Source organism: Indolivaga macrotermitis (genome assembly GCF_900128985.1).
In the GTDB taxonomy this organism is placed as follows: Bacteria; Bacteroidota; Bacteroidia; order Bacteroidales; family Dysgonomonadaceae; genus Dysgonomonas_A; species Dysgonomonas_A macrotermitis.
This window is the reverse complement of the sequence record NZ_FQUC01000001.1, coordinates 346028-403698: the sequence shown is the minus strand read 5'-3', so window position 1 is coordinate 403698 and position 57671 is coordinate 346028. Positions and strand designations below refer to the sequence as shown.

The 57671-nt window shown below is 40.1% G+C and carries 35 protein-coding genes and 1 riboswitch (2 of these 36 running past the window's edge); of the genes, 13 read left to right on the top strand and 22 right to left on the bottom strand.

Annotated features, from left to right (window positions below; all coding sequences use genetic code 11):
* From BUC12_RS01660 to BUC12_RS01605, 11 genes are all read right to left on the bottom strand, one after another.
* Positions 1-1116 carry the 5' portion of a glycoside hydrolase family 88/105 protein gene (locus tag BUC12_RS01660; protein WP_062175840.1) on the bottom strand. Its footprint begins 186 nt before the window's first position, so only the first 1116 of its 1302 coding nucleotides appear in the window; the start codon lies at positions 1114-1116; its stop codon lies off the left edge, out of view.
* Positions 1117-1146: 30 nt separating this feature from the next.
* Complete coding sequence (locus BUC12_RS01655; protein WP_236689353.1) at positions 1147-2799, bottom strand: glycoside hydrolase family 28 protein; 1653 nt, start codon at positions 2797-2799, stop codon at positions 1147-1149.
* A gap of 60 nt (positions 2800-2859) precedes the next feature.
* The gene (locus tag BUC12_RS01650; RefSeq protein WP_062175432.1) at positions 2860-4692 is read right to left on the bottom strand and encodes a rhamnogalacturonan lyase family protein; all 1833 of its coding nucleotides are present in this window, start codon (positions 4690-4692) and stop codon (positions 2860-2862) included.
* A gap of 18 nt (positions 4693-4710) precedes the next feature.
* Positions 4711-5868: a glycoside hydrolase family 88/105 protein gene (locus BUC12_RS20425; protein ID WP_062175431.1), complete on the bottom strand. Its 1158-nt coding sequence runs from the start codon at positions 5866-5868 to the stop codon at positions 4711-4713.
* Positions 5869-5883: 15 nt separating this feature from the next.
* Positions 5884-7410, bottom strand: coding sequence for a sialate O-acetylesterase (locus tag BUC12_RS20420; RefSeq protein WP_062175430.1), 1527 nt, complete (start codon positions 7408-7410; stop codon positions 5884-5886).
* A gap of 12 nt (positions 7411-7422) precedes the next feature.
* Positions 7423-11046, bottom strand: coding sequence for a DUF4450 domain-containing protein (locus tag BUC12_RS01635; RefSeq protein WP_062175429.1), 3624 nt, complete (start codon positions 11044-11046; stop codon positions 7423-7425).
* A gap of 51 nt (positions 11047-11097) precedes the next feature.
* Positions 11098-13224, bottom strand: a complete 2127-nt coding sequence (locus BUC12_RS01630) for a hypothetical protein (RefSeq protein WP_062175838.1) — start codon at positions 13222-13224, stop codon at positions 11098-11100.
* A 27-nt stretch (positions 13225-13251) separates the two neighbouring features.
* Entirely contained in the window at positions 13252-15612 is a 2361-nt protein-coding gene (locus BUC12_RS20415; RefSeq protein ID WP_082141843.1) for a family 43 glycosylhydrolase, read from the bottom strand.
* A 53-nt stretch (positions 15613-15665) separates the two neighbouring features.
* On the bottom strand, positions 15666-17741 hold the full coding sequence (locus BUC12_RS01615) for a RagB/SusD family nutrient uptake outer membrane protein (protein WP_062175428.1): 2076 nt from the start codon (positions 17739-17741) through the stop codon (positions 15666-15668).
* Between the two features lie 18 nt (positions 17742-17759).
* Positions 17760-21026 carry a SusC/RagA family TonB-linked outer membrane protein gene (locus tag BUC12_RS01610; protein ID WP_062175427.1) on the bottom strand — a complete coding sequence of 1089 codons (3267 nt, stop codon included), beginning with the start codon at positions 21024-21026 and terminating at the stop codon, positions 17760-17762.
* Between the two features lie 356 nt (positions 21027-21382).
* Positions 21383-25804, bottom strand: a complete 4422-nt coding sequence (locus tag BUC12_RS01605) for a hybrid sensor histidine kinase/response regulator transcription factor (RefSeq protein ID WP_062175426.1) — start codon at positions 25802-25804, stop codon at positions 21383-21385.
* Between the two features lie 192 nt (positions 25805-25996).
* Between BUC12_RS01605 and BUC12_RS01600 the strand changes: the two genes are divergently transcribed.
* The 3 genes from BUC12_RS01600 (at position 25997) to BUC12_RS01590 (ending at position 28821) form a co-directional block, all read left to right on the top strand.
* Complete coding sequence (locus BUC12_RS01600) at positions 25997-26974, top strand: aminodeoxychorismate synthase component I (protein WP_062175425.1); 978 nt, start codon at positions 25997-25999, stop codon at positions 26972-26974.
* Positions 26971-27591: an aminotransferase class IV gene (locus BUC12_RS01595; protein WP_062175424.1), complete on the top strand. Its 621-nt coding sequence runs from the start codon at positions 26971-26973 to the stop codon at positions 27589-27591. Before BUC12_RS01600 ends, BUC12_RS01595 begins: the two co-directional genes overlap by 4 nt.
* A 399-nt stretch (positions 27592-27990) precedes the next feature.
* Complete coding sequence (locus tag BUC12_RS01590) at positions 27991-28821, top strand: hypothetical protein (protein ID WP_062175423.1); 831 nt, start codon at positions 27991-27993, stop codon at positions 28819-28821.
* A gap of 36 nt (positions 28822-28857) precedes the next feature.
* Here the strand turns inward: BUC12_RS01590 and BUC12_RS01585 are convergent, their stop codons facing one another.
* Complete coding sequence (locus tag BUC12_RS01585; protein WP_062175422.1) at positions 28858-30144, bottom strand: histidine-type phosphatase; 1287 nt, start codon at positions 30142-30144, stop codon at positions 28858-28860.
* Positions 30145-30337: 193 nt separating this feature from the next.
* Between BUC12_RS01585 and BUC12_RS01580 the strand changes: the two genes are divergently transcribed.
* Positions 30338-30721, top strand: a complete 384-nt coding sequence (locus tag BUC12_RS01580) for an SH3 domain-containing protein (RefSeq protein WP_062175421.1) — start codon at positions 30338-30340, stop codon at positions 30719-30721.
* Positions 30722-30729: 8 nt separating this feature from the next.
* Here the strand turns inward: BUC12_RS01580 and BUC12_RS01575 are convergent, their stop codons facing one another.
* Together BUC12_RS01575 and BUC12_RS01570 are read right to left on the bottom strand one after the other, a co-directional pair.
* Entirely contained in the window at positions 30730-31278 is a 549-nt protein-coding gene (locus tag BUC12_RS01575; protein WP_062175420.1) for a hypothetical protein, read from the bottom strand.
* A 22-nt stretch (positions 31279-31300) separates the two neighbouring features.
* Positions 31301-31879 carry a GrpB family protein gene (locus tag BUC12_RS01570; RefSeq protein WP_062175419.1) on the bottom strand — a complete coding sequence of 193 codons (579 nt, stop codon included), beginning with the start codon at positions 31877-31879 and terminating at the stop codon, positions 31301-31303.
* A gap of 238 nt (positions 31880-32117) precedes the next feature.
* Here BUC12_RS01570 and BUC12_RS01565 point away from each other — a divergent pair, with 238 nt between their 5' ends.
* The 4 genes from BUC12_RS01565 (at position 32118) to BUC12_RS01550 (ending at position 39114) form a co-directional block, all read left to right on the top strand.
* Positions 32118-35279, top strand: coding sequence for a ligand-binding sensor domain-containing protein (locus tag BUC12_RS01565; protein WP_062175418.1), 3162 nt, complete (start codon positions 32118-32120; stop codon positions 35277-35279).
* A 385-nt stretch (positions 35280-35664) separates the two neighbouring features.
* On the top strand, positions 35665-36951 hold the full coding sequence (locus BUC12_RS01560; protein WP_394333922.1) for a histidine-type phosphatase: 1287 nt from the start codon (positions 35665-35667) through the stop codon (positions 36949-36951).
* Between the two features lie 207 nt (positions 36952-37158).
* Positions 37159-37938 carry an acid phosphatase gene (locus BUC12_RS01555; protein ID WP_062175417.1) on the top strand — a complete coding sequence of 260 codons (780 nt, stop codon included), beginning with the start codon at positions 37159-37161 and terminating at the stop codon, positions 37936-37938.
* Between the two features lie 36 nt (positions 37939-37974).
* Positions 37975-39114, top strand: coding sequence for an OprO/OprP family phosphate-selective porin (locus BUC12_RS01550; RefSeq protein WP_062175416.1), 1140 nt, complete (start codon positions 37975-37977; stop codon positions 39112-39114).
* Between the two features lie 135 nt (positions 39115-39249).
* On the opposite strand, the gene BUC12_RS01545 is transcribed toward BUC12_RS01550, so the two are convergent.
* From BUC12_RS01545 to BUC12_RS01535, 3 genes are all read right to left on the bottom strand, one after another.
* A complete protein-coding gene (locus BUC12_RS01545) occupies positions 39250-40767 on the bottom strand; it encodes a catalase (protein WP_062175415.1) in 1518 nt (505 codons plus the stop codon).
* Between the two features lie 143 nt (positions 40768-40910).
* Entirely contained in the window at positions 40911-42572 is a 1662-nt protein-coding gene (locus BUC12_RS01540) for a RagB/SusD family nutrient uptake outer membrane protein (protein WP_062175414.1), read from the bottom strand.
* A 42-nt stretch (positions 42573-42614) separates the two neighbouring features.
* Positions 42615-45734: a SusC/RagA family TonB-linked outer membrane protein gene (locus BUC12_RS01535; RefSeq protein ID WP_062175413.1), complete on the bottom strand. Its 3120-nt coding sequence runs from the start codon at positions 45732-45734 to the stop codon at positions 42615-42617.
* 488 nt (positions 45735-46222) lie between these two features.
* On the opposite strand from BUC12_RS01535, the gene BUC12_RS01530 reads away from it, so the two are divergent.
* On the top strand, positions 46223-46678 hold the full coding sequence (locus BUC12_RS01530) for a hypothetical protein (RefSeq protein ID WP_062175412.1): 456 nt from the start codon (positions 46223-46225) through the stop codon (positions 46676-46678).
* A 3-nt stretch (positions 46679-46681) separates the two neighbouring features.
* The gene (locus BUC12_RS01525; protein WP_062175411.1) at positions 46682-47212 is read left to right on the top strand and encodes a GNAT family N-acetyltransferase; all 531 of its coding nucleotides are present in this window, start codon (positions 46682-46684) and stop codon (positions 47210-47212) included.
* Positions 47213-47240: 28 nt separating this feature from the next.
* Here BUC12_RS01525 and BUC12_RS01520 read toward each other — a convergent pair whose 3' ends face one another.
* The 5 genes from BUC12_RS01520 to thiM all read right to left on the bottom strand — a co-directional run bounded on the left by BUC12_RS01520 (position 47241) and on the right by thiM (position 51219).
* Positions 47241-48104, bottom strand: coding sequence for an OmpA/MotB family protein (locus tag BUC12_RS01520; RefSeq protein ID WP_062175410.1), 864 nt, complete (start codon positions 48102-48104; stop codon positions 47241-47243).
* 186 nt (positions 48105-48290) lie between these two features.
* A complete protein-coding gene (thiD, locus tag BUC12_RS01515) occupies positions 48291-49103 on the bottom strand; it encodes a bifunctional hydroxymethylpyrimidine kinase/phosphomethylpyrimidine kinase (protein ID WP_062175409.1) in 813 nt (270 codons plus the stop codon).
* Positions 49104-49133: 30 nt separating this feature from the next.
* Positions 49134-49784, bottom strand: a complete 651-nt coding sequence (locus tag BUC12_RS01510; RefSeq protein WP_062175408.1) for a TenA family protein — start codon at positions 49782-49784, stop codon at positions 49134-49136.
* A complete protein-coding gene (thiE, locus tag BUC12_RS01505; RefSeq protein WP_062175407.1) occupies positions 49781-50428 on the bottom strand; it encodes a thiamine phosphate synthase in 648 nt (215 codons plus the stop codon). The genes BUC12_RS01510 and thiE overlap by 4 nt, the downstream gene beginning before the upstream one ends.
* The gene (gene thiM, locus BUC12_RS01500) at positions 50425-51219 is read right to left on the bottom strand and encodes a hydroxyethylthiazole kinase (RefSeq protein ID WP_062175406.1); all 795 of its coding nucleotides are present in this window, start codon (positions 51217-51219) and stop codon (positions 50425-50427) included. The genes thiE and thiM overlap by 4 nt, the downstream gene beginning before the upstream one ends.
* Positions 51220-51313: 94 nt before the next feature.
* Positions 51314-51411, bottom strand: a riboswitch (TPP riboswitch).
* A 242-nt stretch (positions 51412-51653) separates the two neighbouring features.
* On the opposite strand from thiM, the gene BUC12_RS01495 reads away from it, so the two are divergent.
* From BUC12_RS01495 to BUC12_RS01485, 3 genes are all read left to right on the top strand, one after another.
* Positions 51654-55667, top strand: coding sequence for a hybrid sensor histidine kinase/response regulator transcription factor (locus tag BUC12_RS01495; RefSeq protein ID WP_394333921.1), 4014 nt, complete (start codon positions 51654-51656; stop codon positions 55665-55667).
* Between the two features lie 334 nt (positions 55668-56001).
* Entirely contained in the window at positions 56002-56832 is an 831-nt protein-coding gene (locus BUC12_RS01490) for a glycoside hydrolase family 16 protein (protein WP_062175404.1), read from the top strand.
* 108 nt (positions 56833-56940) lie between these two features.
* Positions 56941-57671, top strand: the 5' end (the start) of a protein-coding gene (locus tag BUC12_RS01485; protein WP_062175403.1) for a SusC/RagA family TonB-linked outer membrane protein. Its footprint extends 2464 nt past the window's final position; only the first 731 of its 3195 coding nucleotides appear in the window; it begins with the start codon at positions 56941-56943; its stop codon lies off the right edge, out of view.

Here is a 57671-nt window from a genome sequence, read left to right as displayed (position 1 = left end):
AACATCACCTGCATCAGACAGTCTGGTTTTCATTCCTTTCAGACCTTGTTCTGCCACATAGATAAAGTCGGGATGAATCCATCCTTCTCTAACTCCCCGTGCAATACCGAAAACGAACATAGCTGTTCCGGTCACCTCTTCGTAAGAATCGGGTTTGTCCAGTAACTGATGCCAAAGTCCGTTCTTTCCCTGATAGCGGGCAACACCGCTTACCTGTTGCTTAAAGTTCTCAATTAGAGCCGCCCTTTTAGGATGGTCTTTTGGTAGCATAGTCAGTAAATCAGCCTGAGCCATCAGCATCCAACCGTTAGCACGTGACCAATGAGCAACACCTAACTCTTTAGTATCGGTATGATAGCAATGGTAATAGATCTGTTTACCGGGATGCCACAAGTACTTCGTATAATTCAGCACCTGATTGGCAGCATCATCGAAATATTTCACATCACCTGTCATTTTACCCATACGGCAAAGAAAAGAAATTGCCATAAACAAGTCATCAGCCCAAATTGTATTCTCGTGAGGCCAAATACGGGCAATAGTACCGTCATCCAGACGAGGTTCACTATACAAAAGATGCTCATTAGTTTCGTTTATATATTCCAGATAAGCAGGTGTAGCCCGGCGCATCTGCAATTCGATCAGACCAGCTCCCATTGGGCCGTTATCGTCTAACCGCTTGCCCCGGAATATCATATGCCAGCTAAGTTTACGGATAGCTTTCCAGCCTCCTTCCTTGAAAGCCTGATCATACTGTTTTCTGAAATAACCTAAATTGTCTTTATCGAAAACAAAGTCCATATTCTTGAAGGCATAAGACTCGTATTTCTTTTCGTTTGTGGCATCAGCCAGTTCGAGCAGGGCAATATTCAGTACTCCGTTGGTATAATGCCAATCGTTATATTCGTTCTGTACCTTTACGTCCATAGACACAGGCACCCCTTTCAGGTTGTTATAAACTTGTCCCGTCTGCTTATTTACAAAAGTATATGGGGTTTCTTTAATTATGCGGTCGCCGATAGCTTCTGCCACTTGTTCGGGACTTAGTGTCGCCTGAGAGAATGCCGATGCCGTTCCGAGGAAAGCGGCAAAAGTTAATGCTAATGTTTTGTGCATCATAATTATTTATTCGGTTCTATTTACTTGTTATTTACCTACTGTTGTAAACTTAACAGCTCCTTCCGGAATACTTTTAGTTACATTTAGCTTATCTTGTCCGTATGGCGATTTTATATCAACATTACGGGTCTTGTTACCTCCAATTTCAAATACCGATTCGATATTCTGTTCCGTTTGTAAGCCTTCCACTTTTACATCCTTCACATTGGATAGCCTGAGTGCAGCACCCGAACGGGGATAGATATTTACATTCTTCAAAGTTATATTCTGAGATTCGACTAACTCAGCACCTAACTGCGAATGTATAGTTACATTTTCGATATTAATGTTATCGATATTATGTTCGGGAAGCCCATTAAAATACATGGCGCGCCGTGCATTACTACAGGTTACATTTGTTACATAAATATTGCGGAATGTTGGAGTTAACTCCGTTACGGGAGGTAATACTTCTTCTTTACGGATTACATCACCATCTTCCAAAACCTCTACTTCTGATTTTCCTCCATAATACAGGTTGAACGATATAGGATCGGTAGGTATATCAAACATACTGATATTCGATATATAAATATTCTCAACAACTCCGCCCCGTTGACGGTTACTCTTGAAACGGAGCCCTACATCTGTTCCCAAAAACTGGCAATTAGCCACTTTGATATTACGTACCCCACCGGACATCTCGCTTCCTACAACAAAACCTCCATGACCTTTGAATACTGTACAGTTATCTACTATTACATTTTCAGTCGGACGGTTACGGCGGCGACCGTCTTCGTCTTTACCAGACTTGATACATATACCATCATCTCCCACATCGAATGTACTGTTTACTATAATTGAGTTTTTACATGACTCAAGGTCTAATCCATCACCATTTTGGGCATAAGACGGGTTGCGTACCTGTACACCGTCTATAATCACATTTTCGCACATCAAAGGGTGAATGTTCCATGCCGGTGAATTCTGAAATATCACACCTTGCAGATATACATTTTTACATTCGATAAAACTTATCATCACCGGACGAAGGAAATCCCGAACAGACTCCCATTCGGCTTCGGTTTTCAGATGACGGGGAACATTCATATCACTGATAGTATCACCATGTAAATATTGATCAGACGGCATCCAGTAATCGTCACGCTTGAAAGCTCCTCCTTTAGAGGTTGCGGATTTCCAGAACCGTTCCGACACCTTTTCCTTCTTTAAAGGGCGCCATACATGCCCGTTGCCATCTATTGCACCACTACCTGTAACAGCAACATTCTCCAGATTACGACCGGAGACCGGAGACTGGCAACGACGTGTATCCAATCCCTCAAATACAGTTTCCACTAACGGATATAAAGACTTATCAGGTGAAAATAAGATGATTGCACGGTCTTGGAGATGCAGATTAATATTGCTTTTCAACACTATAGGCCCTGTAAACCATACGCCCTGAGGAACAACCAGCGTACCTCCGCCCTTTGCTACTAAAGCTTCTATTGCTTTGGAAAAAGCTTCGGTATTCAAAGCAATACCATCACCGACCCCACCGAAGTCTTTTATCGAAACTTCGTTATCGGGAAAAACAGGTGGAGCCAATACAGGCATCTCGAACGGCAGATCGGTGTAGAGATATGCATATTTATTCTCCGCTGTACTCTCCGCACAAGATGTACCCAGACTGATAATAGCCAATAATACAGCCAGTAATAATTGATTTCTTTTCACTATATATATTTTTATTATTATTTACTCTCCTAAATAGAATGATGGCACCGGCGATTGCGGATACCCTTGCGAACGTTGCAATATATAACTTCTGTAAACAGCATCCTGCATTAATGTTATTTTCTTGTCTTTTGCCGGAATATTTGTATGGTAAATACGTAATTCGCCGGGTAAGGCTGTAATAACTTCTTCCCGCCAGTCTCCGAAAACATCGGCTATCATAATGATATCCCCATATATTCCGTTCGCTATTTTATCCCCTTTCCAGTAACCTATAGATTGGCTTTTTCCATTAGACATAGATTCTGCCCCCCAACGATTATCGTCTCCAAAAAATGTTTGACGGATATTTCCTGCATCCCACCATATCCAGTTACGGCAAGGAGGCACATCCCCATTCGAAGCAAGTTTTTTGCCTTGTGCACTCAAAAGGTATTTTTCGGTAGAACCTCCTTTTTTATCTTCGCTGGCAAAGCACTCCAGTCCCGGACTTGCAGGATCGATATCTGCCACCATCCCATCACCTACATGAAAAGTCTTATGCCCTATACCCCAAACGCGTTCTCCTGTCTTAGCATCCAGTACACTAACACCGTAACCGTTATCATGCCATGGCTCTAATGCCAAAAACACTTCCATACCCGGACGTTGCGGATCAATATCTGTCAGGTATGCTTTATCCGAATGTCCTAATCCCGATGACCATAACAATGTACCGTTATCATCAACCATACAAGAGCCTAAAAGAATTTCATCCCTTCCATCGCCATCTACATCTCCACAAACCATATTATGTGCTCCCTGACTGCGGACAACCGGATTTTCTTCGTCGCCATCCCATCTCCACAGCTTTTCTAATTTCCCATTATTAAACTGCCATGCATCAACAACCATCAGTTTATAGGTTCCGCGGGCAGCCAAGATACAAGGTGTTTTTCCATCCAGATACGCCATTCCGATTTGATTCCTGTTTTGACGTATCAGGTTTCCATACCTGTCATTACGCTCGGGCCAATCGACACGAGCCAATTCTTTTCCGGTCATGCCATCCAGTACTGTTAAGTACTCGCTTCCGGCATATACCCGTCCTTTTTCATTCTTCCTATAATCGTCTCCTGCTGTTTTAAGTACAACTTCAGCTTTTCCATCTCCGTCAAAATCATATACCATAAAAGGAGAATACCATACGCCCGGTTCTATACCCAGTCCTAGGTCTTTTGTCCACAGGTAAGTTCCATCACTCAGGTAAGCTTCTATTTTATAAGTCGTTCCATCATTAGGATTGGCAACTCCGGGATCTACATTCGTATGCGGATGCCGGATGATATAATCGTATTCGCCATCTCCGTTGAGGTCGGCAACAGCAACACGTCCTGCAATTACATTGTCTTTAAACTTAATACTCTTATAATTGGGAGCATTTAAAACAGATAAGTCAACTGTAATCTTTTCCGAAAGCTTTTTATCTTTTCCTTCGATGCTTTCCACCCAATATTCAGCCTTTCCGGCAGCAGGATTAGCATCACTAAAGTCTGTTGTAATAGCAATGGGTTTATTATTCAGCTTTTTTGCTTTACCATTTACAGACCGGTACACATTAAAGCTAATATCCTTATTGTCCGTTTTCAACAGCCGCCAGTTTAGATAAACACTTTTATTATCCTTTGCCATAGATGCAACAATACCTCTGTTCAAATGCTCTTCGAGCCTTTCCTTAGCAAAACCTTCCACCAAAGGTTTAGGTTCATGACCGGGAGCTAATATCTCATAGTTATACAAGCGTTCCCTGGTGTCTTGTGCTTTCCCTAAAAGGGATATAAAACATATTCCTGCTAATAATAGATACGGTTTCATTTTCTTTTCGGTTAATAGTTATTTACCTAGTTCTAAACATCCCATTATGAAAGGGCCTGTAGCTTTAGAATCGTTATCGCGAATACGTTCACCGATATAATATTCAAAACTACCGTCCCGATATGGATTTCCTCCTAAACCTCCTACCGCACAGCATTTGGTCAAGGTTAGAGTTCCGTCAGCGTTTTTCACTACCAGAACCTTCATCAATCCATCATAAGCTTTTTCGGCTACACTTCTGTATTTTGCATCGATGTACCCTTTGTTTACTGCTTTCGCAAACGAATATGTAAACATTGAAGATACTGATGCTTCGAGGTAATTACCTTGCCTATCAGGCATATCCAGTACCTGATACCAAAGGCCTGTTTTATCCTGATATTTCGGAAGGGTCTCAGCTAATCCCTGAACCATCTTCAGAAGCTCCGGTCTCTGAGGGTGATTTGCTGGTATATAATCCAGAACATCTACCAATGCCATAAACCACCATCCGATGCTTCGTCCCCAGAAATTGGGTGATTGTCCGGTTTCTTTATTCGCCCAGCGTTGCCTCTTACTCTCATCCCATGCGTGATAGTATAAGCCGGTTTTAGCATCATAGGTATGTTTGGCACATATAATAAATTGATTTACCACATCATCTATCAATTCGGGTTTATTGAATGTTACAGCATATTCCGCCAGAAATGGCGATGCCATATACAATCCGTCGAGCCAAATCTGGTGCTGATAGATCAGCTTGTGCCAGAAAGCACCTTCGAGCGTACGAGGATGATTTTTCAACTGGTTTACCAGCCTGTCCATCGCCAGTTTGTACTTATCGTTTCCGGTTTGTTTCCAAACATCGAAAAGAACTGTGCCGGGACGGATATAATCCAGATTATAAGTTTCTACTTTATACAAATGTATCTCGCCTTCGTTGTTGATAACGGTATCAGCCCATGCTATCACGTAATCGAGATACTTGCGGTCTCCTGTTTTCTTCCACACATCGAGCATAGCCTGACAGCCAACTCCCTGCGAATATCCGAAATAGAGGCGTTTACCATGATCGAGTTGCCATGCCTCGGGGAAACGTTTCATTTCCGAGTTGGCAAATTCAATGGCTGTTTTTTGGGCTAATAATCCCTGAACAGCAAAGACCAGAGTCAATAATGTTAGTAATGTTTTTTTCATGATATTTGAATCGGTTTATTTATCTGTGACTATCCAATTATCCGTACGGAAAGGGCTTGCAGGTAATTCTGCCGTATTGAACAGGCTGGCTCTGAAAAATTTACCCCAATCGTAACGAACTGCTACAGGCTCGGGAACTTCAACGGCTGAAACCTCGACGGTATTACCCTTGATTACAGCGGTTGCCGGATAAAATATCCTGTCGCTACCGGCTATAACAAAACCATTTAAGGTATTTGATTGACAGGTTAATCCATTTCCTGCATAATCGAAGCTCAATATGGCTTTATCTCCCTTTACTTTCATCGATTTGTATACTGGTCCCGAATATTCTATATTCTGTCCGTAAGTTTTTGCTAAAGCCCATTTTGCCAGACGTATTCCGGGAACTTTTTTATTTCTCGGATGGATATCGGTAGAGTCGCCTACATCTGTGATCACAACCATTCCTGTATTCTTTACAGATTTCCACGTTTTCAATTGCGCTTCACGTATTGTCGGTGGCTGTTTGTATTGTGGTGCAATCTGTACAAAGTAGAAAGGGAAGTCTCCTCTGTTCCACTCTTTACGCCAACTGTTTATCATTTGGGTAAATACATGCGTATAATCATTGGCTCGAACCGAATTAGACTCACCCTGATACCATATTGCTCCTTTGATTGCGTAAGGCAGAAGCGGATGTATCATTCCATTCCACAAAGTAGATAAAGCTTTATTATGATCGATTCCCTGAGGCTTTTTAGGCGCTTTTATGTCATTATCCCCTTTAGCTTTGGCTTCATCATACGCTTTTTTGTCTTCTTCATATTTCTTTATATCTGCCGGATAATTATCCCTTGCAGCATAAAAATCTTTTACAAGCGTGGCATATACAGGATCGTTTTGCATAACCTGCATTTTTGTCCACGATTCGGCATGTGTACCTCCCCAAGTTGATTGTATTAACCCAACAGGAACTTTCAATGTATTGTACAAATCACGACCGAAGAAAAATCCTACGGCAGAAAAATCTTTCAGGTTTTCGCGGTTACAAACCATCCATGAGCCCTCACAATCGTCCAATTCCTGTTCGGGTGATAATTTTTGTGCTACATGAAACAATCTGATTTCGGGATAATCGGCATCCTGCATTTCCTCCTCTTCGTTCAGTATACCTGTACGCCATCCTGTAGCCTTCGCCACCGGAAAATCCATATTCGATTGCCCCGAGCATAACCAGACTTCGCCGATCAATACATTTTGTATATCAATCGTATTGTCTCCTGTTATTCGTATCGACTGGCTTTTTGTTGCCTTAGGCGTTTTTATCTTTACTAGCCATTTACCATTAACCGGAGTTGTTACTGTATAAGTTTTACTATCCCACGAAGGCTTTACTGTAACTACCTCATCCGGATTAGCAGTTCCCCAGATATTGACGGTGGTTTGCTGTTGCAATAGCATGTTGTCTGAAATTATAGCGGGAAGTTTTACTTCTGCCCGGATATTCCAGCAAGCTAATATCATTAATGCAACTATGCCTATTCTTATTATTTTATTCATAATTGTAACTTATTACCTCATTAATGTGATTCCCATTAGACCAATAACTACCTCATTGGCTATCGACTTTACTTCCAGCCTATCCAGTTCTTTATCACTATTGAGAGGTAAGTCGAGAATAATACCTGCCCCACCACGAATACTTCTGCCATATACTTCTGCCGGCTTGATATTCATATCCTTTTCCATATCACGGCTAACGACTCCTGTTTTCAAAGCTACCCTGTAAGGACGGGGTTGTTTTGATGAGAATGCCTGACCATCAAGATAGAAATCCTGTTCTATAGGTGCCCATGTTTCAGGATTTACGAGATTCAAGACATTGTTACTTCCATCCTTATAAACAACTGTTACTGTACCATTTACCACATGACTCTGCATATGATTGGTCGATCCTGCCATCATCAGGTATGCATGTGAGGCTTTTCCTGATAAAGTAACTGATACCTGTGAAGGATAATTATCCCACAAAGTCGTAAATGCTATATTATTTCCATTACTTACCGTACGGAAAGGTATTCCGAAAGGTGTATCAAATGTATTATTCTTCACTGCTTTTCTTATTCCCGAGTCATCTATGTCGGATGTAAGTGTCGGATGGCACCATTCTCCTATTCCCTGTTTAGGCACTTGCAGGGTAGTATAAGGAGAGCGTGGAGTCAGATACTCATTTCTGAATATTTGAGAGACACTTGCATTCAGCACTTTATCCATATTTACTTGTTCGTATACGGGAGAATCGTTTTTCAGGTTCCAGTTAATTAAGTTTTCAGTGAATATCACTTTTCCGTTTTCGGTTACAGTCAGATGATTAGATCCGAAACGAACAGCACTGGCAGGTATTGTCACCTGAGGTGAGGTTTCTCCCGAAGCTATACTTATCGATTGTGCATAAGACTTCTTTCCCATATTGATTTGCAATTGAGCATTAACCACACGGTTCGTATTATTTTTCAGAGTAAACAGTAAATTATCGACCTCCGCATTATAGATTACAGTCAGAGGTTCTTTCACCTCTATTCCGGCAGGTTGCCACCAAGTCATTTGTCCTTGTTTTAGTTGTACAAAGAGCGTACGGTGACCTGTTTCCCCATTAATTATTCCTTCTACGGAATTTCCTTTCTGCGTTGTATTCTTTAATACCGATTGAGGGTCATATATCTTCTGTACTTTAGCTTTTGATGACAGGTTCCAATTCTCGTCTTTTACTCCGGCTGATTTATATTCCGGCTGATCTAAAGGCGATCCACTCCAAATAATTTCAATATCATATGTACCCGATTTCTTACAATCTATTTGAATGGATGGGTAGCCTACACTTTCGATCACTGTCCACGATGCTTTTTGTCCATTTACTTTAATTTCAGTAATACTTTCTCTTTGAGCTTTGAGAGTCAATAGAAGATTCAGTTCTTTACCGAAATTCTGTGATATTTTATAAGAATCGGTTGTTCCATTTCTTTTAAAATCGAAGCTGATATCGGGAGTTGCCACCGAAGCATATTCCCAGGCAGCAGGAAATCCGGGACGAACCTCCAGCTTGTCGTTCATCGCATCGGGTAATATACCGAACAGCCCTTGAATCAAGGTGCGTGAATATACTCCAATAGGATCTGCAAAATCGCGGTAACACTCTCCACGGGCAGCATCATAGAAGCTTACCTGACCGATATTTCCGGGGCTTGATCCCAGATACATCCCATCGAGAACAGAACTTTTGAATAGTTTATAAGCTTCCTCATAACGTCCTGCCTGCCAGTAAGCGAGACTCGCGTGTGCTACTTCGGCAAAAGCCACATTGTTGATAGACCATGAGTATGGCAACCAGTTAGTTGTAGCAATAGTTTGGTAGCCTTCATTCTCCATTCCTTTTGCCAATACAGGAATATGAGGTATCTCTGTATCGATATAGCGTGTTGCCTGATAGGATTGGAACGGCGTATGAATCTCCGAATCCAATGCATGATATACTGTCCATATCGCAGCATTGGGGTGAATCATTTGTGCACCCATGAAATCTTTATACTCAGCCCACCATCCTTTTTCGGGTAACCATAACTGGGTATTGATCGCTTTCAGGATTTTAGCTGCTTCGTCAAGGTAGGGTTTGGGGTTCTCTCCTATTTTTTTGGCAATCATCGCAGCCATTCTGTTAGCTCTGTAATTATAAGCCGAAGAATGTGTTACTCCTCCACTATTGTATTGAAGTGCATCGCTTGCCCATATTCCGGCATATGCATCGTATAAGCCATCATTGTTGGGATCGAAGTTACGTTTCTCCCATGCCAGATGGCGTTGTAATACAGGCCACATTTTGCGGACGTAATCCATATCGCCTGTCCAATTAAAATGCCAAAGCAACTCATCGATATAACACAGGTTCATATCATAGTGGTGCATCGACTTTGTACTGTTGGGATTACGGGTAATGTATCCATTACTATACATCTGCGTACCCCATATCTTAGCGGCTCGTGTTAAGTTTAGTTCTTTATCTTGTGCCGGATGCGGAATAGTGGGTTCGATATCTGTAATCTGAGAAGCGGCATACCCATCAAAATGCTGACGGGCTTTGTCGTGCCAGCCGATTGCATCACCTACATAAGCGGCACGCCATCCATTGAGGGGCATGCGCCACCCTACAGCTCCGTGTTGCCAGCAAGCAGTTTCTTCGTCCCATATACCATCGGCAGCTATACTGAGCACACCTCCCAATGTATTGAAATACGGGTCGGGGGTGGTTATCTTTACTGTACCGGCAACTTCCTGCCGACGTTGTTCTGCTTTATTGAATTCCTTTTCTAAATCGGCTGCTGTCAGTTGTGTCCCATCATTATTCTTGATAACAAAGATCACATTCTTAGCACTTTCCACTGGTATGCGAGATACCAATATAGGACGATTGTCTACAGACACTGACTTCCATACATCCGTGGTAGTAGTCATCGCATAAGGCGATGCTGTCTTTAATTGCGCCCCGTCAGGAAAAATTCCAGTCGTTTGACGGGGACCTCTTTTTGTTCCTTTACCATACTCTACGGTAAAAGTATTGTTATTGATCAAGTATATATTATTCTCACAAGCTTCAGGTTTCAAAGCAAATGCGTCGGGATCATCGACTCCCAGATCACCATTTCGGGAGAAACTTTTATTACTTGCACCACCAAAAGTACAGACCAAATCTATACCGGATGCAATACCTTCGGTTTCAGCTTTTACAACCATCCCTTCGGCATCGGCTAAGGCTAAAACCGTAATAGTAATTTTGCCTGAACCGATAAACGGGTCTTTTATTTCGTAAATACGGGAACCTGCCCGGTAGATCGAGCGTATATATTCGGCATCATTCAGCCAAAGGCTCTTTCCGCCTTTAATAAGTCCAAGCTGAATATTCCCTCCCATCGAAGGCATAAACAATCCAAATTCGGGGATATCGCCCGTCTCGACTCTAAAAGCTGTATGTGTTCCATACAATGCCCGGTTGAACTTTTTATCGCCATTTACGATAACAAAATCTTCTCCTTCGGGTGTATAACGTAGTTTTCGCTCTTTGCCATGCCAATACCCCTGGCTGTGGCTTGCCAGAGGTATTGCGGTTAGTGTTAGCATAGTCAATATGAGTCTGATATATCTCATTTCAATTATTGTCTTTTAAGGTATTCAATACTTAAGGTTTATTCCGGGGGATTATGGCATAGGCTGTAATCCTTCCCAGACAACGTTCCATTTACCATCTTTGGGGAATCCGGGATTCTTTTCGGTATTTCCATCCCATCCGGCACACATCATGGCTACTGCTGTAAGTAAGCCTCCATTACCGGGCAGATATACACGAAGACGCGAATCCTGGTAGTTATGTCCGTTTACCAGATAGGTATTAGTCCGTTTATCCATCAACAAAGCTCCTACTGCCTTTTCAGGTTCGCCGAGACGGGCGGCTGCCATAGCTGTCATCGGATAATCCCATCCCCAGGTTTTACCCCAGTTCCAGTTATCCCAAATCCAGTTAAGGGTATTCTTCATATAATCCGGACGTACCAACTTACATTGTGGCAATATACCCATAGCCCCCAATACCGCAGGGTGGTCTGATGTAAAGCGGATATCTTTGTAAGTATCGGTAGCGTCTTCCGAAGCCAGATACAATCCATCGAGCGATGCCAAAGGTGATAATTTATCTATAAGTTCGTCCCATTGAGGTTTTCTCTTTTCACCCATACGTTCTCTCCATTGCTGAGCTACAGACATAGCGTAGTGCCAATAAGACAATTCGAATGGAGGATTTATAGTTTCCGATGCTCTAAGAGTTTCTTGTGCGGGTATAATTCCTTTCAGTATATAACGGCCTTCGAGTTCGTCGTAAGTTGCAAATGAGGCCATGAATTCGGCAGTTTCCTGTACAAGAAAGTTATACTTTTCCAGTACTTCTGGTGAAGGATTGTTACGGTATATCAACTCTGCCATGTAGATAAAGTGTGGTTGTTGCCAGATAAGGAACGAACCTACTTTTGATGGTGCTTCTGTTGCCGACGGGTCTGTCATTTTCATCCAGCGTGCACCTTTAAACCCTTGTCTTTCTGCAATCTGTTTTGCCACAGGATATGCGGTCGAATACCAGCCAAGGCTGCGGTCTAAAAGGTCTGCCCTATTCCATAATGCAAAATGTACTGCATGCCACCAATGCATTTCCAAATGGAATTTTCCATACCAACTGTTGTAAGTAAGCCCTGTTTCCTGTGGTGGATACATTCCTGCCGACTGTATAGCCATCAGGTATTGGGAAAGAACTACACGGCGTTCCAACTCTTTAGCACGCTCATCGGTACACTTAGAGAAGTCGACTGCAGCCCCTTTTTCCCAGAAATCCTGCCAGTATTTATACGATGCGGTAAAGGTTTCGCCTGCAGTGCTTTCTGCTTTCACTGGTTCTTTCTCTGTAAATTCGCAAGTGAAAGACAAGCTATCTCCTTGAGGTGCTAACACAAAGTAATGGTCAGCTTTCTTTTCAAGACCAGCTTTGCCTTCCCATTTTATATTGACATAATATATTGTCGAATCCAATGTACGTTTGAAAACTACCGACTGATCGTCTTGCAAAATTATCTCAGTCTTATGCTTTTCGGGAGATGTCCAATCCGTAGCGTCATCCACATGTTTACCTGTCGGATAAGGGAATTTGAAGTGAACCTTCATATTACCTTTTGCCATCAATTCCGATTTCAGGCTGGCAGCAATCCGGTCTTTCTCCGGGTCAGCCACTGTTTGTACCGATATCGAATCCATATCTACAACGAACCGGCTAGATACCAATCCTTTCCAAAGATCAAGCTTTTGGTCTATATTACCAAGTTCTGTCGCTTTAACAGCACTTCCATCAGCATGAGTCATTTCCAACCCAACATATCCGAGATGAATACGGTGAGGATTGTTGCGGAACCAATTGGAAGCAGCCTGTTGTCTTCCTTTTTCATTGAATTGTACGGCATAAGGCTCGTCCCATCCCCTGAAGTTATAATTCTTCAGTGTTTCTTCGGGTTTAAACTTCTCGGGATTAGCGAAACTATGCCATCCCCATTGAGACTGAGTACCCAGAGGCACTCCGGCCGAATAGAGTTCGGGATAGGTCTGCAATCCTGTTGCATCAACGGTAAATGCGAAGTTTCCATTGCCGACAGACAAAGACGACAATTCTTCGAATTCCGTTATTTTAGGGTTGTTCCTTTCAACCAAAGCATACCTATCGATTTTTTCTGTCTTTGTGCTATTACAAGCAAAAAGCAGGCCCGATAAGATAACAAGAGTCAATTTCTTCATAGCATTTCTGTTATATATTTTCATTTATTAATTATCTATTTTAAATACAAACCCTGAAGCAGTTTCATACTTGCCTCCCTGCATTGCATTAAACATATACTGAGGTTTACCGTCTTTCATCAATAACTGAGGACGTTCGAACCGTCCGTACCTAGACAGATGCTTCGCTGCGGGAGGCTCGTTCAAATAAGCGTCGGCTCCAAACCATGCTATCTGAGGTTCCGACCAGTGAATTCCGTCCTCGGATTCGAAAATCAGCCCTACCTCATGGTCAAAGTACCCCATATCGCGCATCAGCATTTTATAGCGGCCATCCTCGATATACACATATGCATCTTCGACTTGTTTGTTTCCACCATGAGCAGAAAGGTCTACTACCGGATTACCGGCATAGCGCCTGTACGGCCCATTGATGCTATCGGATATTGCTAATCCGTATTTACGATTTCCTCGTATGCTGCCTTTTTCTTTTTGATATGCCGCTTTATTCCACGATTTGTAATAGAGCCATGATTGTCCATTAGGATTATGAATAAACGCGGGATTGGTTGTACAGCAGTCGTCCCACTCTCCTTCCGCTCCGGCTTCCAACAAAGGTTTATCAGAACGGTTCCACGGGCCATTCAGAGATTTAGCTGTAGCTAAGCCTATCCGTTTGGTATTGACCGTACCATCACTATTACCCATATAGAAGAGATAGTATGTTCCATTTATAAATTGAATATGAGGATTGTGGCAAGTAGTTGCATCGAAATAACCGGGACGTGGTGCCAAAACTGTTTCGACGTAAGTATAAGGTCCTTCGGGTTTGTCGGCTATGGCATGTGCTATTTCACTTTTGTGAATCCATCCACCCATTTTATATTTCTCCGGCCAACGGGAATAGAATACATGAACTTTACCATCCTCCCCATAGATCGGAGCACAGCACCATACATAGTATCCTTCGCTTTCGAGAACACGTCCTACCGGTTTCAAGTGTCTACTGAATTCCGAAATACTGTTTTGCGAGTATTTACGGATAACGTTCATATCGGTATTATCTTTTAGGGTTAAATAATAATTCTCAAAAGATACAATAGAATTCAGATAAACTTCAATATTTGTATAATTTTGACTGAGATTGTATAAATTTCCATCTTTCGGGTTATGTGGGTCGAGCCCCATACGGAGTTCCCATGCATCAGGCATACCATCACCATCGCTGTCCTGAGGATAGTTTCCTTGTTTTAATTCGGGCCATCCGCCTACTTCATTTTGAGAGTCGATAATGCCTTTTCCACCTCCAGCAAATGTTAGTCCTCCTTTTGCAGTGCCTGTTTCTACTTCTTTTATAACCTGTTGGTCATAGCTATCACGGTGCAGGCTACATCCGGCAGTATGTAATACCCTCTGGTAAGCAACCTCCGGGGTATCTTCATTTATTGGTTCCACAACAAAAGGCTCAGTAGCTCTTACGCATGATTTAGGCCCTACTCCCAGCCAGTTATCAGCTGTTACCGTTTCGCTTCCAAACATTATATTACCGGCGAGATAATATGCGCCTGTTCCATCCTCAGCCGGATCAAGAAACCAAGCTATTTTGTCGGGAGAAGTCGCCGGACCGGGCTTATAGTAATTAGAGACATAGTTAACTTTTCCGTATCTACCGCCTCCATAAGCCGACTTGTATCCCCAATTATAGACTACATTGTTCCGAAAATCTACAGGAGTGTAACCGTCCGAAGCAAAACGGGGATTACGGCTTGTATGGTGCGCCAGAAGGTTATGATGAAAGGTTGCTCCTTTTCCACCCCAGATACCTCCGAACCCATGAGCTCCTTTAGAGTGGAGCGACTTCGACAGGCTATGTGTAATCATACACCACTGGACTGTTACATTCTCTGATTTGTAGACGGACAGAGCCTCATCTACAGACCAGGATACCGAACAGTGGTCTATTATTAAATCTTTCACATTCATTGCCCCCATCGCATCGTCTTCCATCTTACTGGTATCGCCCATTCGCGCACGGATATACCGTATAACGACATTATTTGCCCGTATATAAAAAGGGTAATTCCGAAGGCATATACCATCGCCGGGCGCAGTTTGCCCGGCAATAGTTATGCTATCATTAGTTATTATCAGTTTCGATTGTAAATCTATTGTCCCGTCTACTGCAAACACTACAATACGGGGACCGCTCTGCCCGATCGCATCACGGAGACTGCCCTCACCCGAATCATTCAGATTCGTTACGGTGATAACACGTCCACCCCGCCCTCCGGTTGTATATTTTCCAAAACCTTCTGCGGTAGGGAAAGCCAAAGCCTGAGCTGAGACCTGATTGGATAATCCTGTCAGGATGCAAGACAATAGTATTATTTTTATTACAAATCGATTCATGATCTTATCTTTGATTATATATGAAATTCACATTTAAATAATCACTACGTAAATTATTTATAACCAGGATGCTGTGTCAGATTCGGATTATCAATCATCGGATGACCGGCTGACTTAGCCGCAAATGGTAATAATTCAACACAGTTTTCCTTAAAGCCATAGTATAGGCCATCGCTTCCATCGGGAGCTTCGATCCAGTTCGGATAATTTCCTCCATTTTCTGCCGATCCGGTAGGTTTGGTATAAATAATATTACCTATTTGTAATGCATTGAAACCGTTAGTGAAACCTGCTGCTTTACGTGCATTTCCGTTGAAGGTACTTGTATATGCCTCGAACATATTTGCAGGATACCATTTCTCGTTATTACCCATCGAAACACCATGAGCCTTCACTATTTTTGCAAGTTCAGCCTGATATGCTTCGTAGTCACTGGAATTGGTAGGAACATTCTTAACGGTAGCTATTTCTGAAGCACTTGTCAATTCAATATAATCCAGCGCCAAGAACTTATCACCATATACCTGAGCATCTTGCTGAAGCTTATACAAACGATAAACCGGAGTGCTGCCATATTTGCCTGTGCGATCAGACAAGTCTTTCATATCTTGTTTTGTAGCTGCGAGTTCTTTTGCCAAACGATTCATGCGGATCAGGTCGGTACGAAGGTTAAACTCGCCCGCAAATTCCCATTTACGTTCCTGTACAATTGCATCTTCAAACCCCTGTTGGTCGGAAGGTATTGCCATAGAACCGATACCTGCACGTTCTCTCACTTGTTTTAATGCATTCTTAGCTGCTTCCGTAGGGTTACCAGACAAGTAGTTCTGAGCTTCGGCATACATTAACAATACATCGGAATAACGCAACAACGGGATATTCAGGTTACGCTTAGCTGCTTCCTGAGGTTCGGTACACCATGAGATACGGAACTTACCGGGCATAATACACGAATATGTAGTACCTACATCGACCCATGTATCTCCCGCAGCTCCTTTATCTAAGAAGTAGATACTGTATGATGTACAAGATACATCGCGACGGGTATCGTTCTTATCAAACGACAAGTAGTAGGTCGGTAACATAAACTGCATAGCTTTACGAGAACCAAAAACTCCACCTCTGGATCCCGGATGTGCCAACACCCCGAAATTCGAATTTGTATTTTCACCGTATTGAGCTAGTTCCCAAAGCATTTCGGGAGCTGTTTCCCCGAAGTTGCGCTGACAGAAATTATACCACAGATGCTCAAAACCACTCATACCATTTTTAGCCTGAACTAGTGAGTTTTCGCCTTTAGATACAACTGCCTGACAAGCATCGCTGGCAATCTGATACAGTTCGCGAACGCGGGTTGCATCGCTACGGCGTTCCATCTTCATCGAAGCGGGATCGTTTGTTTCCAAATTCCAACGCAATGAATAACCTCCGGCATAAAGGGCTATACGTGCCAACATGGCATAAGTTCCTTGTTTAGTCAGACGTTCGTATGTGGCATAACCACTTTCGGAATACCAGGGTATATATTCTACTGCTGTTTGCAGGTCTGCGATTATCTGATCATAAATTTCATCTCTGGGTGAACGTTTCGGATAAAATGTATTTTCGTCATTTGGATCCATTTCTTCCAGAGGTGTCCAAACTGCAGGAACATCACCATAAATACGGATCAGATTGTAGTAGCAATATGCACGGATAGCAAGTGCTTCTCCTAACAACGCATTACGTTTAGTGGTTTCCCCCATTCTTTGTAACCGGCTGATAGCAATATTAGTCGATTCGATAATACGGTACTGTTCTTTGTAAATTGTTGTTACAGTATAAGGTGATGTAGTATCATAGAAATAATTACATACATTGTATTTCGAGTTATTGGTAGAGCCGTCTTCGCTCGAATGCACTACTGTTTCGCCCATACCCAGCTGATAATACATCTCCTGATGGATCAGCCCCCGGTAACAACCCTGAACATACATATCGGCTGTTGCTTCATCTGAGAACACGGTTTCTGCATCAGACGCATTGTAAGGAGGCATTTCTAACCAATCGCTACACGATGTCATCCCTAAAAACAGGGCTAAAGCGGATGACAGGATGAATGTCTTTTTTATTTTTGATATTTTTTTCATGACTTAAATCTTTTTTAGTTAGAATGTTAAGTTTAGACCAACCACATAACTCCTTGAACGTGGATAAGTCGAACTGTCATAACCGGGAGTACAAATTACATAGTCACTGTCACCAGCCGAAACTTCGGGGTCGTAACCCGAGTAACCGGTTATTGTTGCCAGATTATTCGCTGTAAAATAGATACGTGCACTGGATATCATCGCTTTCTGCAACCATGTTTTTGGCAACGTATAACCAATAGTTACTTGTGCAAGACGCAAGTACGAACCATCTTCAACATAGTAAGAAGAAGGATAAGTGATGTAGCTTGAGTTTGTATTATTCAAACTCCAGGTGCGTGAAGACTCATTCGGGTTCAATTCTTTCATACGAGCCAATGTAGTAGCTTTCTTCCCGGTTGCAGGATCTATCAGGCGGTAGTAGTTGTCACCAAATTTAGACGGAACATTCTGGAAAAGAGCATAGGGGCTCATACTGTGTTTTGAAGCATTGTATATGTCGTTTCCTATGCTGAATTTCATGAATACATTCAAGTCAAAACCTTTATATACAAATGTATTGGTAAATCCTCCTATCATATCAGGTGTACCGTTACCGATCTTAACCAACTGACGGGTAAATTGGTCGCCTTCTTCATTGTCTGCTGCAAATTTCATATCACCGGGACTTGGTGTAGTATCTCCATAAGGTTTTACAACCCCGTCTTTTAAGGTTAGAGAACCATCACCGTTTTGGATAAAGTCATCAGTAGTATAGACTCCTTCATACACATAACCATACATATCTCCGAGTTTCTGACCTACAACAGCATAATATGTAAGAGTTCCCGAACGGTTACCTCCGACAGTGAAAGTTTTATCTGTTAAGCCTTTTTCAAGAGATGTTACCTTCGATTTATTAAATGACAGATTCAGGTCTGTAGTCCATTGGAAATCTTTTGTGCGCACATTTACTGTATTCAAAGTAAACTCCCATCCACGGTTACGCATCTCACCTACATTCTGATACTGCTTGGTATATCCTGTTGAAGCAGGGATAACAGATGCCATCAACATATCGCTGATTTCGTTATTATACCACTCTGCTGTAAAATTCACACGGCTGTTGAATAAACCTAAGTCCAAACCGATATTGGTAGCACGCAATGTTTCCCACTTCAGGTCTTTATTACCCAATGTCGTACTTGGCACATAAGCAGGATTTCCGGTAGTATTATTTATCGGATAATCTGTTTGCGTCATAGTTGTTGAGTACAGGTTATTGCCGATTCCGTTATTACCTGTGATACCATATCCTACACGTAGTTTCAAGCTACTGATTGTATTCTCTATTTTACTTCCTTTCCAGAATTTTTCTTCCGAAACGCGCCATGCACCGGCTACAGAAGGGAAAGTTCCCCATTTATTATCTTTCGAGAATTTAGACGAACCGTCTTTACGGATTGTTGCCGTCAATAAATAACGCTCATCGTATGTATAGTTGACACGTGCGAAAAGAGATACAAGACCATTACGCGAGTGTTTAGCTTCTTTTTCATACACTGTAGCATTCGAAATATCATCCAGTCCATAGTTAGGATATGGGAATTGTTTCAGCTTCATACTGTTTTCTTCCGACTCGTTATAAGTAACCTCGTGTCCTAACATAGCTCCAACTTTGTGTTTCTCGGCAAAAGTCTGACTATAATTCACAGTATTGGTTATCTGATATCTATATTCTTCTGAATTACCTATACTTCCGTTGATACCTGTATTAACGGGGTCCATCAAATACGATGTCGAGTTTTCATCAGCAAAAGAAGTAGACTTGCTATTTGTCCATTCGTAATTTCCTGAAGTTCGCCAAGTAAAATGTTTTAGGAAATCGATTTCTAATCCGGCATTAACATTGAACAGACGTGCTCGTTTATTTGATGTAGATGCATTATTCTGAACAATAGGGTTAGCTGTATCGTAACTAGAATCTAAGCTCGAAAAATCGGGATAAGTCTGAGTATTCAGCAATTGATCACGGGTAAACATAGTTCCTCCATTTATCGGTTGCAGAAGAACCGATTTCATTCCATCGTATTTACCACCACCATCGGTAGATGCATTAGAGAACATAGAATTGAAATCAAGACGGATACCTTTATAAAGTTCTGATTTGACTTTGGCACGAACTGTATTTTTATCGTAGCTATGGTTAGCTAGTAAACCATCCTGTCCATTATAGTTATAGGTCAATAACACTTGAGTGTGCTCACTTCCTGTAGATATACTTACATTGTGGCTTTGAGTCAATGCAGAACCGCCAAATACTTCATCCTGCCAGTTGATTCCGCCTACACCACTGTAACGGTTATTAATACGGCCATAAACTCCGGTATAGAACTCAGGATTATCGACTCCCATACTGTTGTCGAAGACATTACTCCACTGAGTCGTTTTTCCCTGTAATTCAGCCATTTCATACTGATATTTCACAAAATCTTCAGAGTTAGACATCATGTCCAGTTTCTTGGATATCTTATCGAACGAAAAATAAGTATTATAAGATACTGTAGTTTTTCCTTTCTTTCCTGATTTGGTAGTAATCAGGATAATACCGTTAGATCCACGTGCTCCGTATATTGCTGTAGATGATGCATCTTTCAACACTTCGATACTTTCGATATCATGAACTGCTATGTTTGTAAGCGCATCCGTCATTTCGAATCCATCCACAATATAAAGAGGTTTGGTGCTTTGTGTGATAGAAGTACCTCCACGGATAGTAACCTCTACTCCTGCACCGGGAGCGCCACTGGCGGTAACGATATTCACACCGGCAGCCTTACCTTGCAAAGCCTGTGCAGCAGTTGTAGCCGGAACTGAAACCAGATCCTTGCTGGAAACAGAAGAGATTGCCCCTGTTAAGTCTTTCTTTCTGACTGCTCCATAGCCGATCACAACAATTTCATCTAACGAATTGTCTTCGGTTGCCATAACTACATTTAAATTGCGATTTGCCCCAATAGCTATATTTTGAGAAATATAACCGACAAACGAGAATGTAAGGGTTACTTTATCATTAGGTACAGAAAGTGAAAACTTCCCATCCAGATCGCTCAAAGTTCCGGTAGTAGTACCTTTTATAGCGACACTAACTCCGGGTAATGGTCCCATATCGTCCTGTACGGTTCCTGTTATTACGATTCCCGATTGAGCGAACGCCATTGTCCCCACCAGGAAAAAGCAGAAAGACAAGAACAATACTCTTAACACAGAGCTATTTTTCTCCTTTCCAGATTTGTATTCTTTCATGATCTTTTCATTTTAGGTTTAAGAAAAACTTTAGATTTTACAGAATGCCTTTATTCTCATAGTAGGCAGTCTTTTGCGGTTAAATCACTCAATCGTTAACAATGTTTCTTCATATACTTCTATTTTTCATGTTGTTTTAAATTAGATTTTCGAACCTTAAAGATTAAGGCTATGCTTCGAAACAAATGTAAAAAAGGTTAAGAAGTGTTGCTGGGTGTAATCAGGTTAAACCTAAAATTCCCCCTATATTATTCTCATTACAAGCCATTAACCTTGATACCCCCTCATGTAAATACATATAAAAAAGGATAGACCGCTCAGCCTATCCCTAATTTTCGATATGATCAATACAAGAGTCAATCTTCTTTCGTCCTTATTTTATTCCGGTACTCACTCGGAGGCATTTCAAATTTCTTTTTGAAACATTGAGTGAAATATTTTGTGTCAGAAATGCCTACCATATAAGCTATTTCTTTTATGGTATAATTTGTTTCTACAAGAAATTCCGCTGCCCGGTTCATCCGGATATCCCGGATAAAATCGACAGGAGCTTGCCCGGTAAGGCTTTTCAGTTTTTTAAAGAATACAGTACGACTCATAGCCATAGCAGAGGCCAGATCGTCAATGAGGAATGTACTGTCGTCCATATTATTATAAATTTCATCTCTGACCTTCAAGATGAAGCCTTCATCCTGTGATGTAATTACAGGATCGTTGTTTACCCTTGATTTCTCTTTCGGCTCGGGGGATTTATTCCCGGTATAGTTTTCGAACAAAGCTTTTCTTTGTCTGATTATATTTGCGATTCTGGCTTTCAGGTAGTTTACACTAAACGGTTTGGTTATATAATCGTCGGCACCATATTCGAGACCGCTCAGCTTACTTTCGATATCTGATTTTGCCGTTAATAGAATGAATGGAATATGGCTTGTTTCGGTTTTACTCCGTATTTTTTGTAAAAACTCGAGCCCGTCTATTTCAGGCATCATCAGATCACTAATAATAAAATCCGGGATATGAGAAACTGCAAGGTCGTAGCCAATCTTGCCATCAGCAGCTTCTATAACATTATAATGAGGGCTGAGCATTGCTTTCAGAAAATGTCTCAGGTCGGGATCATCTTCTGCAATGAGAATATTTGCCAATAAGTCGGATTCCAGCTCAGGATCGCTCTCTGTCATCTCGGCCTCGGTAAGATTACGCCCCGGTAGTCCGATCTCTATCTCTGCATTTTCATTGTACACAAGTTCGACATTAGGATCATCACGGAAATGATCGAGCCCGCGGGGAAAGAACACTGAAAAGCTACTACCTCTGTCCACTTCACTCGACACAGATATTCTTGCATGGTGCCTGTCTGCCACCTCTTTCACTATAGAAAGACCAATTCCGGTACTGGGTTTACTTTTATCTTTATTGAACGAGGCAAACCGGACGAATAATTTAGTCTGTATTTCGCGTGTCATACCATATCCTTCGTCTTTCACCATCACTTCTATACTATTCTCTTTTACAGGTCTTACAATAACTTCGATAGTTTTACCCTCGGGTGTATATTTAAAAGCGTTTGACAAAAGATTAAACAAAAGCTTCTCGAAATTATCCCTGTCGATCCACAATAAAATATCGCCGGCTTCATTACTTATTCTCAGATCGATGCGCTTTTCATGTGATATTTCAATAAACCCATTACATATCTCCTCTACATAGGCACCTATAGGTGTTTTCTGTAACTTAAATTTCTGTTTCTGTACTTTCCTGAAATCCAGAATCTGATTGACCATCCGTATCATTCGATTGGTATTTTTCAAAACCAATTGTAACTGGGATTTCACACCATCCTCCAATTGATTATTATACAATATATTTTCGACCGGAGAAACGATCATCGTCAAAGGTGTACGTATCTCATGCGATATATCGGTAAAGAAACGGATCTTCATTTCGGCTTGTTCCTTCTCCAGTTTAATCTTATCCTGTAAACGGAAGAAAACGAACAACACTCTTAGTATAACATATACAAGTGCTACAAACAATATTACATACAAAAGATAAGCCCATCCTGTTTGCCAGAACGAAGGGGTTATCTCTATATCCACAGTACGCTCGTTATCCATCCATACACCGTCACTATTAGTCGAACGTACCTTAAACTGGTATTTACCGGGAGAAAGGTTTGTATAGTTAGCGATACGCTGGTTTTGGGTAACAATCCAGTCTTTATCAAATCCTTCCAGCTTATAAGCATATATAATACGTGAAGGATCTACGTAATCGAGGGCTACAAATTCTATATTGATCAGATTCTGCTTGTGATTGAGTTTTATATATGCCTGATCATCTATATTTTCCTGTAAGGGTGAATTTCCCCCGATAGGTACATCTTTATTCCCTATCTGGAAGCGAGTCAATGCGACATAAGGCTTGAAGGTATTATTACTAACACGATCCGGATCGAGGTATATCAACCCTTTTGAATATCCAAAGTACACCATTCCGGAGTCTGCCAGACAACGGGAACCTTCCGAGAAAGTTTCTCCTGAAACCATACGGCTTACACCGCTGTATGTTTCAAACACTTTTTTCTGGGTATCGAATTTTGTGATATTCCCTTCGGATGCTATCCACAAATTACTATGCCGGTCATCGACAATAGTAAGTAAAACATTAGACGGTAGGCCATCCCGTATCGTATAAGAAACAAATCCCGTTGGGAAACCCTTCTTATCTACCTTCTCAATCTTACTTAAGCCACCACCGAAAGTTGCCAGATATGTTTCGCCTTTCCGTGTTGTACAAATATCATATATATCGCTTGCATTCAATGATCTTCCATCAGACCCTCTTGTATATATTTTATATTCGATAGATTCCGGATTTTCAAATTCGGGAGAGAACATTATCAGCCCCAATGTTGTACCGACACAAATATTCCCATATTTATCAGAAGATATAGCCCGTATCTGTGCCCCTTGAGCCGGATAGTTTTTCAACTGATTTTTTACATTAATAAATTGTCCGCCTTGCGCGTCATCAAAGAGGTTTAACCCCCCTGTGCCATATGTACCGATCCAGATACGATTTTTACTATCCTGAAAAATTGAGTAAATACTATTTCCGGTGAGGCTATATAAATCATTATTCGAACTTTTATACTGGGAGATACGATATTTAGCATTACCCTGCTCCGGAGTTAAACGGTAAAGCCCTTCGCCTTTCGTTCCTATCCATATATTTTTACGGGTATCCTCCATTATACTGTAACAGGTTCCGCTTAGGGGGATACCGTTACCGATCGACCCGTCACGACATATATATCCCAACAATTTACGATTCTTGTCGTATACGAAAGTCTTGCCTAACTTTGTCGACACCCACATTCGCTTGTCTGAGTCAAGATAGATGCAACGGACATCGTTGTTTGCTGTAGAATGAATATTCGGATCGATAATCCGGGTTTTAAATATCTCGTTATCAAATATAACCTTATCTAAACCTTGCGACCGCGTACCCAGCCAAAGATTCCCTTGTTGATCCGAAAATGCAATATGTAACATATTCGAAAACCGCCAGTCGGTAGACTGGGGCTCATTATAAAAAGGGATAAGCCTGTCTCTGGTTGAATCATATAACGAAAATCCTCCTCCCCGGGGATGTACCCATGTTCGTCCGTTTTTATCTTCGAGAACGAAAAAATTTGGAGGATATACATTTGATATTGCGGTCTCTACCTTAGCTTCATAATGCTTTAATTTGTGTGTTTCTGTATTAAAAAGAGCTACACCTGTACAATCCAGTTCGAGCCATAGTTTTTTGTCTTTATCGAGATAACAGGAGTGTATCACATTAGTCCGCATATTCGGAAGGTTTTCCGTCGTATAATGAACCAGTTTATCGGAAGCCCGGTGGTAAATAAAGAATCCGTCCGATTCACTGATAAATACAATTTGATTTTCATCGATGCCTTTTATTATACGGATGGCCGAAGTCGAGTGGGTATCCAATAATTTGAATTGCCCGTTGTGTTTATTATATATCCATACATGTCCCCGATCGGAACCGAACCATATCTCGCTTTTCAGTTCAAATACAGAATAAAACGATTGTGCCTTATTACTCTCTTCTTTTTCACTCCCAACAACTTGTTCTGTTACTTTTTTATTATCATCTGCGGCAACCATGTACAAGCCGTCATTTGTTAATAACCACGAGTTACCCCGGCTATCTTCATATGCATCATACACCTTATCGGTCCGAATACGCCGATTACTTTTATTATATACTTCTACATTGAAATTCTTGTCCAAGACACATATACAACCGGTCTGATCCGATACAAACCAGACCTTACCCGACTTAGTGGTTATAGCTCTTTTTCCTAAGAAACGGGAATCGGAAAACCCCTTCAAAGACCTCAGCCCCATGAAGGTTTCGGTCTTAGGATCGAAACGCAAAGGTTCTTTCTCATATGGCAATGTTACCCATATGTACCCATTACTATCTTCATCAATATGCTCTATTCTGTTACTCCGGGTGAGTTCTTCTTTGCTATCAAGAATGCGGTATGTTTTGAAGTTATAGCCGTCAAATTTACAAAGCCCGTCCCATGTAGCAAACCACATAAAACCATTTCTATCCTGAAGAATATCCATGACCGAATGCTGGGGCAAACCTTCGGCAGAACCATAGTGCTCAAAGTAACATTTGGGTTGAGCTAATATGGCCGACAGGTACAAAAAAACGAAACACAACAAAAGACAGACTCGCTTACTGAACATTTACTTATGGTCTTCATTAAGGTTCATATACAAAAATAAACTTGTTTTGCTTAATTCCCGTATAGTTTAATAGAATATTAGTTTTTCATCCCTAAAAAACCACTTTACCCCCTGTCCGGTTTCTTATCCACTTGATTTTTAACTTTAATAATCTATAGTTTCTATATCTTTGTTCTCAATAGAAAGCATCAAATGTTCTACACCGATATAAATATCATCATACAGAAAATGAATAAGGCCGGGGAGATGCACTCTCCTTTCCTTTTCGCATTTAATTTCGAACTGACCGAAGGTATATTTATCGAAAACCCTTTTACCAATAAGGAGGTGTTCTTCAAAACCGGAATATACAGCAATAAGACCTCGGACAAAGTTCAGGTTGATGCCGTTCGCTTCGATATATCCCCTATCTCCTTTGAGGAATATGAGCAAAAATACAATATCATACACAAGGGATTGAGACGGGGTGATTCTTTCCTCACCAACCTGACAATCAGCACACCTATAGAAACAGACCTCTGCATGGATGATATATTCCGGCTTAGCAATGCTCCATATCAACTATATATTCCTGATAAATTCGTTTGCTTTTCACCCGAAAGGTTTGTACACATTTCCAACGGTATCCTCTCTACTAATCCGATGAAGGGCACAATAGACGCAAGTCTACCTGATGCAGAACAAACCATACTCAGTGATTTTAAGGAAACTGCGGAACATAATACCATAGTAGACCTTCTCCGGAATGATATAAGCCAGATATGCAGGAATGTCCGGGTCAAAAGGTTCAGATATATAGAACATATACGAAATCGGTTTCAGAATATCCTACAGGTAAGCTCCGAGATAGAAGGACAACTACCGGCAGATTATCATTCGCACCTAGGTGACATTATATATCAAATGCTTCCGGCCGGATCTATATCAGGGGCACCTAAAAACGCAACCATAGACCTGATAAAGAAAGCTGAAGGTGGGCCGAGAGGGTATTATACCGGAATTTTTGGAGTTTATGACGGAACAAACCTCAATTCTGCTGTACTTATCCGGTTTATTGAATCCCGAAACGGACAATTGTTTTATCATAGCGGAGGCGGGATTACGGCATACAGTAATTGCAGGGATGAGTATAACGAAGTCTTGAAAAAAATATATTTACCCTTCGGATGAAAAAACCTCAATTTATAGAAACTATTCGTGTAGAGAATGGCAGATTCTGCCTTTTACAATTTCATGTTGAACGGGCAAATAATACCTGCAAAGTTTATTTTAGTAAAACACTGGACATAGATCTGAAAGACTGCATTATCCCTGAAAATATGCGATCGGGAATAGTCAAATGTCGTATTATTTACAGCGACCGTATAGAAAGCATCAGCTTCGAACCATACACATTTAAATGCATAAAGCAACTTGCCCTTATCCACGACAATACAATATCTTACAATTACAAATCGTCTGACAGAAGCCAATTGCAACACCTTTTGTCGATGAAACTATCCTGTGACGATATACTTATTGTTAAAAACGGCTATATAACCGATACATCTTACACCAATGTCGTGTTCGAAAATAAAGATGGACTATTCACTCCATCGACTCCATTATTGAGTGGTGTTCAACGACGGTTTCTTTTAGAAAACGGGATAATCAAAGAAAAATCGATATCTGTAACCGAGCTCAATGAATACACCCATATCTATCTCATCAACGCCATGATACGTTTGGAAGACTCTATAAAATTAGGCACTAATAATATAATACCGGTTAATCATACAAATCAGTAGCTGAAAAACGCTATTTCTTCTGCCGTTGTAAGCTTTATAATAAGGTGACAATAACTAAACAAAGGTGACAAAAAAGGTGACACCTGTGTAACATCTGTCACCCTACTTATCATCTGTATTACTGATCCTTACCTCCATGAAAGTGACAAAGGTGACACCTTTCTTGAATTTATTTTTTTAGCTTCTAGTTTTCCACCTTTTAGTTCCTTCAGTTTCAATATATCAAAGAACATGATTTATATATAATAGATAAAATAACACGTATTTTATGACAAAAAAGACAGAGTAATAAAGATGAACAAAAGGATTATGTAATAAATATTTTGTGGAATTATCAGGTAAACATACTCTATTGTAAGAAGCCAAAACTTCAAAAATCAGACTTAATAAAAAACAAATATGAAATACAAAATAATATTCCTTTTAGCCTGTATGTACTTCTATCCTCTTAAAGGGCAAATCTCCCCTGTTAAAGAACAGAATCCAAAAGGATATTATCTGGATATATATCCGCCTGAAACACTGGAAAACAAAGGAATTCTCTATCCGGAAACTGAGCAAACCCTGTCGACAGAACCCTCTCTGACCCTGATTGCTTATAACGAGCATGGCGGACAAGAGGAGTTACTATATAATGGTTTTCTTTCATTCAAGGGATCTCTCGTATTTCCCCCAATAATAAACGTTATAGGGCAAGACTCTGAGTATTACCAGCTAGCTTTCTTAACGGAAATTTTTGACAGGATGCCAACCCGGTATTTAAAAGTTTCAAAAAGAGATATAGCGACATTAGGTTATCAATACCTTTCACTGAACTCCCTTGTCGAAATATATAAAAAACACCCCGAAATAACACAAAACGTTGTAGGATATCCTCTACAACGATACAAACCGGTATCATTGCAACGAGGTATGGCTTATGTATTAAGAGAAAAGCCCGAAGATGCAGCTCCTTATATTATAATGAACATGCCCACCAGAGGGCATGGTGCTCCGACATCTACTACGATATTGGCAAGGGACGGATATTGGTTCGAATTGGAATTACACTACCGTTTTATTTACAATGGCTCTTCCAATCCGGCGGTTTGTGCCCGTTCCCAATTCGATGAGAAGTTTAAAGGGTATTGGAAAGCAAATACCGACGAATTAGGTTTTCCTTACTTACTTCTAGATATACTTAAACACGAGTACAAGAAAAGAATTCCGGAACTGGTAAAAGCAATATAAAAAGTAAGGTCAGATTAAACAATAAGGTCTGCGACCTTATTGTTTAATTTCGTTGTTCAGCCACTTATTATAATAAGCTTGTACATCTTTCCAATGATAATATGGAGCTATGTCGGTCTCGATAGGAGGTACCAGAGTCTCTTTTTCGTGAAGCATGAATTTCACGATAATATCGTCAGATTTATCTTTCTTGAAAAAAACCAACTGAATATTTCCGGCCATAGGGGCTACTTTGAAATCGCTCCATACTTTATAAAATCCGTCTGAATCCGAAACACTATTATAGCAACCATCCAGATGTAAAAGCATAGCCAAAGGAATTATATTTCCATCATGTGCGAAACGCAGGTCGGCTCCCCTTTCATTCGAACTTATTGCCTTATTAGCCTTGTCGAGAATATCTTTCAAAACAGGCTTACAGTTTTCCATCATAATACCGCCATTCCGCGCATAGTTGGCATCGTTTACATACAAGGTGTAATTCTTACATTGCCAGAGGTCAAAAAGCTCTTGATTATCAAATATATCATAGAATGACAGTTTTGTGTCTATATTCTGCATACCTCCGGCAATAGCAAAAAGCTGACGCATTACCTTATCAGGATTTACCTGACGAAGTATATATGTCTGATCCGAGAATAGCGTATTTATCAGGCGGTCCGGGTTAGTATGCTTTTCCTCGAATTTACGGTATTCTTCGCGCCATGTATTCTGAGCAGATCTATAATCTATTGCTTCTTTAGTATGGTGATTCAGGTAGCTCTGCCACTTCATTCCCGACTGGCGGGTGGTTTTCAACGCAGGGTTCAATTCTTTGAGACGCTCACAAAACGCATCCATACTGAGTACACACCGTACAACAGTTGTAGCACAGGCATCTATCTTTGCATCTTTTGCAAATACCTGTGGATACGAATTATACATACGCTCGGCTATTCCCCTATGCTCTTCAACACCTAAGTTAGACAAATCTCCTCCACGATGCTCGGTTTCTTCCCAAACACGGTTAAGACGAATCAAAACATCTAAACCTAAATCCGTTAAGGCATTATTCTTACGGGCATCCTCAAAAAGATCTATAACATCTTTATAATCACTGTCACTTATCAGATAACGTGATCCATGCCGTCCGAAATGACTGATATAAAATGGCTCGTACCCCTTAGGAGCAGGGCTTGATGGTGTAATCTCATGTACAGGATACGCATAATGAACACCCGCCGTCTTATTGGGATTTTCGAATAGTTCTTCTTTGGATGTTTGCCCTAAAACTAAAACCGGACTAATTAGTGTGCATAAAAGGATAAAGTAAATATTTCTCATACGAATTTGTAATTATCAATGCAGATATGAAATTTTAATACCGAAGAATTTCAAAAGAAAAACAAATATAGGCTTTACTCCGTGCAAAAAAGACAGGCAAAACTGATATTTATACTTTTTTACATATCTTTATTAACACTAAATTCACGTCTTCTTTTGGGATAAATTTTTTTTGAGATAAATAATCAATATTATGCATAAGAAATACATCGTAACTGAAAAATGGGATGCAAGCTATGAAAACCCTATTATAGTCGAAGAAAAAGAAATAGTGGCGGTTGATTTATCCAAAGAAATATCTGATCCGGAATGGGCTAATTGGGTTTGGTGTATTGCTGCCAATAAAATGGAGGGATGGGCACCGGCTCAAATACTTAAAATTACAGAAACAATTTCGCCCCAAAGGCAAATCGCGGTTGTAACAGAAAACTATTCGGCAAATGAACTGTCTGTAAAAGATGGTGATATTGTTATTGGCTCCCGTATTTTGAACGGATGGCTGTGGTGTAAAAAAGAAAATAATGAAACCGAGGGATGGATTCCGGTCAGAAATATCCGGCTTATAAATCCAATTTGAATCGTTTTTTATAATTTTTGCAAGCTCTTTCCTTTCTCCATAGCTTTCAGTATATTCCGGCGGACAGCCCGTATAGATGGTGGTAAATTAGCTTCCATCATCCCGAGTGCCATTTTTAATTCCTGAACTAATTCAGGGATAGGAAGGCATAGTTCATAAGCTATCTTCATACTTAAACACTGAATTGCAGGTAACTCTGTGCTTGATAGCATTCTATTCAGGCAATAGTCCAGAAAATCGACTCTTGGAGGGTTGGGATAAGGCTGCCGGTAAAGAAGGTTAAGCAGCACCCTTCGTTTTCCACCATGCTTACAGGCAAATAATTCATCTATCAGTTCATTTTGCTTATTGTATAGCCACTTATTATCCTCCGACGACAAGTGTGTAAAAATCCACGCGGCATGGTATCCGATAGTTTCATCTTCATCCAAAACCAGCCGATATAACTCTTGTTTCCGTGAATCATCGTCATGGGTTTGCCTGAGTATGTCCTGAATATCATGCATCCCTATGCGCTGAGACAACCTATCTTTATAAGAAAATATATACTTTGTCATGTCACAGGATTTGTAATATAATTCACTCTTTATATCTATTGGAAAACTCTTCTCTGCCCAATTTTGTGTATCGGTTTACAAAATCGGTTTTGGCATAGGTATAAGCATCCCGGTTATGTTCAAATTGATCCTTTAGTTCCAGCTTTAATTGTCCGTAGTTTGCTGCAATATCCGGATGTTTTATCAAATAATCCCGGAAATACAATTCATCCCAATCTCCTTTATATCGCACATGTAGATGGAAAACCTGCCCTTCGAAACCGTTGGGTGTATATCCTTTCATAAACATCATATGTGGAGGTGGATTATCCGGCTGACGAGAGTAAATATATCCCGCATCTTCTATTATTTTTCTGAAATGGATTAAATCCGTTTCACCCGTTATTTCTAAAAGTATATCAATAGTTGGTTTTGCCAATAATCCCTCAACAGCAGTACTTCCAATATGATTTATCCTCTCGATATGAGTTCTGCCGATAATATCGGTTAGCTTTTGCGATTCCTCCGTATAATTATCTTTCCAATAATTTTTATGTTCGGAAACAATTATCGGAAAAAGTTGCCAAAGCTCTTCATTTGTTAACTCTGTGAGTTTTTTCATTGTATCCCGGTTTTGATCTTCTCATCTAAAGTAGTATATTTCCGGCACAATACTTATTCAAAAAATAATCTTGATAAAATAAATTAAATATCTTTTTGAGTTCATTTAATTCTTCTATAGCTTTGCCGTTCATTACGAATATCGAAATACCGGAACTTCGGTTCATGTCTCGCTTATTTTCCGGTCATTATTAGGGATCCAGAACATTCGGCTTATCAACACGTACACTTATAATATCATGAGGAAATATTTCTTTATACTAAGTCTCATACTCCTATTATTTTCCTGTGCAAAACACGAAGAGATAAATACCATCGGAGAAACAGAATATTACTTTGATGAAAAGCTTTCATCTATATCTCCGGATAATGACGGTTCATTTTGGGTAGGAAGCGAAACCGGCGACCTGTTCAACTTTAAAGATAATTACAGAGTCTTGTTCGATTTGGGCGAAGACCGCATCTACAAAGTAAATCGGGAGATTGTAAATCCCGGAGATACCCTCTTTTGGATAGCTATCCGCAATTCCGGTCTGCAAAAGTGGAGAAAAAATGCAAACGAAGAACTCAAGAAACTGAAAACTTACAATATAAATTACAAGCAAAACCAGTACTCGCCTTACGATTTCCTTACGATCGGTGAGACAATGTATGTTGCAACCAGCCAGGGAGTATATTATCTTGATAAAAACAGCGATGCAGATTCATTATCTCTTATTTTTCCGTCTACCGAATTTCTGGCAAAACAAGACGGTACAACATTTGTCGTACATAACATTTGTCAATACAACGATAGCTTGCTGTTGGCATCAACACAGGATGGTCTTCTCTGGTATAACAGACTCACCCATAAAACCAGAATTACCTTCAAAAACAACTATATAGAGCATGTTTCTGTTTATAATGATACTATATTCACTGTAGCGAAGGATCACCTGTACCTGAATAATATACATGGAGATACTCTTACCCAGATTGAAACCGGATATGGGCCGAAACAGTATTACCGCATGCAAGGAATACACTATCTGGTAGGAGCGGAAGACCTGCTGTTAAGCAACGATCTCAAGAATTTCTTTAACATTCGGTTAAAAAGGTCGATACCAATGGGATGCCGCAATTTAATTCTTCCCGACACTCTGAACAATTTCACTTACCTATTGACAGATAATGCTGTATGGAGAATATCTAACAATATTGATATATTCAAAAGTAACAAGGCTATTAAAGCCTCCTGCTCTAATTCGAGAAATATTTATTATCTCAGCTTCAAGAATGAACTATTTGTACAGGACAGGCAGACCAATGAAGCAAAATGGATATATACGTTTCCCGAAGATAATTTGATTCAATGGATGGATATCGTTAATAACGATCTTTATTTATACAATATTGACAATGAATTTCAGAAAATAATAATATCCGACAATTGGATCAAAAATGTAATATTCAATTCGCCAAAGACGATTCTGCGATCGGAAGCCAGAATTACAGCTGCAAGCATTAAGCAAATGAATGGGAAAAACCTTTCGTTCCTGGGAATACAGGACGGGCTTATTAAAATTAATCCGGATAACAAGATAGACACGATCCATGAACTAAGCAAAGCATATATAACATCTATGTTCGGGCATGCTGATGCCGACCGGCTATATATCTCGACCTTGAATAATGGTGTTTTCTACATCGACAGGGACAACCTTGTGCGGCATATTCCCCAAACGGAGAAAACATCTTTTATTAAAGATATTATAACTACCAATAGCCACAATTCGAACTTAATAATACTTACAAACCAGCATATCATATCTCAATATCCGAATGACTCGGTACGTGTAAAAGGATATAAAAAGCTACTGTATGCCAATGATACACTCTTCTATGCCCTGCCTGAATTTGGCATTCATAAATTCATTATATCAGGCAACCAGATCATAGACAAAGGGATATTCTATAAAGATATCCGCTTCAACAGAAACAGTTCATTCTCAACAGCCAATAAGCTTGTTTTAGTTTCTAATATAGGCTCCCTGTATTTGTCTACAAATCAGGAACAGGTTCCTGTATGGATTCATTTCGAGGACGCTATCAATATCGATATAATACGGTCGGTATTATTGACTTTAATTATAGCACTTCTGGTTGGATTAACTATTATAATCATTGTAAAGAAGCATAATGCTAATATTGTCCAGATAAGGAAACGGAAGGAAGACCTGATAAAGAGGGTCGACGACTTAATCTTTCATTACAGCATATTAGAAGATACCGAAAACCCCGAAGTTTCCGGATTGAAAAATATCATAGAATCGATTGATATTGATGATAAGAACAAAAAAGACATTAATGCCCGGTTAGAAGAACTTTCGCTCCAGATAGCAAAACTTAACCGTGGGATAGCATTGCTTATACCCAAAAAGTTAGATCAACAAATAGAACAAATAAAAGAAATCGAATCATTCGAAACATCTCTGTTATTAAGGTTGTCGCAAGAGGCAAAAACTAAGAATGATCTGGATATGATAAAAGACCGGATAAGATCAAACGAAATATGGTTGCAAGAGGCTACAAGCTTATCAGATTCTTTGCAAACAGATATTGATACCCTTTCCGGTTCCATAGAAATAGAAGGGCTCAATAAAAATATGCTTATTAATCTTCTCTCGATTAAAGAAAATATAAAACATAAGCCCCTTAGCGATTTAACCAACGAATATAATGTAATCAAAAATAAAATTCTAGAGATTGACACAGAACATTCAACTGGCATTATTAGCAAATATATTTCGGATACAGATATTTATCTGATGGAAAAGACCTCACAGGATAAAGGTTTATTATTCCTTTCGGATACTTTGCAAAAAGTAAAAATGATGCAGCCCGGCCAAAATACCGAGCTATTAAAGAGACTAAAACCTCTGGATGATCAACTCCGGATATTACAAACTTTGGATGAAATAAAGTCTCAGGCTTCTATGTACAAAGAGACTCATGACCAGATTGTTAAAGATAATAATAACCAGATCAATAAGAAATTTGACAAAGAACTAGCCTCCTTTATCAGCGATAATACGCAGACTATTACACGTTCTGTAAATACATTGATAGCCACTTTATATAGTTACCTGTTGAAAACAGACAAACATATTGTTATAGATATACTAAAGCTAACTAATCCAGAGGGGCAACATGCTAAGGTATTAGCCCTTTTGATAGCTGACCTGAAGATTAAAAGAAGCCTTATCCCCGGAATGCTTGGCATATATGGTAATCTGAATCCGGTTATCAGCAGGCTGGTTAATGAGAGGATTAAAGTCAATGAAACTTCACTCCGGAGCACACAGAAGTCAAACAAAGAAAAAAGCGTATTTGTGCACCTCATTCTAAAATTATTAGAATAAAATCATATATCCACATACTATTTTCATGTCAGGGAATCATATTTTGATTCCCTGATGTGTTTTTCACGCAACTATCCCATCTATATTATTCAAAAAAGACAACATATATATTCTTCAAGATAAAGAGATACAATCACCCGACACACAAACACAACACTACATATCAATCATTTACATCTCAAAGGTTGTAAAATGTTGCTTGAGAAGAAAGTGTCAAATCAAAGTTGACAACTATTTTTCAAACCGTCTTCTCCATAGTTTTGACTAAGATTTCAGGGGACATTGAAGTCATTGTTCAACTGTTAAATCATTTTGTTAACAATTAATAATATTTACCATGAAAACTAAAATTGTGAAGCAGACTACCACAAAGAAGAAGATGGTTATACATTCGTTTTTTAGCGCACTTGTATTGCTTTCGTTATTCGTTAGCCCAAGCCTATCAGCTCAGAATAGTAAATCCGACAAATTCAAAGAAAATTACGAATTGAAAGAGGTTGTTGTATTAAGCAGACACAACATCAGAGCTCCGCTATCCGGCAAGAATAGTATTTTAGGAAAAATAACAACTCACGAATGGACAAACTGGACTGCAAATGCTAGTGAGTTGACTCTAAGAGGAGGTGTCCTTGAGACCATGATGGGACAATACTTCAGAAAATGGCTCGAAGACGAAGGCTTATTTAAGGAGGGTTATTGTCCTAATACCGACGAAGTAAATATCTATGCAAACAGTATGCAACGTACGGTTGCTACAGCCGAATATTTTCAATCGGGATTTTCACCTACTTGTAACAGAAATTTTTACCATCGTTTCACACCCAGCAAAATGGACCCGTTATTTTTCCCTCGTTTGACAAAAGTGAGCGAAGAATTTAAGGCTCAAGCATTAAAAGAGATTAGCGCAATGGGTGGAACCAAAGGCATTGTTGGCATAAACGAATCTTTAAAAGCCTCTTACGATCTTATAGAGAGGGTTACCGATATGAAAAATTCGCCGGCTTGCAAAGAGGGTAATACATGTGCTTTAAATGACTACAATACTCAACTGACATTCAAATTAGGAGATGAACCTAATATGGCAGGATCGTTGAAGATTGCGAATACAATTGCCGATGCCCTTATATTACAATATTTTGAAGAGCCTGACGACAAAAAAGCGGCTTTTGGTAATGACCTGACAGTTAAAGACTGGGAGAATATCTCAAAGATCAAAGATGTTTATGGAGATGTACTATTTGCAGCACCTATCGTAGCAACCAATGTTGCACATCCTCTACTAGTATATCTGAAGGACGAATTGAACTCGAATGCCCGGAAATTTACCTTCTTGGTTGGGCATGATTCCAACATCTGCTCTGTGACCAATGCACTACAATTCGAAGAATATTCATTACCCAATACAATAGAAAAGAAAACCCCGATCGGCAGTAAGCTTGTTTTCGAAAAATGGCAGGATAAGAGGACGAAAAAAGAATACATCAGCGTCAACTTAGTTTACCAAACCACAGACCAATTGAGAAAGCTGTTACTATTGAATCTGGACAATCCTCCTGCAAGTTTTCAGATGAAAATATCGGGACTGACAGCAAATGAATTCGGTCTTTACAACTTCGACGATGTTGTCGGAAGATTTGACCAAGCGATCACTGCATACGAAGCAATCAAGTAATACAACAACAAAACAACAAGCTGTTAAGCAGTGATATATACGAATATATATTGTAAAAGGTTGTAACACTCAAAAATGTCAAATCAAAGTTGACAACTATTTTAAATTAGGTTTAAGTTCTAGTTTTGGTTCAGTTTCCAATTAAAAGTGTCTCTATTTTTTGATTCTAAAAATCACTACTTAATAAACAATTAAAATTATATTATCATGAAAACAAAATTCACATTAGTACTATTACTATGCTCTCTTATTTCCTTGAACTCTTTTGGTCAGGAAAAGAAAATAAAAGATAAAAGAACCGCTCCCGATTTGTTCTATTTGGAAGAATCTGAAGTTGCTAACAGTTTAGAACTCCTCCCCCCTCCTCCTGAAGCCAGCAGTATTCTATTCTTATACGATAAATCGCGATACGACTGGGGATTATTACAAAGAAACACACCTAGAGGAGATCAGGCTGTACAAGATGCCCGCGTAGACGGAAATGGTGTACCTATGGCATTTTCCGAAGCTTTCGGGGTAACTATTACAAAGGAGAATACTCCCGAAATACATAAGCTTGTAATAAACATGAGAGAAGATGCCGGAGACCTGGCAACCCGCCACGCTAAAGATTATTACATGCGTGTGCGTCCATTCAGCTTCTACAACCAAATGACTTGTAACCCTGAACAACAACAAGAACTTTCGACAAATGGGTCGTATCCATCAGGACACACAGCTATCGGTTGGGCTACCGCTCTTGTTTTGGCTGAAATCAATACTGACAGACAAAATGAAATTCTGAAACGTGGCTACGAAATGGGACAAAGCAGGGTTATCTGCGGATACCACTTCCAAAGTGACGTTGATGCTGCCAGATTGGTTGCGAGTGCAGTTGTAGCACGCCTTCACGCTAATGACGCTTTTATGACTCAATTAAGAAAAGCGAAAGACGAGTTTACTAAACTTCAAAGCGCCGGAAAAGTAAAACCTAGCGATAGAAAATAACGAATAATACTTTAACAACACATAATAAGTAATACCATGAAAAAGAATATATTATTAGGAATACTGGGACTGTCTTTATTAGCAGCTCAGGTACATGCACAGGACAAGCTTACTGTAAGCCCTTCGGGACGAATACTGATGGATGCCGGATATCTTGATTCTAAAAACGATGATTTAGTTGACGGAGTTGCTATTCCCGACCTTCGGGTTGGAGCTAAAGCATCATACGGAAGCTACAAAGCCAAACTTGATATCGGTTATGCATACGGAAAAGTGTCTCTGAAAGACGTTTTTGTGGAAAAACAATTTTCTCCATCATCATTACTACGTGTCGGACACTTCGTTCACCAATTCGGTCTGCAAAGTTCAACCAGTTCTTCAATGAAGATCACAATGGAAGAACCTGCCAGTAACGAGGCTTTCTTCAATTCGAGATTAATCGGTGCAATGTATGTTCATGACAAGAATGACTTCTTCGGAACAGCTAGTGCTTTTGTTGAAAACGAGGCAATGAAAAAATCCTCTAATGAGATGAAGAAACAAGGGTTTGGTTTTATGAGCCGCTTGGTTTATCGCCCATTCCGCGCCGATGGAGCTATCTTCCATGTAGGTATATCGGGTGCTTACGAGAAACCCCGGTATAACAGCAACGAAGAACTGAACCATAATAGTTTCGTATTATCGGCAAACTTCCCATCCCGTATAGCTAAAGTTTCGGCAGTAGAAGCTACTATAACCGATGCTAAGCATTTATTCAAATTCACTCCTGAAATTGCTGCCGCTTATGGTGCAATCGGGCTTGAGACTCAATACTATTATCTTAATGTAAACAGAAAAAGTGACTTTGATAGTTATAAGGCCAGTGGAGCTTATGCTACTGTAAGAGGTCTGTTTAAGGGGGGAAACTACAAATATTCAAATCCTGACTCAGGAATTGCAACTCCTGCTCCCGGATCTCTGGAAGGTGTGCTTTCATATAACTATACCGATATGTCTGATAGCAAATCGGATATCAGAGGAGGACGCCTTAATGATGTAGCTGTAGGATTCAACTATTACATAAATAAGTATATGATCTGGAGGGTTAGATACTCGTATACACATGTAACAGACAGAGCCGGCTTTGATAATCAAACATTAAATTCAATCCAAACACGCTTTCAAATCATATTTTAGAAGACTTTCATGGTTCCCCTCCTTTTTATAGGAGGTATGGTGTACAATGCGGGTAATTCGGACTGCCCGCATTGTATTTTAATTAATTAGTTTCCATAGAAAAAGGATGATTCTTATCAAATCATCCTTTTTTATTTATTGTGCGGTAGCTTTAACCCGTTCTTCCTGAGTCATTGCAGCTAATGCTTTCACTTTTTCTACATCCAGCCCTAATCCTTCGGCTACACGTGTACCGTATTCGGGATGTGATTTATAGAAAAGCGCAGTCTGACGATATTGTATGCGTTGCTGGGCATTCTTAATATGTCCTACAATATTACTTATCAGATTCGTTTTATCATAATCGGACAAAACACGTCCGTACAGATCTCCTGCCTGAACAAAATCCACATCACCTGTAACATATTCATGGCGGGCAGCCAGACCTTGTACATCTATAGGTGGCGGTGTAAATGCTGCATCGGGAGCTGCTCCGTTGAATGAGTTCGGATAATAGTTAGGGGCAGGACTTGCACCTCCGGGCATTCCCATATTCATGGCACCATCCCTCTGATTGGTATTAACCTCAGATTTAGCCATATTCACAGGTATCTGATGGAAGTTCGTCCCCAACCTGTGGCGATGGGTATCAGGATAACTGAACAAACGTATCTGCAACATCTTATCAGGAGAAGATGAGATACCCGGAACAAAATTACCGGGAGAAAAAGCAGCCTGTTCTATCTCTGCAAAATAATCATCGGGATTTCTATTCAGAGTAAATTTACCGACAGGGATAAGCGGATACTCTTTTTGAGACCATACTTTAGTTATATCAAACGGATCAAACCTGAAATTTTCAGCTTGCTCCGGTGTCATTATTTGCACATAAGCAGTCCATGAGGGGAAATCTCCTTTTTCTATACTTTCGTGTAGGTCACGGGTTGCATAATCAGGATCGGTTCCGGCAAGCTCTGTAGCTTCTGCATCTGTCAGGTTTTTGATACCCTGATCGGTTCTGAAATGCCATTTGATCCAATGATATTCACCCTTGGCATTGTACCACATATAGGTATGGCTCGAATAACCATGCATATTCCTATATCCGTAAGGAGTACCACGATCTGAGAACAAAATAGTCACCTGATGAATACTCTCGGGAGTCAGAGACAGAAAGTCCCAAAACATATTGGCATCCTTCAAATTTGTGATCGGGTTTCTTTTCTGGGTATGGATAAAATCAGGAAATTTGATCCCGTCCCGAATAAAGAACGTCGGAGTATTATTACCAACCATGTCATAATTACCCTGATTGGTATAAAACTTAAGGGCAAATCCACGCGGATCACGTGCCGAATCGGCTGATCCTCTTTCTCCTCCTACTGTAGAAAAACGGACAAGCATATCGGTCTTTTTCCCGACTGCAGATAAAAAATCGGCACAAGTGTACTTGGTTACATCATGTGTTACTTCAAAATAGCCAAAAGCCCCCGAACCTTTTGCATGTACAACTCTTTCGGGAATACGTTCACGATCAAAGTGAGCTAGCTTTTCCACAGTGTGCACATCAGATAAAAGGGTCATGGTTGGCTTCTCTGTTGTTATCGAAGCCTGGTCATTGTCAACTGGATTACCTTGATTGGTAGTCATAATCTTCTTTTTATTCTCTTCCATAAAGCCTGTATTTGATAAAATTTAATCGTTGCAAAGTTTGCTACTAAAAATAGTACAAAGATTATTCAAATGCAAGATTTACAGATAAAAAGACAGTGCTGTTATTAAACATAGCAGCACTGTTGGTATTGTATTTTATTTAGTTAGTAGCCGGGATTTTGAGGAGTAACATCCAGGCTTGTGTAATCCTCACTAAGGGGTATCGGAAATCTATAAAATTTACCATGTAAATTATCAACCTTAGCATGCAGATGTTTATATACACGGGCATAAAACGCTGCATTTACGGTATTTCCCAATTCAGGGAATGCTTCCTTAATCGTTGCTGCCGACTGATATTCCGATTTATAGTATTCGTAGTTGGGAACTGTATTTTTCACCTGAGAAAGCAGGGTTCTCCAACGAACAAGATTCAGCCAGTGCTTTTGCTCGAAAGCGAGCTCATAGTCCCATTCATTGTATAATACTTCCGCAGTTAATGCAGTCAGACGTCCTCCGTGTTCATAATGTCCTCCATAAGCTCTTTCCCTGATCTGGTTGATAAGAGGCAAAGCTTCTGACGACCTACCCAAAAAGAATAATGCTTCAGCTTTAATCAGCAATACTTCAGCATAACGGAAATCGATATGGTCAATATTGTTAGGTTGTTCGTCAACGGCACGGTAAGTCCCGTCATTTATACGGTGTATCCATTTACCGGGGCGTACAATACTCACCGGCCATGTTAAAGTATCTACTACGCCATCTGTATATTCTACACGAGTTGCATAAGAAAATAATTTCCGGGTATCATAATCACCGGGAATGCGATTTTCGAGCGTAATATCGGCATAACTGATATGGGGATCGGTTCTCGCACTTTTAGGCCATGTAAAACCGCAGTGTGTCTGATGATTTCCCTGAGCATCAATACCGTCTCCATCGTGATGAATAGAAAAGATAACCTCTGCATTATTTTCATTAGACACTCCCCATATCCCATTATAATCAGCCAATAACTGGTAATTTCCGCTGTCTATTACTTTATTGGCATATTCTACTGCTTTCTGTAACTTGTCGGTATCTACAGTCGGCTTTGAAGGGTCGGTTGTCCCCGAAATTGCCGAAATCTCGTCTGAGGTAATCGGATTTTGTCCCCATGTCAGATAAACTTTCGCTAAGATTGTATTAACCGCTCCTTGAGAAGGATTAGACTTATTACTGTCGGATGCCGGTAAACCTGAGTAGGCTTCGGTCAAATCTGTTACTACCTGAGTATACACATCGTCAATAGAAGCCCGCGATCTTTCGGTACTATTGGAAGCCAGAACTAACGGAACCTCTCCGAACAGTTGTACCAATTGGAAATAATTATACCCACGGATAAACCGCGCACGGGCAACAAAAAGGTTCTTATCCGCTTCTGTCAGGCTGGTACTTACATTTGCAGCGCTGATTTCTTCGATAGCTAGATTTGCTGCCCCTATACTCTTATACAAACGGTTGAAAACTTTAATTGCATACCAGTTGCTCGGCGTAGTTTCAAATATACTCACCTGTGGACCATCTTTAGAATCGTCTACTTCTTCAAAAGAAATAGTGGTTTCGGTAGCTGATTCCAAAAGGAAGGTATAAGATGACGAAAGAGTTTGTAAAGGTCCGTATACAGCATTAGCCAAAGCTTCTGCTTCCGAACGTGTTGTCACTGATGAAGAGCTTCCGCCTCCATTTTCACCACCTGATTCGTTATTATCATCGCTGCACGATAGCAGAGCGATGGAGACAAGTGCAGGTAACACTACTTGTAAAAATAGATTCTTTTTCATTTTTCCAATAGTTTTAATTTATATAATATTCGGTTTTCTTTCTTAGAAAGTAATACTAGCTCCTGCCATGAAGCTTCTTGAGGATGGATAAACACCCAAGTCTATTCCACTTGCAACTTCGGGATCATACCCCTTGTATTTGGTGATAGTAAATAGGTTTCGGGCCGATGCGAAGAACCGTATCTTAACGGAGGATGTGTTTATCTTCACCGGTAAAGTATAACCAAGTGTTATATTCCGTAATTTAAGGAAAGAAGCATTTTCCACATAACGGCTATCCAATTCGGTGGTTCTTGTACTGTTCAGGTGGGGTATAGAGTTAGACGGGTTAGTTTCTGTCCAGCTATTAAGTAAAGCAGCAGACATGTTATATGAGTCATTCGGACGTTCGAGGTAACGCCGTAACAGATTATATACCTGATTACCCTGCGATCCCTGAAAAAGAATATATAAATCGAACTTATTATAAATAATATTAGAAGAAAATCCGTAAGTAAAATCGGGTTGTACACTACCTAACACTACCCTATCGTATTCGGGTGTTACTTTCCCATCGGGAACTCCGTTAGCACCACTTACATCTGCGTATTTAGCATCGCCGGGTTTGGGAGTATTTCCCCCGATCTGGGGCAAACTGGATACATCTTCACCGGTCTGTACAACTCCCAGAAACCGGTACCCATAGAAGGAGCCGACAGCTTCGCCTACCTGCAGGATTTGTTCCTGATCTGTACCTATCGTCAATCCATTATAGTCTCCTAAATCTGTAATGCGGTTAATATTCCGTGCTATATTTGCCGATGCCGACCATGAAAAAGCTTTACGCTCCACTAATCTCGCATTTACGGCAAATTCGAAGCCTTTGTTAGTCACATTCCCCAGATTTACGATTTGTTTTTCACTTGTTCCCGAACCAAGAGGCGCAGGCACCTTTAGCAACAAATCACGGGTTTCTTTGTAATAAACATCCGCAGTCAGGGTTATCCTGTCATTCAGGAATCCGGCATCTATACCAACATTATATTCAGTTGTAGTTTCCCATTTAAGATCCGAATTACCAAGATTAGTCATGTCATAAGCCGGTGCTCCATTATACCTGCCTACACTGAAATACTGATCATATTCATCAAAGTCAATTTCCTGATTGCCCGCCTGTCCGTAAGTCAGCCTTAGTTTCAAAGTGCTCAAAGCAGGAGCCAGAGGTTTGAGGAATGTCTCATTATTGACATTCCACGACAAGCCTACTGAAGGAAAATAACCCCATTCGTGCCCTTTGGCAAAGCGCGAAGATTTGTCCGCCCGGTATGTAGCAGTTAAATTGTACCTGTCAAAAAGCGTATAGTTCACCCTGCCTAAAAAAGATTTAAAAGATGCATTCTGCTTACGGGAGATAGGAGGCAGTTCTTCACCCGATGCCAGATTATCAAAGGATTCAAGGTGATTTGCCTGAGCTACCGAAAAATTTGTTGTTGTTTTCTGATAAGTATAACCCCCTAATAAATCAATAAAGTGTTCCGGATTCAGTTGTTTTGTATAATTAAGTAAATATTCGGTTTGGGTTACATCTGTACGTCTGTTTCCGATAGCGCCCCGCCCACGAATATCCTGATTTAGCCCTAAAGCTGTATAAGGTGGTGCAAAATAGTTTTGAGTAATGTAGTCGATATTCGCACCTGCATTGATTTTTGCTTTCAATCCGTCAATAATTGTATATTGAGCATAAAAATTCCCCAGTAATGATGTACTAACAGTCTGACCGATGCTATTTTTCAGGTCCGACACCGGATTAGCAGCCTGACCGTAATAGCTCAGATAACTATATTCAAACGGATTAGTGTAATTATAGCTTCCATCGGCATTATAAATCGATAGTACAGGAGGCATATACAAAGCATAGGTTAACGAATTGGCGATACCATGCGAATAAGGAGAATCATTATAATTACTTCCTTCAAAAGTAGTGAGCGCATCCTGTTTGCTTCGGTTCACCGTAGCTGTAACACCTACGGTTAGATTGCTTAACAGGTCACGATCGAGATTAAGACGCCCGCTAAACCGTTCAAAACCCGAATTAAGGATAATTCCTTTTTGATCGGTATAGTTCCCCGAAATCAGATAACGTGTTTTTTCGTCTCCCCCACTGATGGATAATTCATGAGTCTGAGATACGCCTGTCTGCAATACGGCATCCTGCCAGTCCGTTCCTTTTCCGAACTGAGCCAGCTCGTCTTGCGAATAATATTGGCTGGGTTTATCATTAAAGTATTCTTTCTGTACAGCAAGCCATTGCTTGGCTGTCATCAGATCAAGATTTTTAGCCGATTTATCTATCCCGATTGTATACTGGTAACGGACTGTACTTCCATTACGTTTTCCCTTCTTGGTTGTTACCAGAATTACACCATTTGCCCCACGTGATCCATAAATAGCCTTTGCCGATACATCTTTCAGTACTTCTATCGACTCAATATCCGAGGGGTTGATAGATGCCAATGGGTCAAGGCTTCCGTCAATCCCTCCTACTCCCGCCTGAGTCGCATTCTTTTCACTGAAAAAGATAAAGCCATCGATTACATAAAGCGGCTCGTTACTTGCATAGATAGAATTCCCTCCACGGATACGGATAGCCGAACCTCCTCCGGGTTGTCCTGATGTCTGAGTAACATTCAGTCCGGCTATGCTCCCGCCCAAAAGTTCATTAATGGATGTTGCAGGTTGTTCTAATGTTGCTTTCGATACAGACGCGACAGACCCTGTAAGTTCTTTTCGCCGCTGGGTTCCGTATCCTACAACTACCACTTCATCGAGCGCATTTACATCTTCCGAGAGGTATATGTTAATTTCCTCATCAGCCGTTACTACAATAACATCCTGCGTTCTGTACCCAAGCAGATTTACTGATAATGTAACGGGAGCTTTCTTTGATACCCGTAAACTGAATTCCCCGTTAATACCGGTCGAAACACCATTGGTCGTCGATTTCTCAACAATAGTCGCACCCGTTACCGGTTCTTTGGTCTTTTCATCAAAAACATATCCACGCAGCGTTGTTTGCGAATAGATAGCCGCCGGAAATACAAACAGAAGTAAAAAAATGTAAATACACCTTGTGATAGAAAAAGAAGAGTGACTTCTTTTAAAGAAATTAGTTATCTTTACCATGGATAAATTATTTTATCAAGAGCACTTCCAATACCAATTGCCGTCGGAGGAGGAAGTGTTCGCCTATTTTATATAAGTATATGTTCTACACAGTCAACGCATCAGCCGTTAACCATACAGTTTGGTCAGTAAATATTTATGAGTAAAATTGTGCGATTTTCAATTTTGCATCAGCAACACATTCGCATTCGGAAGTAAGAAGAATTTTTCAGGAAAGAAGATGATAATTTTAAAAGTGTTTTTAAGAAAAAACTCTTTTGATAAGTAAAAGCGGATTGTTTAATAAGTAGTTTCATTTTGCCGTCTGATTAACTATAGTGATTTTAATGCAAATTAACTTATTTTCAAAAATCCACCCAATACCATAAATGCGGTATTTATAGCTTTAAATTATGGAATCTTATCTTACAACAATCTGCTTTGACATATAATTCAAAAGAAAAATTCTGCTTTTCTTTTTATATCTTTATGATCAATCAATAAAAACTATGGTACATTTAGTCTATTGCGACGACAAAGCTAGAGTGTTAGAAAAGATATTAAGTGGTGAAAAAACTATGATTATCCGTGGTGCTGCGGGACGTAAAATACCTCATAGCAGGGTTCTCGAAGGCGAGACCCTTTATTTCATGAAAAAGGGATCGAAGAAAATTTCGGCAAAAGCTCAAGTCGTAAAAGTAGAGAATTTAATAAAACTATCGGATCAGGAAATAATATCTGTTCTCGAAGCTAATCAGCCAAAGCTAAGTCTTAATGATAAACAGAAAGAGCGCTGGCATAAGAAATGTCTTTGCTTAATTGAGTTTGCCGAAACCGAAGAAATTGAGCCTCTCGATTTTGACCATCAAAGCAACATGGATGACTGGCTGATTATAGAAAAGATAGAAGATGTAGTTGTTGGCACTAGTATTCCATACGATTACACTAATAGTAAATTTAAATAAAACATGCAAAGCATAGTTATAAGAAGAGTAAACCTAAACGAAGCATCTGAATTACAAAAGATTGGCAGGCAAACTTTTTTCGAAACATTTTCGGCGGTAAATACCAAAGAAGATATGGCGAAATATCTGGAAGAAAACCTTTCAATAGAGAGAGTAACCGAAGAGCTGGAAAACGAGTATTCCGAATTTTATTTTGCTTCTGTAGACAACCTTGTTATCGGGTATCTAAAGTTAAATTTCGGACAATCCCAGACCGAATTAAAGGATAATAAGGGCTTAGAAATAGAACGGATATATGTATTACGAGATTACCATGGAAAAAATGTAGGACAACTACTCTATGATAAAGCGATTGAAATAGCCCGACAAAAGGAAGCAGATTATGTTTGGCTGGGAGTCTGGGAAGAAAATCCAAGAGCGATCAGGTTTTATAAGAAGAATGGCTTCGAAGAATTCGATAAACATATCTTCAAACTCGGCAATGACGAACAGACCGATATAATGATGAAAAAAAAGGTTGTCTCTTTAAATTGAGACAACCTTTTTTTACTATCATTGATTATTACTGATTATCAAGTGAGCTCTGCGGAGCCTGTTCGATCAGATCCATAAATTGGTCGAGTTCGGGTGTAATAATAATCTGCGTTCTACGGTTACGGGCTTTTCCTTCGGCAGTACTGTTACTTGCTATCGGGTTGTATTCACCTCGTCCGCCGGCAGTCAAACGTTTAGGATCAATTCCGTAATCCTTTTGCAATGCCTGAACAACAGAAGATGCACGCAATGCACTTAAGTCCCAGTTGTTACGGATGTTAGTGCGTGAAATGGGATCGGTATCTGTATTCCCTTCCACCAATACACTATAATCTTTATAATCCATAATGATTTTCGCAATCTTGCTGAGAATTTCTCCTGCCTTATCGCTGATCTCATAACTTCCCGAACGGTACAGCATCCTGTCGTCCAAAGAAATATATACCACCCCTTTCAGAACCTGAATATCCATATCCTGCATTTCGTCACGGGTAAGCGAACGGGTCAGATTATTGATCATAACAATATTCAATGAATCCGATTTGTTCTTAGCCTGTACCAAATGTTGTATAAAGCGGTTAGATGCATTAATTTCATCCACGAGTTTCGCTATATTCACATTACCTTGCGAGTTTTGTGAAAGGCTTTTATTCAATGAGTTCTGCATTTCTGTATAGGCTACCCGCAATTCCTGATTGTTCCGTTGAGCCTCTGCGAGCCTTTCTTCTAAACTGGCTGCACGGGTACGGCTTTCAGTCAATTGTAGTTGGCTCTCCCTTAGTTCACCTTGTACTTTGTTGTAATCCGTTTCCAGAGTTGCATATTGCTTTTTGCTTACACAGCCCGTCAATATTATACTGGCAGTTAAAACCAGCAATCCAATGTACTTCATAACTTATATTCATTTAAATTGTGTCACTGCTTTTTCAACAACAATATGCGTTAATTGTTTGTCAAAAAAATATTTATTAAGAAATGATACATCGGCAGAGTTAATCTTTGTTTGATATTGAGCTAAAAGCTTTTATTAAATAGGTACTCCTTAATATTACGGACTAGGCGCTTAACTATTGTTTTCTTATTCCCAAAAATCGAAAAAATGATGAACCGGGCCATGCCCTTTTCCTATTTTGTATTGCGAACCTACCTGAATCGCTTTATTCATATATTCTTTCGCACTTCGTACTGCATCATTAAGAGGCAAGCCATGAGAAAGAAAAGCTGCTATAGCTGATGAAAAGGTGCAACCTGTACCATGTGTGTTCAGGGTTTCGATCCGTTTCGATCTAAGCTTTATTATTTCGTCCGTTTCAGCATTATAAAAGACATCTATCAATTCGTCCTCTGTAAGATGCCCTGCTTTCAGTAGTACAGATACAGACCGTCCAAAAGACAGGTCTTTGATTACGAGAGGTAAATCTTCCTGGCTTTGTATTTTTTTTCCAAGTAATATCTCTGCTTCCGGAATATTAGGAGTTATGATACGGACATAAGGGATCAGTTCCGTCTTTAAAGTATTAATTGCTTCATCCTGTAAGAGTTTGTCCCCCGATGTGGCGACCATCACCGGATCCAGAACGATATTTTTAATATCGTAATGCAATAATGTATCCTTTACTGTCCGGATCAGTTCGGACGAGTGTAACATTCCTATTTTTATGGCATCAGCACCTATATCATCCAGTACAGATTTGATCTGCCCTGCGACAAAAGGCACAGGAATAGGGTGAACGTCGGTCACCCCAACCGTATTTTCATCCACTACGGCAACTATCACTGTTGCTCCGTAACAACCGCATGCCGAAAATGTCTTAAGGTCAGCCTGAATACCTGCTCCTCCACTGGGGTCACTGCCTGCAATGGATAAAGCTATCTTATATTGTTTTTTCATTTCTTCGTAATATAATAAAAGTCTGTGGGTTCAGATTTTCCACTCTTCTTGCCTGTATGCACTTTCCCAAAACATCCACTCAAATTTTGAACACATAAGGTAAGCCTCTGTCATTGCTTGCTGTTGAGCTCCGGTACATTGTTCCGCAACCTCGTCACAAATAGAGATAGCTAATGATACAGATTCAGAAAAACCTTCACCTCCGTAGGTATCTATCCAGCTTTGATATGGATTATTACCTTTCGCCTGATTTTCGAGAATATAGTCACCTACTTCTTTATAAATCCAGAAACAAGGCAATACAGACGCTAATGCTACCTCAAGTGGGGCGCCGGCTAATTGCTTCTGTAAATAGGACGTGTACAACAAACAGCTGGGCGTTGCTTCTGTTTTGTCACTGCTCAGTTCGTGTACAAAAGATTCGTGTAATGCTTGCTCTACAATAATACTCTCGCTTGCAAAGTTAAGGAATGCGGAGATATGCTTTATTGAAGCCAGTCGCGACGCTATTCCTGTTAGTACTCTTCCGTATTCAGCCAAATAAACAGCATCTTGCCTGATATAGAATATAAATTTTTCGTTGGCAAGTGTTCCATTCATCAATTCTTGTATAAATGGTAATTCCAGAATTTTATCATAGACGGGCTTTGCTGCAAGCCATGTTTTTTCGCTCCACTTCATATATCTATATTTTTTTTTGAAAGGGTTATAATTTCTGATAATTGAGACGCAGCCTGCAGAGGCTCCTTAGCCGACATAATAGCTGAAACTACAGAAATACCATCGGCTCCGGCTTGTATAATTTCACGGGCATTTCCGGTATTGATCCCCCCGATACCCACACTCGGAAACATTGATATTTGCGTTATTTTACGTATTCCATCCAACCCCAAAGCCTGTGCTGTATCAGTTTTGGTAGAAGTGTTAAAAACCGGAGATATGCCGATGTAATCCACATCTAGCTTATTGGCATCAATTGCATCTTGTACATTCTCTACCGAAAGACCGATGATTTTATGTTTACCGAACAATTTTCGTGCAATTGCGCAAGGTATATCTTCCTGTCCTATATGTAAACCTTCGGCATCACAAGCAAGGGCAATATCCAACCTGTCGTTGATAATAAGCGGTATTTTGTAAGGTTTCAGGCAAATTTTTAATCTTACAGCCAACTCGTAGAATTCTTTGGATGAACAGTCTTTTTCTCTGAGTTGTACCATTGTAACACCGCCTTTTACAGCCTCTTCCACTACATATTCCAGTGGTCTGTTTAACGACAAAGAACGATCGGTAACCAGATACAAGCTTAAATCGAAGTCTTTCATTGTCTGATATTTTTTCTAATCATATCTTCATCTATATTGAACAATGTATCGAGGAAGTTCACCTGCAAACTTCCGTTTCCTTTTGAAATCGCAGCTGCAATCTCCCCCGCGATACTCATTACTGACATGGCATGCGTGGCAGCTTCAAGTTGGTTATTATTTACCGCAGCGAATGCCGCAACAATGGAGGTTGCCGTGCACCCCATTCCGGTAACTTTTTCCATCATCGGATGCCCGTTTTTGACTGTTTCAACCACTGTTCCGTTAGTTATATAGTCTGATTCGCCACTAATTACAACTACTGAGTTTGTCAGGCTGGCTAATGCCTTGGCAGAATTTAAGGCGGCATCAGATGTATTTGTACTGTCAACGCCCTTGGTCTGTGCCTCAGTATTCAGCAATGCTATAATTTCCGAAGCATTTCCCCGGATAATAGACGGCTTACATTCTTCTATTATCAGCTTGCATACTTTCGACCGATATATTGTAGCTCCTGCTCCAACAGGATCAAAAACGACAGGTGTCGATTTTTGTAATGCCTTTTTTCCTGCTATCAGCATAGCTTCTACCCATGCAGCATCTAACGTCCCAATATTGATAACCAGAGATGAAGCTATGCTTACCATCTCCTCGACTTCGTCTACGGAGTGAGCCATTACGGGAGATGCTCCTATAGCGAGCAATGCATTAGCTGTATTATTCATTACCACATAATTAGTAATATTATGTATAAGAGGTGATTGTTTCCTGATGAGATTTAAGTCTCGTATAAGATGTTCTATGTTTATCATATTATCCTTTTTGATATATACATAATTAAAAAATAAAAAAGCCGTTTCATTAATATGAAACGGCTTGACATATACTATATATACAGTATTATAATCTTTTTATGTTCCGTTTCCCTACGATGTCAATTACAACATATCAGGTTCAAGGGTCTAATCTCAGCTCTTATAAAAAGAACACCCCTAACAGAGATGAAACAAACTTACGTATAATTAATGAATAAAGAATAGATTTCTATAAATTTATTTTATATGGTATGGTTAACTAACTCTTCTACTTAACGAAAAAGAAATTAATTTTTTTATATAAAACATTCTATACTTTTATTATATTTAGATAGGTTTATATACAAAAAGCATTCAGAATGTATTTTCTGAAATATACGGTAGTCTTTTAACCTTTTATTTATCTATTATCTATTTGTGAAATCCTGATGATGAGAATATTTTTGAAATATATTATTACCATAGCATTATGGATGATATGTATTGTAGTTAATGCAGAATTAACAAACAATATGTTTGACATCAGACATATCGGTTACTCCGAAGGGCTTAGTAGTCAACGTGTGTTTTCTATTGTCGAAGATAGACATGGCGTAATATGGATTGCAACCAAAGTAGGGATAGACCGCTATAATGGTCAAAGCGTAAAAAGCTATACTTTACCGGGGGACTTTCATTATGGAGACATGGCCGGGCGCAGGCTTCGTTTGCTGTATAATGAACGATATGGAGGATTGTGGGCATACGACCATACAGGAAGAATCTACCGTTATTCCATTCAGAATGACTGTTTTGAACAAGATTTATTTTTAGGACAGTTTATCAGTGGGGAGATCATACTTAATAAGTTATGCATGGATCATAACGGAACATTCTGGTTCGGATTAAGTAGAGGACTGTACAAAAAAGAGGCCGACGGTCGTATAACAACTATTATCCCCGAACAGTATGTAAATGATATTGTTTCTACAGGCGAATCGCTTTTTGTCGGTACTTCTACGGGAGTATTACAACTTTCACATTCCAGACTGGGCCAACCACGCTGGCTGATAGAAGGGAAAGATGTACAAACCCTGTTCTGCGATGTTACCAAAAACGAACTTTGGGTAGGGACTTTCAATAATGGCTTATGGATAATGAACCTGAATACCTCCGCCCTGCTTCCCCTGAAAGGAGAAGGTTCGGGCTTTGTTAATCCGATACGAGATATCACAATTTACGACACTCACACAGTATTGGTAGGAATAGATGGTGGAGGCGTGTACACTGTCGATAGAGACTCGAAGAAGGCGAGTCTGCTTATGAGTACCGAGGATAGTACCGATATTTTCTTACGGGGTAACGGCATTTACGCTGTCACTAAAGATCGTCAGGGAAATATCTGGATAGGAAGTTATTCCGGAGGTGTATCTGTTGCCATCCTATCGAGATACCCGATCACGATATTAGCACATGAGAGAGGAAATCCACAATCGCTGGCAAATAATAATATCAATGATATAGAAGAGAACACTAACGGAGACCTATGGTTCGCTGGTGATGACGGAGTCAGTATCCGGAGTGCATTTTCCCACACATGGGGCCATTGGTTGAAAGGTAATGTTATTGTTACTTTGTGTAAAGGCGAAAACGGTTCGATATGGGCAGGGACTTACGGAGATGGTGTTTATCTTCTGAACAGTCGCGGACAAGTCGTTCGTCACCTTACCAAAGAGCAAGGCGCACTGACAACAAATTACATATTCTATATGAAACAGGATATGGACGGGGACTTATGGGTAGGAGGCCTTGACGGAGATCTGCTGATAATGGACAGGGAGGGTCGATACAAGCATTCTTACGATATTAAGTGGGTTCATTCCATAGAAGTATTGGAACATAACCAAATAGCAGTGGCCACAGTAAACGGTTTCTGCATAGTGAATAAACATAGCGGCGATATACAACGCTATGCAACTTTTCAGGAATTTCATAATCAGAATGCCAGTGCTTATATCATTTCAATGCTTTTCAATGATGATGGTACTGTTTGGCTGGGAACTGAAGGCGGCGGATTAAATTTGTATGACATGCGTACACGGGAAGTAAGAACATTCACTACGCATGAAGGGCTTCCGTCCGACGATGTATATAGCCTGCAAAAGGATTCCAGAGGGCGTTTATGGGTAAGCACAGGAAAGGGACTTGCATTAATCGAAAATTTTCAGGTATCTAATCTCAATTATTTAGGAGATATAGACAAGGAATACAACAAATCTTCATTTGCTCGGTTGAGCGACGGGAGATTTGTCTATGGTAGCACAAACGGTGTTATTAGCATCATGCCCAATGCCATTTCTGCTACAAACTATCAAGCACCTTTACGATTTACAGGCTTGACAATAGAGTACGTGGGTGCTGACGAAGAAATGCGTCTACGTCCTGTCATACATAATATGTTGACTAACGGTACAGTTCGACTTGATTACAAACACAACTCTTTTGCTATAACATTTGAATCAATCAACTATCGTTTTCAACGCGACATTGCCTATCAGTATATTCTGGAAGGGTACGAAAAATCATGGAGTAACTTATCCTCTAATGGCATAGTACAATATAAAAATGTCTCTCCGGGAACTTATCTACTCAAGGTACGAAGTTTACGCCAAAGTAACAGGGAGATAATATCCGAACGGACACTCATACTGAAAATATCACAACCTTGGTGGAATTCCTGGTGGGCTTGGGTCTTCTACATTTGTATCGCAGGTACTATTCTTTACTTCATCTTGCGATATAACAGCAACCGGCTTCAGAAAAAATACGATGAAGACAAAATAAGGTTCTTCACCGATACGGCACATGACATCAGAACGCCGGTGACACTTATCATGGCGCCACTGGAAGACTTGGGTAAGGAGAAGGATCTTTCCGATAAAGCCCTTTATTTTCTGGAGTTGGCACGTAATAATACTCATAAGCTCTATACGCTCGTTACACAGTTACTCGAATTTGAGAAAGCCGATACTCATAAGCAACAACTTATATTAACTCCGCTAAACCTCAACGACATTCTTTCAGAAGAAGTAGCCAGTTTTCAACTATTATGCGACAAGAAACAACTCCACCTGAGTCTTTCCTTGCCGGATGAAGAAGTTTACATCATGGCAGACAGACATATGGTAGAAATGATGCTGGACAATCTTATCACCAATGCCTGTAAATATACAATGCCACATGGCGATGTTTCTTTAAGTTTGAACTATACCAAACGAAAGGCTATTCTAGAGATTAAAGACAGCGGCATCGGAATTCCGAAAAAGGATCGGAAATACATATTTACCGATGTTTACAGAGCGGATAATGCACGGAAATCGCAGGAGGGCGGCACCGGATTCGGTCTTTTGCAGGTACACCGTATAATAAAGATGTTGCATGGAAAAATCACCTTTCGGTCGGAAGAGAACAAGGGCAGTATCTTTACCATTACGCTACAAAGAACGAATGCCGTTCCCGAACCGGTGCCTAAGCAAACTGTTATATCTGAAGAGTCCTTGCCTGTTGAAGCTACAAATACTGCAGGATATGAAAGCAATGATTCCAAAAGCGAGATCGACCAAGAAGCAAAAAACACGCTACTTATCGTAGAAGACAACGAGGCTCTCCGCTATTATCTGCGCAAAACTTTCGAATCTGATTATCGGGTAGTTGATGTTCCTAACGGACAAGAAGCTCTCTCCTACCTGTCAAACGAATATCCAGATTTGATATTGTCCGATGTAATGATGCCGGGCATACAAGGCGACGAGCTATGTAAGTTGGTTAAAGATAATCCGGATACATCGGGTATTCCCTTCGTCCTGCTTACTGCAAAAGTAAGTCATGATGCAACAGTTGAAGGACTAAAGAAAGGGGCGGATGATTACATTCCGAAACCTTTCAGTACCGAAATTCTGAAACTGAAAGTACAGAGCCTGATCGATAACAGGAACAGACAAAGGGATTTTTTTATGCGGCAAGTCATCAAACAGGTTGGAGCCGATAATAGCAAGACAAACAAGGAAGAAAGTCAAGGATCTGTACAAACAGTGGATATCTTTGATAGTAAACCGGACGAATCGCCAACTAGTATTCTTTCAGAAAACGACCGTAAATTTGTCATACAGGCTACTCAACTTGTCATCGAAAATATAAGTGATATTGATTTCAATATCAATATTCTGTGTCAGGAAATGGCAATGAGCCGAACTCTTTTTTACAGCCGTCTCAAATCATTGACCGGAAAAGGCCCGCAAGAATTCATCCGCATCATACGGCTTCAAAAAGCGGCCGAACTATTAAAAGAAGGTAGAAATGTGACAGAAGTAGCGGTTGATACGGGATTTATCAATACAAAATATTTCAGTTCGTTGTTCAAGAAACAATTTGGTGTCCAACCAAGCAAATACGAACAAACCGATTGAACTCTATTTCACTTTTCGATTGAAGTGCCGGTAAACATTCTATTATTGGCACTTTTTATTTTATATAATTCAACTTTTAGTAACATTCACCCACATCAACCATTTACATATATAGAAACACTTAAAAGATCATATATCTGTAGGTTGTGGTGAAGAAATGTCTGCAATCAAACCTTATATGTCAGATATCTGACCATCATTTTTATATACTATTAACATCTTTGTGCAGTGTCTTTAGGATAAAAGCCGGATAAACAAACGACGGAATGTTTTGTTGCCGGCCGTACCCAAAAACAGCCATGAGAAACAAGTGTAACCCTAAACTACCATTAGCATGAGAAAAGTAATAGCCTTACTACTATTAACAATGTGTTCTATCCATCAATCCTGCTCATCCAACGATGTAGATATGGAACCTGGAGAAGGACAAGAAAAGCTCCTTTTCAAAGACGACTTTGATTCTTTTAATGAAAATGTATGGACTAAAGAAGTTCATGAACCGGGCTGGGTTAACCAGGAACTACAAGCATATGATCCCGCATATGTATCCGTTGGTACAGACGAAGGGAAATCAGTGTTGATCCTGACAGCCGAACGTAAGGGAAATAAGATTTACTCCGGACGGGTAAATAGTCAAGGAAAAAAGAATTTTAAGTACGGAAAAATAGAAGCAAGCATTAAACTTCCCAAAACCGCCAACGGCTTATGGCCTGCATTCTGGTTGATGGGAGACAATGACAAACAATGGCCAGAATGTGGAGAAATCGATATTATGGAAATAGGTGAGCGCAACGGAATTGCTACGGGAACCACCGAAACATATGTAAACACAGCCATTCATTATGGTACTGATATGGAAGCCGGACACCGGCAGGAATTCTATGCAGCAAATGTTGCTAATAATCTGCAAGACGGCAAATATCATACCTACTCATTAGATTGGAACGAAAATAGCCTTACAGTATCTGTTGATGGAATCAAATTCTATTCATTTGATATTAGTAAAGTCAGTGGACGCCACGAGTATTTTCAGGATAACTGCTACATTCTGTTTAATCTTGCCGTGGGTGGAGCCTTCACCGGTATTACTGACATAAACGAGATTACGGCATTAAAAGACGGAGAAAAAGTACATATGTACATCGACTGGGTGAAAATTTATTAAGCAACAGAAAATCTTCAGCACAGCAACATTAAGTTATAATTATTTGATGTTGTTACATATACAATAACAATAAATAGGTCTGCGACCTTAATCTTAATTATATATTCCATGAAAGTAAGAAATTACAAACACACGTTGTTCTGTGGAACATTGTCTCTCTGCTTATTGGGAGCCATTCCACAAGTGAAAGCAGCGGCAAGCCCGGATCAATCCGCAATTGCACAACAAGGTAACAAAGTTACAGGAACGGTGAAAGATGCATTTGGCCCCGTTATCGGAGCTGCCGTTATTGAGAAAGGAAACGCCAGTAATGGTACCATAACTGATATGGAGGGTAAGTTCAGCCTGAATATTCCGTCCGGAGGCACTATTGTCATCAGCTACATAGGCTATAAGTCTCAGGAACTAAAAGCAGGTCAATCCCCTATGGATATCACTTTGATCGAGGACAGCAAAATGCTCGACGACGTAGTCGTTACAGCTCTAGGAATCAAGAGAGAGCGTAAAGCATTAGGCTACGGCGTGGATGAGGTTAAAGGAGAGTCCTTGATGAAAGCCAAAGAAACTAATGTTATCAACTCTATGGCGGGGCGTGTAGCAGGGTTGGTAGTCAGCCAGACCGCAGGCGGGCCATCCGGATCTACCCGTGTTATCCTGCGTGGTAGTACCGAAATGACGGGAAACAACCAGCCCTTGTATGTCATCGACGGTGTTCCTCTCGATAATACCAATTATGGTAGTGCGGGCACATCCGGAGGTTTTGACCTCGGTGATGGTATTTCAAGTATCAATCCTGACGATATTGAGAATATGTCTGTTCTTAAAGGGCCTGCCGCATC

Excerpts from the sequence above, each read along its gene's own strand:
- BUC12_RS20425 (WP_062175431.1), bottom strand. The coding sequence starts at position 5,868 with ATGAAAAAAACATTACTAACATTATTGACTCTGGTCTTTGCTGTTCAG.
- BUC12_RS01595 (WP_062175424.1), top strand. The coding sequence starts at position 26,971 with ATGAAAAAACCTCAATTTATAGAAACTATTCGTGTAGAGAATGGCAGA.
- BUC12_RS01585 (WP_062175422.1), bottom strand. The coding sequence starts at position 30,144 with ATGAGAAATATTTACTTTATCCTTTTATGCACACTAATTAGTCCGGTT.
- BUC12_RS01615 (WP_062175428.1), bottom strand. The coding sequence starts at position 17,741 with ATGAAAAAAATATCAAAAATAAAAAAGACATTCATCCTGTCATCCGCT.
- BUC12_RS01635 (WP_062175429.1), bottom strand. The coding sequence starts at position 11,046 with ATGAGATATATCAGACTCATATTGACTATGCTAACACTAACCGCAATA.
- BUC12_RS01565 (WP_062175418.1), top strand. The coding sequence starts at position 32,118 with ATGAGGAAATATTTCTTTATACTAAGTCTCATACTCCTATTATTTTCC.
- BUC12_RS01525 (WP_062175411.1), top strand. The coding sequence starts at position 46,682 with ATGCAAAGCATAGTTATAAGAAGAGTAAACCTAAACGAAGCATCTGAA.
- BUC12_RS01535 (WP_062175413.1), bottom strand. The coding sequence starts at position 45,734 with ATGGTAAAGATAACTAATTTCTTTAAAAGAAGTCACTCTTCTTTTTCT.
- BUC12_RS01540 (WP_062175414.1), bottom strand. The coding sequence starts at position 42,572 with ATGAAAAAGAATCTATTTTTACAAGTAGTGTTACCTGCACTTGTCTCC.
- BUC12_RS01490 (WP_062175404.1), top strand. The coding sequence starts at position 56,002 with ATGAGAAAAGTAATAGCCTTACTACTATTAACAATGTGTTCTATCCAT.
- BUC12_RS01555 (WP_062175417.1), top strand. The coding sequence starts at position 37,159 with ATGAAAACAAAATTCACATTAGTACTATTACTATGCTCTCTTATTTCC.
- thiE (WP_062175407.1), bottom strand. The coding sequence starts at position 50,428 with ATGAAAGACTTCGATTTAAGCTTGTATCTGGTTACCGATCGTTCTTTG.
- BUC12_RS01550 (WP_062175416.1), top strand. The coding sequence starts at position 37,975 with ATGAAAAAGAATATATTATTAGGAATACTGGGACTGTCTTTATTAGCA.
- BUC12_RS01650 (WP_062175432.1), bottom strand. The coding sequence starts at position 4,692 with ATGAAACCGTATCTATTATTAGCAGGAATATGTTTTATATCCCTTTTA.
- BUC12_RS01530 (WP_062175412.1), top strand. The coding sequence starts at position 46,223 with ATGGTACATTTAGTCTATTGCGACGACAAAGCTAGAGTGTTAGAAAAG.
- BUC12_RS01510 (WP_062175408.1), bottom strand. The coding sequence starts at position 49,784 with ATGAAGTGGAGCGAAAAAACATGGCTTGCAGCAAAGCCCGTCTATGAT.
- thiD (WP_062175409.1), bottom strand. The coding sequence starts at position 49,103 with ATGAAAAAACAATATAAGATAGCTTTATCCATTGCAGGCAGTGACCCC.
- BUC12_RS01605 (WP_062175426.1), bottom strand. The coding sequence starts at position 25,804 with ATGTTCAGTAAGCGAGTCTGTCTTTTGTTGTGTTTCGTTTTTTTGTAC.
- BUC12_RS01495 (WP_394333921.1), top strand. The coding sequence starts at position 51,654 with ATGAGAATATTTTTGAAATATATTATTACCATAGCATTATGGATGATA.
- BUC12_RS01545 (WP_062175415.1), bottom strand. The coding sequence starts at position 40,767 with ATGGAAGAGAATAAAAAGAAGATTATGACTACCAATCAAGGTAATCCA.
- BUC12_RS20420 (WP_062175430.1), bottom strand. The coding sequence starts at position 7,410 with ATGAATAAAATAATAAGAATAGGCATAGTTGCATTAATGATATTAGCT.
- BUC12_RS01520 (WP_062175410.1), bottom strand. The coding sequence starts at position 48,104 with ATGAAGTACATTGGATTGCTGGTTTTAACTGCCAGTATAATATTGACG.
- BUC12_RS01600 (WP_062175425.1), top strand. The coding sequence starts at position 25,997 with ATGTTCTACACCGATATAAATATCATCATACAGAAAATGAATAAGGCC.
- BUC12_RS01630 (WP_062175838.1), bottom strand. The coding sequence starts at position 13,224 with ATGAAGAAATTGACTCTTGTTATCTTATCGGGCCTGCTTTTTGCTTGT.
- BUC12_RS01575 (WP_062175420.1), bottom strand. The coding sequence starts at position 31,278 with ATGACAAAGTATATATTTTCTTATAAAGATAGGTTGTCTCAGCGCATA.
- BUC12_RS01590 (WP_062175423.1), top strand. The coding sequence starts at position 27,991 with ATGAAATACAAAATAATATTCCTTTTAGCCTGTATGTACTTCTATCCT.
- BUC12_RS01610 (WP_062175427.1), bottom strand. The coding sequence starts at position 21,026 with ATGAAAGAATACAAATCTGGAAAGGAGAAAAATAGCTCTGTGTTAAGA.
- BUC12_RS01580 (WP_062175421.1), top strand. The coding sequence starts at position 30,338 with ATGCATAAGAAATACATCGTAACTGAAAAATGGGATGCAAGCTATGAA.
- BUC12_RS20415 (WP_082141843.1), bottom strand. The coding sequence starts at position 15,612 with ATGAATCGATTTGTAATAAAAATAATACTATTGTCTTGCATCCTGACA.
- thiM (WP_062175406.1), bottom strand. The coding sequence starts at position 51,219 with ATGATAAACATAGAACATCTTATACGAGACTTAAATCTCATCAGGAAA.
- BUC12_RS01570 (WP_062175419.1), bottom strand. The coding sequence starts at position 31,879 with ATGAAAAAACTCACAGAGTTAACAAATGAAGAGCTTTGGCAACTTTTT.